Here is a 56,607-nt window from a genome sequence, read left to right as displayed (position 1 = left end):
TAAAATATCGCGCTATAAAACCAGAAAGTTAATGGCAAAGCTCAATTTAGTGGTTAAACAACGTGTGGCTTATAAAGTGACAACCAAGCGTAAGCACTCTGATGCAGTTGCAGATAATTTGCTTAACCAAAACTTTAATCCGGTAGCACCAAATCAGATTTGGGCCGGCGACGTGACGTACCTAAAAACAGGCGAAGGTTGGATGTACCTTGCTGTTGTCATGGATTTATATTCTCGTCGAATTGTTGGTTGGCATATTGATAACCGTATGACTACTGATTTAGTGATGAAAGCCATGATTAAAGCTTATAACTTGAGAAAACCAACCAAGGGCTTGGTGTTTCATTCTGACAGAGGCTCTCAATATATGAGTAAGCGATACCGTAACCTGTTAAAGCAATTTAATATACGAGCCAGCATGGGAGATGTTGGTGCTTGTTGGGATATGCTGTTGTAGAACGATTCTTTGGCAGCTTAAAACATGATTGGTTGCAAAAAGTGGCTCAACCAACGCGTGAACACATGAAAAATGATGTTGCTGAATATATGAAATATTACAATCTGGAAAGGCTGCATTCAGCTAATAACCATCAGTCACCCGTAGAGTATGAGAATTCTTTAAGAAAAGTGTCCGGCTGGAGTTGACCAGAACAACCGCACATGAGCGCAATGATGAAACAATGAAATTAGTGTCTGAAAAGATCCTTCCTATCTTTGCGAATGTGATAATTAGAGGTTCTAATTTTATTATTTAAATACCTATTTAAACAATAAGTCTGTTATGGAGAATGAATTAATTTATAAAATATTAATTATCATTGACTTAAATTTTTCTTAAGGCTAGTTTGGTATTTCCAACTACGGAAATTAAAAAGGAATATTTATGAACATTAAAATTAAAAAAACACCGCTTAAAAACCTAAATCAAAGTAAAAAGTCTCTTTCTTTGGATGTGACTCCAAAAGTTGGCGGAGCAGGGCACCATAGAACGGCAAGCCATTGTATTACACAGCATGACAACACATTACCTTGTGCGTAATTAAGTCATTTAAATATAAATAAATGAACTTTCATTAAGCAGCCATTAAGGCTGCTTTGATAGGTTTATGCTTAACAGCCACTCACAATTAAAGTTTGTCACGGATGTTAATCTCCTTTCACGTTTATACCTCAACTAGATAAAGTGTATTTTATTTAAATCGTTAACTAAATATTCATCCGTGCTAGCCATACTTTCATCACGAATTTCCCTTTTTTAACAAGAATTAAAAAAACGTTCTTAAATTAAAGTAACTGAAATTATTAACTATATTTTTTTGATGGAATTCAAATTTTAAAAAATAGATAAATTCCATTGTTGAAAATACATCTTATTCTCGCATCTGTACCCGTAGTTTTATTGGGAATAGTTAACCTAAATAAAACTGGATATTCACAGTGATAAAACTTGCAAGCTGGTTGTTTTTTGACTAGTTGTTAAGGGAGTCATGCGGTAATGGCAATAAATTATGCCTTTTGACAGTCACCCAATAATAAAAATCCTTTGAGCACAGCTTGATAGGAAAGCGGAGACGCCACATGCATCTTTCTAAATTACAAGTTTTTGTTTATTCATTGTTTTTCAGCGCGAGTACTATAGCCAGTGATTACAACTTGCGTCAGGGTGTGACTGACGTTAGTCATGAAGTTTACGAACTTCATATGACCATATTTTTGATTTGCTGTGTCATAGGGGTCATCGTCTTTTCTGTGATGTTTTGGGCTTTAATCCATCACCGAAAATCTAAAGGGGTTGAACCTGCTCAATTTCATGAAAGCACCAAAGTGGAAATATTTTGGACGGCAGTGCCGTTTCTCATTTTGGTTGTTATGGCTATTCCTGCGACTAAAACTCTTATTGCAATGGAAGACACCAGCAAGTCCGATTTGACCATAAAAGTAACTGGTTCTCAGTGGAAATGGCACTACGAGTACATGGGACATGACGTTGACTTTTTCTCCGTGCTTTCAACTCCCAGAGAGCAAATTGACAATCTTGAAGCAAAGCAAGAGCATTACTTATTGGAAGTAGATAAGCCGCTTGTTATACCCACTGATCGCAAAGTTCGATTTCTACTGACGTCCGACGATGTTATTCACTCTTGGTGGGTACCAGATTTTGCAGTGAAAAAAGATGCCAACCCTGGGTTCATAAACGAAGCTTGGACACGAGTTAACGAAGAGGGCATTTACCGGGGACAATGCGCCGAATTATGCGGTAAAGATCACGGGTTTATGCCGGTGGTTGTTGATGCGCGCAAACCTGAGGCGTTTGAACTATGGCTGGCCGAAGCGAAGCAAGCCAAACAGCAAGCTGCGGCAGCTGAAGCTGCTTCTGCCAGTGCGACCTTGTCGAAAAACGAATTAATAGCGGAGGGTGAAAGGGTGTATATGGCATATTGTGCTGCATGTCATCAGCCGACGGGCATGGGATTGCCGGGGGTATTTCCCGCGATGAAAGGAAGCCCTGTGGTCAATGGTGAGTTGGATACGCACATTGATATTTTAGTTAATGGCCGACCGGGTACTGCCATGCAAGCATTCGGCAAGCAGCTTACGCTAACAGAAATCGCTGGTGTTATTACGTACAAGAGAAATAGTTGGGGAAATGATACTGGAGAAGTCATTCAACCAGGACAAATTCAAGCCTTTATCGATGCGACTAAGGAGAAAGAGTAATGTCTATTGCCGCAGAAGAACAAAAAGCATCGCACGAGCATTCTCATGGCGCTCCTTCGGGTTTAAAGCGTTGGCTATATACCACAAACCACAAAGATATCGGCTCGCTGTATCTATTGTTTTCGCTGTTGATGTTTCTAACTGGTGGTGCAATGGCGATGGTGATTCGCGCTGAGTTATTTCAGCCCGGCATGCAACTGGTCGATCCGCATTTCTTTAATCAGATGACAACAGTTCACGGCCTCGTCATGGTATTTGGAGCTGTAATGCCTGCATTTACTGGTTTGGCAAACTGGATGATCCCGATGATGGTTGGAGCGCCAGATATGGCGTTACCTAGAATGAATAACTGGAGCTTTTGGATTTTACCATTTGCTTTCGCTATTTTATTGATGTCTTTATTTATGGAAGGCGGTGGTCCTGCATTTGGATGGACATTCTATGCACCGCTTTCCACAACCTACAGTAACGACAATACAGCGCTGTTTGTTTTTGCTGTGCACATTATGGGGATTAGCTCCATCATGGGCGCGATCAATGTCATCGTTACCATAGTAAACATGCGTGCCCCTGGAATGACGTGGATGAAACTTCCACTATTTGTTTGGACATGGTTGATCACGGCATTTTTATTGATTGCAGTTATGCCGGTACTAGCCGGCGCTGTGACTATGGTACTCACCGACAAGTACTTTGGCACTAGCTTTTTTGATGCAGCAGGCGGTGGCGACCCGGTGATGTTTCAGCATATTTTTTGGTTCTTTGGACATCCTGAAGTTTACATCATGATTTTGCCTGCTTTTGGCATAATTTCGACCATCGTTCCTACCTTTTCTCGTAAAAAATTGTTTGGTTATGCTTCGATGGTCTATGCGACGTCATCTATCGCATTGCTGTCATTTGTAGTCTGGGCACACCATATGTTTACGACTGGTATGCCATTGGCAGGAGAGTTGTTCTTCATGTATGCAACAATGCTTATATCGGTGCCGACAGGCGTTAAGGTCTTTAACTGGGTGGCGACAATGTGGCGCGGTGCGATTAGCTTTGAGATCCCCATGATGTTTGCGATTGCGTTTATTGTGTTGTTCACATTAGGCGGCTTTTCAGGCCTGATGTTAGCGATTACTCCTGCTGATTTTCAATATCATGATACCTACTTTGTTGTGGCACACTTTCACTATGTGCTTGTAACTGGTGCGGTGTTTTCCATTATGGCGGCCGCCTACTATTGGCTGCCTAAATGGACTGGCAATATGTACAACGAGACGTTGGCACAGTGGCACTTTTGGATGTCGTTGGTAAGTGTAAACGTGTTGTTTTTCCCGATGCATTTTGTTGGTTTGGCAGGTATGCCAAGACGTATTCCAGATTATGCACTGCAGTTCGCTGATTTTAACGCCATCATAAGCGTTGGCGGGTTTGTATTTGGGTTGTCTCAACTCTTATTTGTGGCTGTTGTATTCAAATGTATTCGTGGCGGAGAGTCTGTGCCCAATAAAGTTTGGGATGGCGCAGAAGGTTTAGAGTGGGAGGTTGCTTCACCTGCGCCTTATCACACGTTTTCTAAGCCGCCTAAGGTAGACTAATGCATACTCCATTAATTAAAAAACTGATCTTAGCGGTACTTGGTATGTTTGCGTTTGCGTTTGCTTTGGTGCCGCTGTATGACGTGTTTTGTGATATCACAGGACTAAACGGAAAAATCGATTTGGTTGTTGCAGAACAAAGCGACAGGGTTGATGAGTCTAGGGTAGTGGATGTTAGTTTTACAACACACGCTAAAAGTAGTGCGCCATTTAGCGTTGAAGCTCAGCAGTATTCTGTCATTGTGCAGCCTGGTAAGTTATCAGAAGTAGAGTTTATTGCCCGTAACCTGAGCGATAGTGCTCGAATAATGCAAGCCATACCCTCTGTTTCCCCTGGTCAAGCGGCAAAGTATTTACATAAGTTAGCCTGTTTCTGCTTCGATCAACAAAGTTTACAAGCGAATCAAACGATGAAGTTTACGTTGCGCTTTTATGTAGATACAGAATTGCCTACGGACGTACAAGAGTTAACTTTGTCCTACACTTTGTATGATGTTACAGACAGTATGGCCACTTCAAATCTAAAGCAAAAAAATACGCCTGATCAGCTTGTAAGCTTAGCTGAAGACGTTTCCCTGCGAGGTCACGAAAATGGATAAGAGTTATCAAACTTATTATGTGCCAGAGCAAAGCCCATGGCCAATTGTAGGTGCTGTCGCAATGTTTCTTATTGCGGTGGGCGCAGGCCTCACAGTCATGCAGTTAAATAGCGATGCCAGTTATGGCGCTTGGGTATTGTTTGCCGGTATTGGGGTACTCATAGTAATGATTGTGGGGTGGTTTCGGCATGTTATTGATGAGTCTATGAGTGGTTTGTACTCTGAACAAATGGACCGTTCATTTAGGCAAGGAATGGGATGGTTTATTTTTTCCGAAGTGATGTTTTTTGCGGCATTCTTTGGCGCTCTTTTCTACGTTCGAATGTTTGCTGTGCCTTGGCTTGGAGGCAGTAGCAACAACTTGATGACAAATGAAGTATTGTGGCCCAGTTTTGAAGCTGTATGGCCGCTGTTAGTTACGCCAAGTGGGGATATAACACAAGCCATGCCTTGGCATGGTCTACCGCTGTTCAATACCATCATCCTACTCACTTCTTCTGTCACCTTACACTTTGCACATACTGCAATTGAGCGAGACGAACGTACTAAGCTCACGGTATTTTTGGGTGTAACGATTTTATTAGGATTCATCTTTCTTGGCTTGCAGGTCGAAGAGTATATCCATGCTTACCAGGAATTAGGGCTCAAGCTTAACTCAGGAATTTATGGCAACACTTTCTTTATGCTGACTGGCTTCCATGGTATGCATGTGACACTTGGAGCGATAATTTTATTGGTGGTGTGGTTACGAACTATTAAGGGCCACCTCGATTCTAATCAACACTTTGCATTTCAGGCTGCCGCTTGGTATTGGCACTTTGTGGATGTGGTTTGGTTGTGCTTGTTTGTGTTTGTGTACGTATTGTAGAGGGATCAAAGCGGTTGGGTTTAATCAGTCCGAATTGGCTTGTAAGTGAGATGAACAAAACAACCGCTAAAGAAAAAAGAACACGTTTGCCGAGCATTTTTGACATATTTTTAGAGGTCTCTTGGCCTTTAAGCATTGCGAAAAGTGCTCTGAATAAGTGGTAGAGAATAATAAGAAGTAGTGCAGTAATAATCCATTTTATTAGCATGAGGGTTCTGTCATCCGCCTATTTAAACAAAAGACTAGTACAGTTCTGGCTATTTTGGCAGTGACAATTGTCGTTTCGGTGTGTTTTAGATTGGCACTTTGGCAATGGCAGCGCGCACAAGAAAAGCAAGGTTACTTAACACAAATTGCTATGCGTAGTGACAAGCAGTGGTGGAAGGCTGTGTCAGAGCCAGAGTTGTTGCAAGGCGCGACAGCGACAATTAGCGGGCATATTGATACTTCCAAATGGTGGTTGCTAGACAATCAAATTGTTGAAGGTCAAATTGGCTACGATCTAATTGTACTTTTTCTCCCTCAAGGGCACACCGAATACCACGCACTTAACTTGGGATTTATTGCCGGTGGTCAAGACCGTAAAAGGTTGCCTATTTTTGAGTTGCCAACAGACAGAGTCTCCGTAAACGTAGAGTTCAAGATAGGTGAATGGTCAGGTTTTACGTTAGCAACAGCACCTAATCAAAGCGCGCATCATGACAATGTATTGCAATATCTAGATCACGCCTTTTTTGGTCTAGATACAGGGCATCAGATTTCTCCTTTGCTGATGATTGCAAAGCAAGCTGTTTTCTCGGGTGTAAGGCCTCATTATCAAGCTGTTGTAATGAGCCCTGATAAACATCGTGCTTATGCTCTGCAATGGTTACTCATTGGTATTTCTGCGGGAGTGATCGCATTTTTCGCATATAAACATAAGAATCAGGGGGCTAGTCATAATGAATAAAACATTAGGGTTGTTTATAGGGTGCTTTCTATTACCTGTAGCTGCCGCAATTACCGTACTGAAATTTGATTTAGCGCCCACTTCAACCACCAATTATGGACGCTTCTTGGAGCAAGAAGTGGTATTACCCATAAAGTCAGACGATAAAATGTGGAGTATTGTTCTTAACTTACCAGAACACTGCGAGGAATCTTGTGAAGTACAACGTAAAAATGCGGAGCAATTGAAAGTTGCGCTGGGTAAACACAGTCAAAAAGTATCCGTTGTCCTGTTTGACCATGAAATCGCGTTTTCAGTGCTTCAGAGCAAGCAGTCTACGCTGGCTCCAGCAGCATTTTATTTAGTTGATAAACATGGTCTCGTTGTCCTTGAGTACTTATATCAACCTAACCCTGAGTCAAACCGTTTGGTACTTAAAGGGTTACTAAAGGATATGAAAAAGCTGCTCAATTATGCACGTTCAAAATAAGGAGGGAGTATGTCGCATGTATTTCATCGCGCGATCACATTTGCCTGCATATTGGCGATGTGTGTTGTGGTTTTGGGGGCATATACTCGGTTGAGTAACGCTGGGCTTGGCTGCCCAGACTGGCCCGGTTGTTATGGTTTTTTAACAGTGCCAAACGAGTTGCACGAGATAACCACCGCTCAGATAGAGTTTCCAAGCAGTAACCTTGAACCGAGAAAGGCTTGGATTGAAATGATCCATCGCTATTTTGCAGGTGGTTTAGCCCTCGTCGTGTTATTTATTTTTATCGTTATTGTTCGCTCAAACCAGCGGCAGGCACCAAAATTACTGGCTGCAAGTTTGTTAGTCATGATTTGCTTTCAAGCGCTTTTGGGCATGTGGACAGTAACATTAAACTTGCAACCCTTTGTCGTTATGGGGCATCTCTTAGGTGGCTTTACTATTTTGTCCCTACTCACGTTAATATATTTAAGGACTGAGCGGAAAAATATTGAGTATGAATGTAATGCACAGGTTTGTTTAAAGGCAGGAGTTGGTTGTTTATGTGTGTTAGTTTTTCAAATTGCCTTGGGGGGATGGCTTGCAGCAAACTATGCCGCACCGCATTGTACGGGCTTACCGCTGTGTTCAAATGGTGAATTATTCTCTTGGAGCAGCTTATTGAAAGTACCAGAGTCGGCGAGCACATATGAATATGGTGTGCTGCCCTTTGAGACGCGCTTGTCTATTCATCTGGTACATCGTATTTGGGCTGCGGTCACTGTTTTAGCGATTGTGATGCTTGCATTTGTTGTGCATATAAAAATACAGCAGTCGATGATTCGCCGCGCAACAAATATGGTATTGGTATTGGTACTGATGCAAGTGGCGATTGGGGCCATAATTGTACATTTTAAATTCCCTATTCTTTTAACTTTATTTCATAACCTTATGGCGGCGCTGCTGTTGTTGGCCTTAGTTCGAGTTTGTTATTTCCTCAGTCGAGCGAAAAAGGTGATGTTATGAATCTACACAGCGCAAAATATCTAACACGCGTTTCAGACCTTCCTAAAAATGTCGAAGTATACCTTGGTATATGTAAACTTAAAGTCGTGTTTATGTTGGTGTTAACGGCATGGGTGGGGATCATTTTAGCGCCAGAGGTTGGGCGCAGCGCAATGGCTCAATGTTTTAGTTTACTTGGAATTGGGCTTGTGTCCGCAGCCGCGGCGGCAATTAACCATGTTGTCGATCAAGAGCGAGATAAGAAAATGGCGCGGACGCGTCATAGGCCCTTAGCGCAGCGACAATTAACGTCGCAGCAAGCTTATATCTTTGCTGCATGTATTGGGTTGAGCGGTGTTGGTCTCTTACTAATATTTAGTAATTGGCTTTGCGCAGTTTTGACAGTCAGTGCATTGTTTGGGTACGCGGTAGTATATTCTGTTTTTTTAAAACATATGACGCCACAAAATATTGTGATTGGAGGGCTGGCAGGGGCAATGCCTCCTTTACTTGGTTGGGTAAGTGAGTCAGGCACAATGAGTGCAGAGCCATGGTTGTTGGTGATGATTATATTCACATGGACACCGCCACATTTTTGGGCGCTTGCGATAGCTAGAAAAAAAGACTACGAACGTGCCCACATTCCTATGCTACCAGTTACCCATGGCGTGAAGTTTACCAAGCTATGCATGCTAATTTACGCGGTATTGTTAATGCTAGCGTGTTTACTACCATTTTTAATTGGTATGTCTGGGTGGTTTTATTTGATTATATCAAGTTTGTTAAATGTGGTTTTTGTGCAAAAAATAACCTGCTTATATTTTGAATCAAAGTCAGAGTCAGCAATGCAAGTTTTTCGTTTTTCGATTACGTATTTATTGTTACTCTTTGTTGTATTATTAGTCGATAAGCTGGTTTTGTAATGCGTTTGATATTACTGTTTATTCTAGTTGGTATACTGGCTGCCTGTACGCCTGAGGAGGCGGTTTCAGAATTGACGGTCCACTACCCCGAGCCGAAAGAGCTAAAGCCGTTTGAACTGCTTGATCAGCACGATGAAACCGTTTCCAACAAAGACTTATTAGGTCACTGGAATTTACTGTTTCTCGGCTACACCAGCTGTCCAGATATTTGTCCAATGACACTATCGAAACTAACCCATATAAATACCAAAATCAGTCAATTGGCAGATTCTCAAGTATGGTTTGTATCTGTCGATCCAAATCGTGATACCAGTGAAAAACGTCAGGCTTATGTAAGTTACTTTGACAAGGCTTTTATCGCTGCGACCCAGCAACATAAACAGCTATTTCCGTTTGTCAGGGATATTGGGCTTATCTACGCAATTAATGATGATGGCGGGACTGATTATTACGTAGATCATAGTGCTTCAATCGCATTAATTAATCCATTAGGCCAGTTAGAAGCCATATTTAAACCAGAGTTTAAACAGGGTCAGGTACCGAATATCAACGCAGAAAAAATGGTGCAAGACTTTAGAATAATTTTAGAACAAAGCAAATAATTACACAGAAACGCAAGATCCTATTCTAAATACATAATCTTTTTATTTCTTTTGCCAAGATTTTTGGCAATTTCATCATCAACGACTAATCTATTCTTATCTATAACTTTTACAGGGAATGTGCCAAGCGCATGATTAAACTTCCTTCAGAGTTAGCTATCAATAAAGTTGAAGAACTGCATCAGCAGTTCGTTCAAGAATTAGAAACGGGGCAGCCAATTTGTATAGACATTAATGATGTCAGTAAAGTAGATACAGCTACTATTCAGATGCTATGCGCGCTGCAAAAACGTTTAATGAATTCAGATCAGCAGATAACTTGGCATGGTGAAAGCCCGGTCCTTTTTGAGTCTGCTGAGCAACTTGGTTTAACCGATATTTTATCCTTTAGCAGTAAGATTTAAGAGGTCAATATGAAAAAGATTTTAGCTGTGGATGATTCTGCTTCGATGAGACAAATGGTTGGGTTTACTCTTAAAAAAGCAGGGTTTGATGTCACAGAGGCAAAGGACGGAAGCGAAGCGCTAAACCTTGCGAAACAGCAAGGATTCGACGCCGTGATCTCAGATGTAAACATGCCTGTGATGGATGGGATTACCCTTATTAGGGAGCTACGTAACCTACCTAACTACAAATTTACGCCTTTGCTTATGTTAACGACTGAATCAGGTCTTGATAAAAAAAGTGAAGGGAAAGCCGCTGGTGCCACTGGTTGGATAGTGAAGCCCTTCAATCCGGATCAATTGTTAGCTGTATTGAAAAAAGTCATCCGCTAGTACCAAAGAGGTATAGGCATGAGTATAGATTTAAGTCAGTTTTTTGATGTGTTCTTTGAAGAGAGCTTTGAAGGCTTGGATGCAATGGAGGCAGAACTTCTAAATCTTGAACCAGGTAAGGAAGACTCTGAAACCATTAACACCATATTTAGAGCAGCACACTCTATCAAAGGTGGTAGTGGGACATTTGGGTTTGTATCTGTTTCTGATTTTACTCATGTACTGGAAACGCTACTTGACCAAATTCGTGACGGGCAACGAGTTTTAACTGCTGAGCACGTTAACTTGTTACTGAAATCAGTAGACTGTGTACGAGGTCTGCTCAGTGCGTTGCAAGCTGAAGAAGAGCCTGATTTAAGCGAGTCATATGAGCTTAAAGCGCGGTTTGAAGCGATTTTAGGTGGAGAAGAGTCATCAGTTGAAGAAACTGTGACGACGGCCGTTGAAAGTGAGGCCTTACGAAGCACAACCTATCAGATTGAATTTAAACCTGAGCCGCATTTATTTAAAACTGGCAATGAGCCTCTCTACATGTTTTCGGAGCTGGCTGAGTTGGGGGATCTGGAAGTGAGAGCGTTTCATGACGCAATCCCTGATTTCTTAGAGTTTGACCCTGAAGACTGTTTCCTACACTGGCGTTTCTTTTTAACTACCTCTCGAGAAGAGCAAGCAATAGCAGAAATATTTGAATGGGTAGAAGATGACGCTGAAATAAAAATAGAGGCCTGCGGCGGCTTGTTTGATGATGAACCCGCACAAACGCCTTCTGCACCTCAAGTTGACCAAGGTGTTGTGTCTGCGTCTAGCGAAAGTTCGGGTGAAGTGGCAGGTGAAACTTCAGGTTCGGTTGAGGCCGTCAAACCCGATGTTGAAACAGAAAAGGCACAGCAAGCACTCGCGGCTGTTCAGCAAAAAGTTGAAACCGTTAAAAATACAAAGACTGAGAACAGAAAGTCGAGTGATTCTGGCGCAACATCGATAAGAGTGGGAATAGATAAAGTCGACTCTTTGATTAATATGGTGGGTGAGTTGGTGATCACTCAGGCTATGCTAAGCCAAATCGGCGACCAAGATATTACTGAATCCAGTATTGCGGCACTTCAGGAAGGGCTTACCCAATTGGCGCATAATACTCGAGATCTGCAAGAGAATGTAATGCGGATTAGGATGTTGCCAATTAGCTTTGTATTTAGCCGTTTTCCCCGTTTGGTGAGAGATACTTCACAAAAATTGAATAAGCAAGTTGAACTGAAACTTGTCGGAGAACAAACAGAGCTTGATAAAACGGTGATGGAAAAACTCTCCGATCCAATGGTGCACTTAGTTAGAAACTCTCTCGACCATGGGCTTGAAACACCAGAAGATAGAATTGCAAATGGCAAAGATCCGGTAGGGACTGTGACACTCAATGCATTTCATCAAGGCGGTAACATTGTCATAGAAATCATGGATGACGGTAAAGGCTTAGATACCGATAAAATTCGTAACAAAGCTATCGCGAACGGTTTGATACAAGAGTCTGATGAGCTCAGCGTCGAAGAAATTAATGAGCTTATTTTTATGCCAGGATTTTCTACTGCCGATAGTGTCAGTGATATTTCAGGTCGTGGTGTAGGAATGGATGTTGTAAGGCGCAACATCCAAGCATTAAATGGCTCTGTTGAAGTGACATCCAAGCAAGGTGTCGGTTCCACATTTACTATTCGCTTGCCACTTACGCTCGCCATATTAGACGGGCAATTAGTTCAAGTAGCTGCACATACTTATATTATTCCACTGATTTCCATTGTTGAATCTCTGCAAATTGATATTGCGAAAGTCAGTAAAGTAGGTAAAGGGCTAGAGGTTTTACGGTTAAGGGATGAATACATTCCAATTCTGCGACTATATGACATTTTTAGTCACCAAGGTGCGCGAGAAGAGTTGGATAAAACGCTCCTAGTTGTTGTTGAAAGTGACAATTACAAAATAGGCCTTCTAGTTGACGACCTCTTGGCACAACAACAAGTCGTAATTAAGAGCTTAGAGGCGAATTATCAGAAGGTAGATGGTATTTCTGGTGCGACGATTCTAGGAGACGGTACAGTTTCTTTGATCATTGATATTAGTGGCTTAATTAAATTGAGTGGATTGCGCCGCCCAGGCTCCACTGAGCTGTTAGTGGATTTGAAGGGTGAGGAGGCTGAACCTGCATGATTGATCAAGTAGGCGTAAATCAACAGTTGATGTTCGATGGAGAGTCGGACGAAAAGCAGTTTTTAACTTTTATGATGCATGACGAAGAGTACGGCATGGACATACTTGCCGTACAAGAAATAAGAGGCTGGGAGCCTGTTACCACGATCCCTAACTCACCTAACTTTGTGCGTGGAGCAATGAACTTACGTGGCACCATAGTGCCGATTATTGATTTGCGAATGCGGTTTGGCATTGATGCGATTGAGTATGGACCACTCACTGTCGTGATTGTGGTTTCTGTGCAGATAAAAGATCAGCAAAAAATAATGGGGCTAGTCGTGGATGCTGTGTCAGATGTATATAGCATTGCCGAGGAGAAAGCGAAAGATGTACCCGACTTTCAGGATTCAGACAATGCATACTTTGTTCATGGTCTAGTCAATGTAGGGCAAAAAATGGTTGTGCTTTTAAATCTAGAAAAGGTTTTAGATTTGAGTGATAAAAGTGGACTCAAAGGCTAATTGGGGGTCGAAATGAGTGAACAGAGTATCCAAAGTAGTATTAATAACAAGATCTTAATTACCGGGGTCATACTGGTTGTTAGTGTCATTCTTGGTGCTCAGCTGGGACAGGCTGAATCCGAACAAATGCGTATGCTGTCATTTGTTGTACCTTTGATAGGCATTGCGGCGGCATTGATATTTATGAAGCAAGGGTTGTCTGTTTTTACTCTGCAATTAGCTACGGTTTATAGCGCTTTACCCATAATTCAAGCTCGCAGCGAAGAGCAATTAGGGCAAGTGGATTTTTCGGGTTTTCCGCAATTATTTAGGGCTTTATCAAACCTTGAAAGCGAAGAAGTTCATCAAGATGATCATACTCAAAGTTTGTTGTTGGCGTTAAAAGGGTGTCAAGCCAATATTATGGTGGCGGACAGTGACCACAATATTGTTTATATGAATGATTCTGTGACCAGTATGCTTCGGAAAAATGAGCACCAACTTCGTCAAGAACTCCCCAGTTTCAATGTAGCAACCACAATTGGTACTAACATAGATATGTTCCACGCGAACCCAAGCCACCAGCGTAATCTATTGGCTAATTTGAGAGATGTGTATAAGACACAGATCACGGTAGCGGGGTTAACCTTTGATTTAATTGCAACACCTGTATTCGACGAAGATAATAATCGTATTGCAACGCTGGTTGAGTGGGGAGACCTTACTGAGCAACTAGCCATTGAGAAAAAACAACAAGATGAAGCCGCTAAGAACGCGCGTATCTCTAGTGCGCTTAATGTGTGTCAAGCCAATGTTATGTTGGCGGATGATGACTTTAATATCGTATATGTAAACGACTCTGTCACCCAGATGCTCAGAAAAAACCAGGCTAAGCTGCAAGAGGCCCTACCGCGCTTTAATGTGGATGACCTGATTGGTCAAAATATTGATATATTCCATGTAAACCCAGCCCACCAAAGAAATTTACTCAACAGTATGACTAGTACGTACAATACAGATATCCAAGTTGCTGGGTTTACTTTTGGACTAATCGCAACGCCAGTGCAGGATTCTGAAGGCCGTCGTATCGGCACAGTGGTTGAATGGGAAGATAAAACAGAGCGGTTGGCTCAAGAGCGAGAAGCGCAGTCAATAGCTAACGAAAACCTAAGAGTACGCAGAGCGTTAGATAATGTCGCAACCAATACTATGATTGCTGACTCACATTTCAATATTGTTTATATGAATGAGTCGGTTGTTGAGATGATGAAGAACGCTGAGCGAGACATTCGTCAAGATTTACCCAACTTTGACTGTGGCAAGCTGATGGGGGCGAACATTGATGTGTTCCACAAGAACCCAGCTCATCAACGCAATATGGTGACCAATCTAACCAATACCTATAAAACAGAAATTAAAGTCGGTGGCCGCACCTTTGGGCTGGTTGCTAACCCAATCATCGCCGCAGATGGTGAACGCATTGGCACAGTTGTGGAGTGGGAAGATAGAACCAATGAAGTTGCAATTGAATCAGAAGTTAATGAGCTCGTAGAGTCTGCTCGTTCTGGTAATTTATCGGCTAGGTTGAATGAAAACGATAAAGACGGGTTTTATTTACGACTTGCCCAAGGCTTGAATGGCCTTGTGTCTATTGTTGATGCTGCTGTGTCAGACACCGTAAATATGCTAGACGCCCTAGCGAATGGAGATTTAACACAGCGTATTAATGCAAACTACAACGGCGCGTTTGATAAGCTCAAGCAAGATGCTAATACCACCGCAGACAAGCTAACTGAGGTCTTAAACCGGATCAGCTCATCTGCCGCCATGGTTGCCAGTGGTGCAGAAGAGATCTCTCAGGGTAATGCAGACTTGAGTCAAAGAACTGAAGAGCAGGCTTCGTCACTCGAAGAAACTGCATCGAGCATGGAAGAGATGACAAGTACGGTGAGGCAAAATGCAGACAATGCAAAAGTTGCTAATGAACTCGCTTCAGAGACCAGCGAAAAAGCTGTGGCAGGGGGAGAAGTCGTTAATCGAGCCGTTGCAAGTATGTCCGAGATCAATGAATCGAGTAAGAAAATAGCCGATATTATCAGTGTCATTGATGAAATTGCCTTTCAAACTAACCTACTCGCACTCAATGCTGCTGTAGAAGCTGCAAGAGCTGGAGAGCAGGGTCGAGGCTTTGCCGTTGTAGCTGGCGAAGTACGTAATTTGGCGCAGCGCTCAGCTGGTGCGGCAAAAGAAATCAAAGACTTGATCAGAGACAGCGTGGGCAAAGTGGAAGATGGCACATTACTCGTTAATGAGTCTGGCTCGACGTTAAAAGAAATCGTGGAAGCCGTAAAGCGTGTGACGGAGATGATCTCAGATATCGCAGAGGCGTCGGAAGAGCAAAGCTCAGGTATTGAGCAAGTGAATAAAGCGGTAGCTCAAATGGATGAAATGACTCAGCAGAATGCAGCATTAGTAGAAGAGGCTTCTGCAGCTGGGGAGTCTATGGCTGAGCAAGCAAATGATATGAGAAGGCTGCTGAATTTCTTCAATGTAGGGGAGTCGAGCGGTGGCAATGGATTGTCAGAAGTGGCAAGTATATCTACAGAGAGGCTGAATAAACCTCAACCACCATCTAGTAATACTGCGAACATTAAGTTACCGAGTACCTCGTCAAATGGTTCTATGGATATGGGGCGTAGTAAGTCGGAAGCGGCCAACCGCTTTGCTGATGATTCAGACGAATGGGAAGAGTTCTAGAGTTCACATTAAAGTTTTAGAAGGGAAGTGCTCACTTCCCTGTGACTTTGCAGTTAAGCACTCGTTGTCAATTCCTGATTATAAAGTGAACTATTTTAAAGTGTGCTCGTATGAAAGAATTTCCATTCACGGATAGAGACTTTCAGATTATATCTGACAGAGTTTATAACGCTTGCGGCATTGTACTTGGGCCTCACAAAAGAGAAATGGTGTATTCGCGCTTAGCCAGACGAATAAGAGCGAACGGACTACGCACGTTTGAAGAGTACTTAAGCTATTTAGATCAATGCGGCGATCAAGAGTTTAGTCACTTTATTAATGCTATCACGACCAATCTCACGTCATTCTTTAGAGAAGCTCACCATTTTGAGTTTTTAAAGACTGGCTTAATAGAGCGCATTAAAACGGACAACCGATTATCAAAGCGTGTCAGGATCTGGTCAGCAGGCTGCTCTACAGGTGAGGAGCCTTATAGTATTGCAATGACAATAGCTGATGAATTTCCGAGTGATTGGGATGTTAAGGTACTTGCGACAGATCTTGATTCAAATGTGTTACAAAAAGCATCACAAGGGACGTACAACAGTACATCAATTACAGGGTTAGAAGAGAGTCACTTGAGGAAGTGGTTTTTAAAGAGTAGTGATGGTAGTCAATATCGGGTTAAAGATAAATTAAAGGAGTGTATTTACTTTAAGCGTTTGAATTTACTAGAGCCTTGGCCAATGCGTGGCCCTTTTGACTTGATATTTTGTAGAAATGTACTGATTTATTTTGACAAAGAAACGAAAGACAATTTGTTTAAGGGGTACCACGATCTACTCGACAAAACACATGGGCACCTTTTTATAGGCCATTCTGAAACAATGAGCAAAGAGCGGACTGATTTCAAGAATTTAGGCAAAACAATGTATAAGAGGATCGATGCAGCATGAATCAGTTTAGACCGGTAATCCGGGGCTTTGAGCATGTTAAACGGTTTTGGGATGCAGGCCGCAGCAAAGTGGTTGCAAAGGTGTTACCTGGTGAGTTTTATGTGTCAAAAAACGATGAGCTTATTTCTACTGTACTGGGATCGTGTATCGCCGCATGTGTTTATGACGAGAAGCTGGGCATTGGTGGCATGAATCACTTTATGTTGCCTGGTGCTCAGAATATGAAGGAAATTACAAACGTACATTCGGATGACTTTAATTGCCGTTATGGTAATTGGGCAATGGAATATTTAATAAACGAAGTTCTAAAAAACGGGGCGAGTAGAGATAATCTTAAAGTGAAGCTATTTGGCGGCGGGAAAATAATCAGTGCGATGACCGACATTGGAGTTGGTAACATCCGTTTCGCCAATGCTTATATAGAAGAAGAACATCTTAACTTGGTATCTCACGATGTAGGTGGGCCTTGGCCTAGAAAAGTGGTTTTTCATCCTCAATCTGGTACTGCCAAGGTAAAAAAACTGCGTCAAATGCACAATGATACGATTGAAAAACGCGAAGTTAAGTACCTTCATGACATCGAAATGCAAGATGCCCAAACCGATATTGAATTATTTTAGAGTAATGGCACATGATTAAGGTACTTATCGTCGATGATTCCCCTTTATTAAGAGCGGTGCTCAAAGCTGTTTTGGAGCAAGCGGGAGATATACAAGTTGTAGGAGCTGCAAAAGACCCCTATGAAGCCAGAGGGATGATCAAGGCGACTCAGCCTGATGTACTGACGCTTGATATTGAAATGCCCAAGATGAATGGCTTAAGCTTCTTAAAGAACTTGATGCGATTAAGGCCAATGCCTGTAGTAATGCTTTCTACGCTCACACAAAAAGGCTCACCAGAAACACTTGAAGCCCTAGAAGTAGGTGCTGTCGACTTTATTGCAAAACCCATGACGAATGTCGCTGAGCAGTTAGAAGCATATGCAGATATTTTATATCAAAAGATCCGCACTGCGAGTCGTGCTCGAGTGAGGGCATTTAAGCCAGACAAACACAATACTGAAAAAGCGGCCAGTGGAGATACAAAGTACCGAAGCAACAATATTATTGCTATAGGTGCGTCTACAGGTGGCACTGAAGCGTTAAGAGAAGTACTCACCAAGCTGCCAAGCAATTGCCCGCCAGTTGTGATAACCCAGCATATCCCTCCCGTTTTTAGTGCCTCCTTTGCACAGCGTATGGACCGGTGTTGCACCGTGTCGGTTAAAGAAGCCGAAGATGGCGATGTACTTGGCGAGGGAAGAGTTTTTATAGCGCCGGGAGATAAGCATTTACTTATTTCTCAGCACGGAGGCAAATTAGTTTGTCAGTTGAATGATGGTGACAAAGTAAACCGCCACAAGCCGGCTGTGGATGTATTGTTTGATTCATTGTTGCCAGTGGCAAAACAAGTACATGCGGCATTGCTGACTGGTATGGGAAGCGATGGTGCTCAAGGCCTTTTGAGATTAAAAGAAGGCGGTGCTAATACGTTTGCACAAGACGAGGCATCTTGTGTTGTATGGGGGATGCCTCGTGCAGCGGTGGAGCTCAATGCAGCTAACAAAGTGGTGTCTTTGGATAATATAGCTACTAACTTGCTTAAATCAGCAAGTCGCTAACCTAATTACTAGATAGATTGAATTACCCAAGGTTGTGAAAACCAATAAAAGTGGCCCTTGTGCGTTTTTGATGGGGCAGTACAGTTGTACCTTGAGCGCCCTTCGGGTAAAGCTTTTGGTGATGTTACCTGCACATTTTTTTTACTATTCCAAGTTAATTCCGCTTTGCCTACTCCTGATACAAAACAGGCAAATTGACTTTGATAAAAGTCCATATCTTTGAACGAAATCACAAATGAAGGTGTTCGATTTGATGTTACCGAATTTTCATAGCTTAACTTATCAATCGCAAAAGGAAGTGACTTAATTTTTACTTTTAGGGTTTTTAGATTGCTATAAATGCCAGAAGCAGGAAAGCGAGGTACACGAGTAAAATCCGTAGTTACACCGACGGCACCAGAGTGCTGGCCAATACCAATTAACCCCAGTTCTTTGACAAGTGCTTGAACCGAATTATCAAACTCACCATATGGATATGCGATATAGGGGTAGTCATGCCCAACTTCGGTGGCAATTCGCTGTTGTGACCATGTGAGATCTTTTTTAACTCTTGCTTTCCATTGAGCTTCGGACTCTCCATTTTGGCGAAGGTGCAAATAGTCATGTTTGGCACTGTGATTAGCAATGAGGGCGCCTCGCTTTGATAATGCTCTGAGCTCATCCCACGTCATCACGTAGCTTTTTCCTTCATCAATGAGCAGAGGATTAACAAATATCGTATAGGGAAAATTGTACGCTTCAAGAAGCGGTGCGGCAGCCTCAATATTATTGTCATAACCATCATCAAATGTGATAGCAACCGTATTAATCGGTAGCGGTTTGTCTGCACTTAATTGTTCTATAAACTTATCAAGTGCAATTACTTTATAGTTTCCTGTTTTCAAATACTCTAAATGAGCTTTAAAAGTATCAGCGGTGACACTGGTTACCGGGGGAAGTTTTTCACTTACGTGATGATATTGTAATATAGTTGCACTTTGCGCTGTGGCGCTGACAAATCCAACTAACAGAACTAAATTATGAAGCTTTTTCATTACCTGCGTACACCTTATCATATTCCACTACTTACTCTCGCAGCGCCGATGATTTTATCAAATATTTCGGTTCCACTGTTAGGTTTAGTTGATACAGCTGTCATTGGACACTTGAGTCATGCTCATTATCTGGCCGGTATTGCTCTTGGTTCTGGAAGTATTGCACTTCTATTCTGGCTGGCGAGCTTTTTACGCATGAGTACGACGGGTGAAATTGCACAGGCTTATGGCGAAAAAAATCAGACAAGAGCACAGCAATCATTGTTAGCCAGTCTCATTCTCGCACTGACCTTTGCATTAACCTTGGTTGTTTTATCCCCCTTACTATTGCAGCTCATAGAGCAGCTGGCCACCCCATCCCCGCAAGTAATGGCACAAGCGAAAATTTATTTTTCGACTCGAATCTACAGTGCGCCAGCCGCAATGATGAATCTTGTACTATTAGGCTTTATGTTGGGTCTACAGTATGGCAAAGGGCCATTCTATGTCGTCTTATTTACTAATCTGGTTAATATTGCACTAGATTTAATCTTTGTTATCGGGTTTGAATGGGGGGTTGCAGGGGCTGCTTGGGCATCAGTGGTGGCGGATTATAGTGCTTTTGTTTTGGCATGTGCACTGACCTTGCGATTGTTGCAACGAAAAGGCTGGAAGTTCGCAATATTCATTCCTAACCGAACGCAAATTATGCACTTGCTATCTCTTAATAAAGATATATTTATTCGCTCTTTAGTCTTGCAGCTGTGCTTTAGTTTTGTGACTTTTTATGGTGCACGACTGGGTGACAATACACTGGCTGCAAATGCTGTCTTGCTCAACTTCTTAATGCTAGTGAGTTTCGCCTTGGATGGTATCGCTTATGCTGCAGAAGCAAAAGTAGGACAAGCTAAAGGCGAGCAGGATGTAATCAAGCTAAAAGCATGGGTTAACGTCAGTGTGTTTTGGGGAAGTGTGTTTGCGCTACTTTACTGCGTTATTTTTGCAGTATTTGGAGAGTTAATTATTACTTTATTGACGAGTATCCCGAGCGTAATTGAAACGGCTACAGGCTATTTGCCTTGGCTAGTTATATTGCCCATTATTGCGATGAGTTGTTTTTTATTTGATGGCATTTTCGTCGGATTGACAAGAGCAAGAGAGATGCGCAATAGCATGATAGTCTCAGCGGTTTGCGGATTTTTCTTGCCCTTTTTAATCGTGAAAGATCTTGGTAATCACGCGTTGTGGTTTTCTATGACCTGTTTCATGGCGCTGCGTGGTATTACTTTGATTTATCGTTATCGAAGGCTCGTCGGGCAGCAAGCCTTGCTGAAATAACCTGTGAAAAGCGATTAGCAAAGATACCGAGGTAACCATACCCAGCGATACCCAATGCTGGAAATAGCACAGCTAAACCAGCAAGTCGCCAAGCGGGATCATAGTAATTACTCAGCGCGAATAGCCCCATTGCAGATACAAAAAGGCCAATACCTGTGAAAAAAAACTTAAGGCTGCGCTTGGGGTTCGAGCCCAAGCGATATACTAATTGTGTGAACATAGCAAAGTCTTAGTAATAAGAGTGGTCGCCATGAGCGTGTTCAGTAATATCACGTACGCCAGTAATTTCTTCAAACTTGGCAACCATTTCTTTTTCGATGCCTTCTTTTAGCGTGACGTCGATCATCGAACAGCCGTTACAGCCCCCACCAAACTGTAATACTGCGATGCCCTCATCAGTGATTTCTACAAGGCTTACCTGACCGCCATGGTTTGCCAGTTGTGGATTTACATCAGTAACCAGCATGTGTTCCACACGCTCTTCTAGTGAGGCATTATCTTTAAGTTTTTTCGCCTTTGCATTTGGTGCCTTCAAAGTAAGTTGGCTGCCCATTTTGTCCGTAACAAAATCGATTTCAGCTTCATCTAGAAATGGTGCGCTTTCTTCGTCAACAATGGCATCAAATCCATTAAAGTTAAATCTAAGATCTGTGTCTTCAACCGCATCTGCTGGGCAATACGATACGCCGCACTCAGCTTGTGCTGTTCCTGGATTAACGACAAATACTCGGATACTGGTTCCCTCAGCTTGATCGCTGAGAAGTTTCGCAAAATGCGTTTGTGCGGATTCTGAAATTGTGATCATAATCTTGCTATACTTGACTAAATTACTCGGTTACTTCCTATGATACTCCGCTCATCCTGTTGTAGCTAGTGTTGGGCGTAAAAATTTGCTGCTAAACAGTACGACTTGGTAGCTTAAGGGTAAGATTAAAAAGACGGAGTTGATATGAAAATCACCTTGTTCTTGCTTGGGTTGTTGATATTTCAAAGCCAAGCTAAGCCTCTTAGTTACTACTTTTCCGCAGACACTAAGTTTGACCAACGAATCACGAAACCCAGTGAAGTGCTTGGTTATGAAGTTGGAGAGTGGCATGTTAGGCATGATCAGTTGGTGAATTACCTAACTTTGCTTGCGGAGCAAAGCCCTAGAATGAGCATTTCAACGATTGGCTATAGTCATGAACGTCGACCTTTACTTTTGCTTGCTATTACCACCGAGAATAACCAAGGTAAGTTAGAGCAAATAAGACAAGCGCACCTGTCGAGCTTAAGTATAAAAAAGGACCGCAGCACATCACCAAATATTATTTGGATGGGTTACAGTGTGCATGGCAATGAACCTTCAGGCAGCAATGCAGCATTGTTGTTAGCGTATTACCTAGCCGCAGCGCAGGGCGACGAGATCAATAAACTGTTAGAGAACAACGTTATCCTACTAGACCCAGCATTAAACCCAGATGGTTTAGCTAGATTCGCTCATTGGGCAAATAGCAACAGAGGCAAGACGCTCTCAGCAGATCCTGCTCATCGTGAGCATGTAGAGGCTTGGCCGTCATCGCGCACTAATCATTATTGGTTTGATCTTAATCGTGATTGGTTATTACTCCAACACCCAGAATCTAAAGCTCGTGTTGTGCAATTTCACCGTTGGAAGCCAACCGTGTTGACTGACTTTCACGAAATGGGCACCAATAGTAGTTATTTCTTTCAGCCGGGTATTCCTAGCCGGACTCACCCAATCACACCTACGCAAAATCAAGCGCTAACCCATCAATTGGCTGAGTATCACGCCAAGACGTTAGATAAAGAAAAGCAGTTGTATTTCACACAAGAAAGCTTTGATGATTTCTATGTTGGCAAAGGCTCAACATACCCTGATATTAATGGTGCTGTGGGAATTTTGTTTGAACAAGCGAGCAGCCGAGGTCATGTACAAGAGTCAATTAATGGAGACTTGTACTTTCATCGCACGATTAAAAACCAGCTGTTGACATCTTTATCAACATTCAAAGGTGTACTGGAGCACAAAGATACACTGCAGGTTTATCAACAAGGTTTTTATCTTGATGCCCTTAAACTTGCGGATAAAGAAGATATTAAGGGGTATGTGGTAGCCAAAGGCAAAGACTTGTCTCGCTTTGAATCTTTTATTGAGTTATTAAATCATCACCAAATTTATGCTTACGATATAACTAAAACCGTTAAAGTCGCAGGAAGAACTTATCAACCCGGTGATATTTTTGTGCCTTTGGCACAGCCGCAGTATCGCCTAGTTAAAGCCGTATTTTCAACACAAACAAACTTTGAAGACAATACTTTTTACGATGTATCGGGATGGACACTACCGTACGCATTTGACTTAAACTTTGCGCCAATAAAAAGCCGGTGGGGGCTAAAAACTTCTGAAGAGCAGAGAAAAATAAAGCCAAAGGGGCGCAACGGAGTACTTCAAGAAGGGGCTTATGCGTATGCTTTTTCTTGGGATGACTATTTGGCTCCAAAGCTATTAAATCAATTGTTGTCAGCGGGTATCGAGGCACGCGTGGCTTTGCAGTCATTCTCGGCCCGGACTAGTCAAAGCGAGCAGACGTTTGCACCGGGTACTGTGGTTATTCCTGCAGGTGTACAAAGTAACGCGAGTTGGCAAACTTTATTATCTGAGGCGCTTGCGGATTACTCAATAGAAGTTTTTGCTATTCGCAGCGGACTAACTGCTCAGGGGATTGATTTAGGATCCAGACTAATGGTGCCATTAAAACAGCCTAAAGTTCTGCTGGTGGGAGGAGAGGGAACCAGCCAGTACGAAGTGGGTGAGATGTGGTATCACTTAGATAGGCATTTAGGTATTGCACCGACCATTATAGAGCAACGCCGGTTAGCGAGAGCTAATTTAGCGCGCTACACCCATATTGTTATGGTAGATGGGAACTATCGTGGCTTGAATAAGCATGCTAAGACGGCAATTTTATCTTGGGTGAAAAAAGGTGGCGTTATTTGGGGCCACAAACGGGGGGCTCAATGGCTGGTGGAACAGCAGTTATTGAATGTCGAAACCATTTCCAAAAAGGAAATGCGAGCGCAATTTGAGACAAAAGATATGCCATTCTCAGCCCGTGAAGAGTTGGCAGCTAAACAACGTATAGCTGGTGCTATATTCAATGCACGAGCAGATCTATCACACCCGCTAGCTTTTGGTCTGGAAGATGAAATCCTGCCCGTTTTCAAAAACAGCACTTGGGTGATGAAACAAAATGGCGCACCTTTCACCAGTGTTCTTAAATATACTAACAGCCCCTTATTATCTGGTTATGCAGATCAGCGTAATGTAAAACAAATAGCTACTAGTAGCGTGTTAATTGCAGATGAATACGGCAAAGGCATTGCCATAGCTATGACAGACAATCCCGTATTTAGAGGGTATTGGTATGGGACAAGTAAGTTAATTAACAACGCATTGTTTTTTGCTGATGCATTAAAGTAGCGCTAAGTTTCGGTCAAGCAGGTTGCAAATGCCCAGACCTGGGTCGCGCCTGCTTCTTTGCACAAAGCTGAGATGTGATTGATGGTTGCGCCTGTTGTAATCACATCATCAATCAAAAGAATACGTTTATGCGTTAACTTGTGTTTGAGAAAGTATGCCTGCTGTACACTTTGTTTCCTTGCTAACTTTTGCATTGTAACTTGTGATGGGGCGGAATGCTTTCCAATAACATCGATAATAGGTAGGTTAACCTGTTTAAGTAATGGAGCCCATGTTTGATAGACCTGATTGTAGCCTCTAAAAATAAGTCTAGTTTTCGCTACGGGAACAAGTATGCAAGCATCTATATCTACTTGGCTTTCAAAATTTAAGCGATGCCAATGAGTTGTGATAATTTGACGGAGTACTTTCATCGCAACCCGACTATTGTTGTATTTTACTTGCTTAAGCCATTGCGCTAAAGCACCTTGATACCAACCACAAGCAGACAAACCATCGCAATAAGGTAAATGAAACATTCGATCTATGTCTGGTCGTGCAAATAGGTCAATTTGTGAGTTGGGAAAAAGTGGTAAAGAAGCATGACAAATGTGACATAAGCCTGTTTCTTTAATTGGCGTTTGGCACAATTGGCAGCATGAGGGAAACAGTCCATTTCTAAGTGAGCGTTGCAGTGACATTGCTTTCATTCCTTGAGTCGCTATCATAGCGCTAATTTTGGCTCTAGGTTTAAAAATATGCAAAATGAAGTTGTGCTGTTGCACGGTTGGGGTATGAACAAGCAAGTTTGGCAATTAATAGAAGCGGAGCTTGCAGTTGAGTTGAATCGACCTGTACGTGCATTAAATCTCCCTGGGTTTGGTGGTGAATCATTACCTGAAACGCAATATGACTTAGATTCTGTGATAGACAGTATCGACAAACTTATTCAGCCTAATAGTATTGTAATTGGTTGGTCATTAGGCGGCTTAGTCGCGACGAAATTGGCGGCTAAGAGACCAGAAAAAGTGTCAAGCTTAGTGTTGGTTTCGTCAAATGTTCAGTTTTGCGATTCGGGTATTTGGCCAGGCATTAAGCCTGATGTGCTAGCACAGTTTAAAGTACAACTAGCCAAAGATAGCCGTAAAACAATTGAACGCTTTTTGGCGATACAAGCGATGGGCAGTGAGCATGCTAAAGCTGATATTAAACAAATTAAGGCCTTACTGTTACAAGCACCTGAGCCTTCAGATATTGCATTGAATGCAGGGTTAGACATTTTGCAAAACGCTGACTTAAGGCATGAGTTCAGCAATATAACATGCCCAATAACAGGTATTTTTGGCCGTTTAGATGCACTTGTCCCGATACAAGTTGTGGATGAATTGAGCAAATTAAATGGGGATTTTAGCTATAAAATTTTGCCAAAAGCATCACATGCTCCTTTTATTTCACATCGTCAAGAATTTATTACTTACCTAAAATCAGTCCTTTAAAAATTATTCACTGTAAAGGCGGCAAATTTTTGCCGCCTTTACTTTATTTTGGATATATTATGAGCAATAATTAGCTTAGTGAAATTTTAATTAGGAGTAAGTTATGCCTATCGGAGACGTTCTTAACGCTGGCGTTGAAGGCTTTAATCGAGCTCAACAAAATATTGAGCGCGCGACAGCTGATATAAACCGTGCCACCGTTGAACAGCAGAGTGATGAGCAATTGGCTCAGCAGCGTCAGCTGCAGGCAGCACGCCCTGAGGAAGCGGTTACAGCACCAGTTTCTCAACCTCCTAGAATTGACGAGTCGTTGGTGAATTTGAGAGTTGAAGAATTCAACGCGAAAGCAAACGCACAAACTATTCAGACAGCAGATGAAGTGCTTGGTACTTTAGTTGATATCAAAGTGTAGTAATGAATATAGTTACGCCACAACCGGCGATAAACTTAAACACTGCAAACGTCTATACCGAAACGGCTAGGCGCGATAACGAGCTGCGTGAGGTTATCCCAAAACCTGCGGCAGTGGCGCCTTCATCCACAGAGAATAAATCCCTTCAAGATAATGATAAGTCTCGTGGTGCACAAGACGACAGTCAAGATACCTATGACTCAACAGGCCAGCTTAAAGAAAATAAAACAATAAAAGAGGGTAATGAGGAAGAGACTGCTGAGCAGCAAGGGCAAGAGCGCAACGAGGAAGACGTTGACGAGCGTGAGCAAGCTCAGCAGGAACAAGATGAGCAACAAATTATGGAGCTCAAAGATAGGGATCGCGAGGTACGTTTACACGAACAAGCACACGCAAGGGTAGGGGGGCAGTATGCAGGTGCGCCTAGCTATGATTACCAGCGTGGGCCTGACGGTAATAACTATGCGGTAGGTGGTCAGGTGATGATTGATGTGGCACCCATTGAAGGGGAGCCACAGAAAACCATCGAAAAAATGCAAACAGTAAGAGCTGCGGCGTTAGCACCTGCAGAGCCCTCAGGCGCGGATCGTGCAATTGCTGCTGATGCCACCTCAAAGATAGCGACGGCTCAAGCTGAACTCGCGAAGCAATCTATCAGTGGTGATGGCGAAAATAGTGACTCCCCTAGACGGGTGCAAGGATTTCAAAACCGCCGTTTAACAGAAGAAGGCGTCGCGGAATCTGAGCAACCGGTATTGGAACGAAAACGCCTCCAACAGGAAGCAGATCCATTCGCGGTGGCTTTACCGATTGAGAGAGATCCTGAAGTAGAGTCAAGAGCATTAAGAGTTGAAGGCTTTTATAACCAAGTAGCCTCCCCTACGAACGTTGCACAACTGTCTGTGACGGTTTAATTCGTAGTCAATTAAAAAGGAAGGCAAGCCTTCCTTTTTCACATCAATGTCATTACTTTTTCAATTTGGCAAATGCTTCGGCAAACGCATTACCCATCGCTGCATTTCCTTGGTCGCGACGATTGCCCTTGTTTTCACGGCGATCTTGTTTACGGCCTTGGTTATGGGATGTTTTAGTCTGGGGTTTTCCGCCAGAACTTTGCTCTGATTGCGCTGGCGTTGCATCATTTAAGCGCATGGTGAAACTAATACGCTTTCTGTTTACATCTACCTCAATGACTTTCACCTTAACTATATCGCCGGCTTTAACCACTTCACGTGGGTCTGAGATAAATTTATCTGTGATGGCTGAAATATGCACTAAACCATCCTGATGCACACCGACATCAACAAAAGCGCCAAAGTTCGCAACATTTGATACGACGCCTTCTAATATCATTCCGACTTTCAAATCTGAGATCTTTTCGACGCCAGCCTTAAACTGAGCCGTTTTAAACTCAGGGCGAGGATCCCTTCCAGGCTTGTCAAGCTCACCAATAATATCGGTAACTGTCGGTAAACCAAACTTGTCGTCTACAAAGTCGCTAGGAGTGAGCTGTTTTAGCACTTCGCTATTGGCTATGAGGCTTTGAACTTCGAGCGCTTTAGACTGAGAAATCTGTTTTACGACAGGATAAGCTTCAGGGTGAACAGCAGAAGCATCTAGTGGGTCATCACCATTTTGAATACGCAAAAATCCAGCTGCTTGCTCAAATGCTTTTGGCCCTAGACGTTCCACTTTTTTCAGTTGTTTACGATTAGCGAAGGAGCCATTGCTATCGCGGTATTTAACAATGTTGCTTGCCAGTGTTTTGTTTAAGCCTGACACACGTGTCAGCAAAGGAACTGATGCAGTGTTTACGTCGACACCCACAGAGTTTACACAATCTTCTACAACTGCGGTTAGTGCTAGCCCAAGTTGGCTTTGCGAAACGTCGTGTTGATACTGACCAACACCAATTGATTTAGGCTCGATTTTTACCAATTCAGCCAAAGGATCTTGTAGTCGTCTTGCGATAGAAACTGCACCGCGTAACGAAACATCAAGGTCTGGAAATTCATTGGCTGCAAATTCAGACGCCGAATAAACAGAAGCTCCTGCTTCACTTACCATGATTTTTGTCAGGCTAAGATCTGATGCTGACTTTAGGACCTCGGCCGCCAGTTTATCGGTTTCGCGAGAAGCGGTGCCGTTTCCAATAGCAATGAGTTGCACTTTATGTTGACGGCTTAACTGCTCAATAGTGCGAATCGATTTATCCCAATGGTTTTGTGGCGCATGAGGGTAGATTGTCGTTGTTGATAATAATTTACCTGTAGCATCGACAATCGCGATTTTACACCCAGTTCTAAGACCTGGATCGATCCCCATTGTCACTTTTGGACCCGCAGGCGCAGCCATGAGCAAGTCTTTCAAGTTTTTGGCAAAAACGTCAATGGCCCCATTTTCTGCTTTTTCTCTAAGTGAGCCTAAAAATTCATTTTCTAGGTGTAAAGAGAGTTTAATTTTCCATGCCCACTGAACAACCGTCATAAGCCATTCACTGGCTGGCGAACCTGAAACAGATAAGCCGTAATGATCAGCGATCATTTGGGCGCAAAATTGCGGATGGTCTTCTGCTGTTGGCTCAGGATTGATGGTTAGCTGCAAAATACCTTCATTGCGAGCGCGAAGCATTGCCAGCGCACGGTGCGAAGGTACTTTACTAAGTAATTCATTATGTTCGAAGTAATCCCTGTATTTACTGCCATTATCTTCTTGACCAGCGATGACTGTACTTTGTAGCTGTGCACTGTCTGTAATATGGCGTCTAAATTTTGCGAGCAATTTTGCATCTTCAGCGAAGCGTTCCATCAGGATAAACTTGGCGCCTTCCAAAACACTTTTGATGTCAGCAAAACCAGCATCAGCATTGATAAAATCTTCGGCTAACTGATTTGGATATAAATTGGGGTCTGCAAATAACTGATCTGCCAGTGGCTCAAGCCCCGCCTCGATTGCTATTTGACCTTTCGTACGGCGCTTAGGTTTATACGGCAGGTATAAATCTTCAAGTTCAGTTTTGCTTGCTGCTGTGGCGATATCATTGGACAACTGGGAGGTGAGTTTACCTTGTTCTTCAATGGTCTTTATGATGAAGGCGCGTCGATCTTCTAACTCACGAAGATAAGAAAGTCTCTGTTCTAGCAAACGTAGTTGGGAGTCATCTAATCCACCGGTCACTTCTTTACGATATCGGGCGATAAACGGTACAGTTGCGCCCTCATCTAACAATGTGGTGGCTGCCAGCACTTGCTGCTCTGAGGCATTTAGCTCCTGGGCTAAACGAGCTGAGATGTTGCTCATGCAAAATCCTTATAATGTTCAATTAGCTACGCTAAAAATTCAATTAAACTTTAGGGCGATATCATATCATATTTGAGTACGTATGATCAGGCCTGATATTCAATTCGATTGATATACCATTGGGCTTCGCCCTCGGGTGTTTTTACAGTAAAATCGTCGTCAACCGCTTTCCCTAATAAAGCTCTAGCCATGGGGGAGTCTATAGAAATATAGTCATTGCGCTCATATATTTCATCTGGACCGACAATCCTAAAGTACTTAGTTTCACCGTCATCATTTTCTATTTCTACCCACGCACCAAAATACACTTTGCCAGCTTGTTGAGGGTTGTACTCAATGACTTTTAAGTCAGGTAAGCGCTTGCGTAAATATCTAACACGTCGATCTATTTGTCTTAATAATCGTTTGTTGAATGTGTAGTCCGCATTCTCGGAGCGATCGCCAAGACTTGCAGCCCAGTTTACTATTTTAGTAATTTCAGGGCGCTTTTCGAACCAGAGGTGGTCATGCTCTTGTTGTAGTTTTCGATAACCTTCAGGCGTGATCAAGTTAGTTTTCATAGTGTGCTGTATCTATAAACCCTATTTAGGTACATATGTTCCGAGTAATTGTAACTTTCAGTAACAATCTAATGTTTATGTTATGGTGTCTAAGCGGCTAAATTTCAATTATATTTAAGCAATAGTATAGAGATAAAAAGAAGAATCATATGGGAAATGAAACCACCAAAGTGCTCGTAGTTGATGACGATATGAGATTACGCAGTTTGTTAGAGCGTTATCTCGTTGAGCAGGGCTTCATTGTAAGAAGTGCTGCGAATGCAGAGCAAATGGACAGGCTGTTAGAACGCGAAAACTTTCACTTAATGGTGCTGGATTTAATGTTACCAGGTGAAGATGGTTTGTCTATTTGTCGGCGTTTACGTCAAAAAGAAAATGAAATCCCCATTGTGATGCTCACTGCGAAAGGCGATGAGGTTGATCGTATTATTGGTCTTGAATTAGGGGCAGACGATTACTTGCCTAAACCATTTAACCCAAGAGAGTTGCTTGCACGCATAAAGGCCGTGTTAAGAAGAAAAACCAAAGAAGTACCGGGCGCACCTGCGACTCAAGAAAATGAAGTCGAGTTTGGTATCTTCCGGCTGAACCTTGCGACCCGAGAAATGCAAAAGGGAGATGAAACCATTGCATTGACCAGTGGGGAGTTTGCAGTATTAAAAGCGTTGGTTAGTCACCCGAGAGAGCCTTTGAGCCGAGATAAACTAATGAATTTGGCTCGTGGACGAGACTATAGTGCGTTAGAGCGGAGCATCGATGTGCAGGTGTCTCGACTACGTCGCATGATCGAAGAAGATGCGTCTAACCCAAGATATATTCAAACTGTTTGGGGTTTGGGCTACGTGTTTGTGCCTGATGGCGAGAAGTAATGGGCATTTTTCCGCGTAGTGCATTTGGCCAAACGGTCTTTTTCGTTGCAGCGTTATTGTTGATTAATCAGATAGTGTCTTATATCACTGTTACGCTGTACGTGTTCAAACCAACCTTTGAACAAGTAAATCTGATGTTGGCCAAGCAGGTCAAAACTGTGTTCATTGATTGGGAAGAGGGGGTTGAAGTCGACTCGGAATTATCCAAAAAATTTTTCGAGATCACTGGTATCGATGTGATGTCTCAAAAAGAGGCTTACCGTAACGGCCTAGGGCAAGCGAGAGAGTATAACCTTTTGTCGCGTAGCATGTCCGAGCAGTTAAACGGCTCTGCTAGGGTGCGTATTAGTCAAGGCGATCCCGTGGTTTATTGGGTAGAAGCGCCTCAAGCCCCTGGTTACTGGGTAAGAGTTCCGCTATCTGGATTTTCTGAGACCAAGCTCGAGTTTTTGGTATTTTACTTGTCTAGTATCGGTTTTTTGAGTGTGTTGGGGGGGTGGCTTTTCGCGCGCCATTTAAACCGGCCTTTACGGGCACTACAAACTGCGGCAAGTCGAGTTGGAGCAGGTGATTTTTCAATGCGCTTAGTTGAGCAAGGCTCGACAGAAGTGATTGAAGTAACAAGAGCATTCAACCAAATGTCGAAAGGCATAGCTGCGCTGGAAAGTGACAGACGGCTTATTATGGCTGGGGTGTCGCACGATCTGCGAACGCCTTTGACTCGAATCAGGCTTGCGACAGAAATGATGTCGGACGAAGAAGATTACCTCAAAGAGGGGATCATCGACGATATCGAAGATATGAATGCCATCATCGACCAATTTATTGAGTATCTGCGCCATCACAGTAGCGGAGAAATGAATTTGGATGATGTGAATGTCTTAGTGGAAGAGGTTGTTCATGCTGAGCAGCAGCACAAGCGCGTCATCAACTTTACAATGACACCGAGTTTACCTCCTATTTTGATGAATACTGTGGCGCTTAAGCGTGTTATCACCAATATGATTGAAAATGCCATTCGCTACTCAAGTGAAGACATCGAAGTGGTGAGTTTACTCGATAACAAGTGGGCCCTAATACAAGTTAAAGACAGAGGGCCAGGTATACCCGAATCGGAATTAGAGTCTGTGTTTGAGCCTTTTAAACAAGGAGACCAAGCAAGGGGGTCTGAGGGCAGCGGTTTGGGCCTAGCTATCATAAAGCGTATTGTCACCACACATGGAGGGCAGGTTACGCTCTCTAACCGCAAAGGTGGTGGGTTGTGTGCCGAAGTACGGTTGCCAATCGCTAAAAAAGGCTAAAAACGACGCTTAAAATACAGCGCTGTCGAGATGTCAGTGCTGTAAGTACTGCTTAAAAACTAATAATGCGTAATGCATTTTATTTGCTCCCTCTACTCCTCCTAATATTCTCTATTTTTAGAACAATCCCGCCTTTAATGTTGACGTAATAGCGAGCATAGCTGAGCCATCTATTTAGTTTCAACGTACTATCTATTGGCGACATATATGGTGGCACGGGGTGTTTTACTGGCCTTGGCGGAGTGTATTGATTTAATAATAGGAAAGCCTAGTTAGATTTATACTTTGCAATTATTTGGGGGTGGCACATGGTAAATAAAAAAGAACGGCACAAAAAAACGCCCAACGAGGGGCGCCTTTGATAAAGGAATAGGGTTTAGCTATTAACCGCGAGGACCGGCTGACTTAATCGCGTCAGACACATCGTATTTTTCGAAGTTAGCTTTAAAGTCCGCTGCGAGTTTTGTAGCATACTCTGTGTACTTCTCTTTATCTTCCCAAGTGTTAATTGGGTTAAGAAGCTTCTCATCAACACCTTCAACAGCAACTGGCACGTCTAGGTTAAGTGCTTCAATGTGCTGAGTTTCTACGCCTTCAAGCGTGTCATTAACGATAGCGTCAATGACAGCACGTGTAGTCGGGATATCGAAACGTTTACCTACGCCGTAAGGACCACCAGTCCAACCTGTGTTTACAAGGTATACCTTCGCGCCGAACTCACGGACACGCTTCATTAGAAGCTCTGCGTAAACGCCTGCTGGACGAGGGAAGAATGGTGCACCGAAACACGTTGAAAATGTTGACTCGATGTCTGACGTTGAGCCGATTTCTGTTGAACCTACTTTTGCAGTGTAACCACTTAGAAAGTGATAAGCTGCTGCTTCTTCTGACAAGATAGAAACAGGAGGTAAAACACCACTCACGTCACATGTTAAGAACACAACTGCACGAGGCTCACCCGCACGGTTTTCAACTTTACGCTTTTCAACGTGCTCAAGCGGATATGCTGCACGAGTATTTTGCGTTAGGCTCGTATCTGCAAAGTCTGGTACGCGGTTTTCATCAAGTACAACGTTTTCTAAAATTGTACCGAACTTAATTGCATTCCAGATAACTGGCTCATTCTTCTGAGACAGGTCGATACATTTAGCGTAACAACCACCTTCAATATTGAATACGCTGCCAGGTGCCCAACCGTGCTCATCATCGCCGATAAGGAAACGCTTAGGGTCAGCAGAAAGAGTCGTTTTACCAGTACCTGAAAGGCCGAAGAATAATGTTGTATCGCCTTCTTCACCAACGTTTGCACTACAGTGCATTGGTAATACACCTTTAGCTGGTAGTAGGAAGTTCTGCACAGAGAACATTGATTTCTTCATTTCACCGGCGTAATGCATACCTGCGATTAGCACTTTGCGTTCTGCAAAGTTGATAATAACTGTGCCATCACTGTTTGTGCCATCACGCTCAGGGTCACATACAAATGAAGGTACATTCATTACCTGCCATTGGGGTAAATCAGCAGCATTATACTTGCTAGGTTCGATAAACATGTTCTTCGCAAAGATATGATGCCATGCAGTTTCAGTTGTAACCACAACTGGTAGATAGTGCTCTGGATCTGAACCTACTTCTAAGTGAGAGACAAAGTGGTCATTGCTGTGTGCGTGTGCTTCAACACGCGCCCAAAGCGCATCAAACTTTTCCGCATCGAATGGACGGTTAACGTTGCCCCATTGGATATCATTTTCAGTGCTTTGCTCTTTAACGATAAAACGGTCGTTTGGAGAACGGCCTGTGCGGCGGCCTGTTTTTGCTACAAAAGCTCCATTAGCTGCTAAAGTCCCTTCACCACGCGAAATAGCGTGTTCGACAAGTTCAGCTGCAGTTAAATCGACAAAACGAGTAGCGCTTGAAGTCATGTTTTTACCTAAATGTGAGAATTGAACGGGATAGCTCTGGTTATTTAGTACCTAAAGCTTGATTTCATACTAACAGATGCATTTGTGATATTCGAGCCCTAAAGGGGGGAGAAATTGCAATTTTTTGTCAAAAAAAGTGAATAATTTCAATGATACCGGTGTCATGAAAAGTTACTTTTAAATGACACCGGTATCATATTTATGCAATAAAAAACCGCCAAAATGGCGGCTTTCATTTAATTAAACAAGATGTACCTTATTTAATTAAAAATTGACTTGATGTCCTGTTCAGAAAAGCGGTAATCAGTGAGGCAATAATGACAGCTAAGTTTGACTTCACCATGCTGCTCTATATCTTCCAGTAACGCTGCTTGCCCAACATTTACTAATGCACTGATGGTTTTTTCTCGACTACACCCACACACAAAGTTTACAGCTTGAGGTTCAAACAACTTAGGGTTGTCTTCGTGATACAAGCGCGTTAATACCGTTTGTGCATCTAGTTTTAGCAGTTCTTCATCTTTAATGGTGTCACTGATTGCTTCTAAATGTTCAAAGTCGCTTTGCGATTTGTCTTTATTTACGGGCAGTACTTGCAGGAATAGGCCTGCGGCTTTGACTGACTCTTCCTTTATATCTGTCGCAAACCATAGGCGCGTTTGAAGTTGCTCAGATTGAACAAAGTAATCTTCAAGACATTTTGCTAAAGAGTCAGAAGTCAGTGGCACGACGCCCTGATATCGTTCTCCTTTCTCTGGCGAGATAGTTATGATCATATGACCTTTGCCGATTAGGTCGCTGATACCGGAACCCGTAATTGGCCCTTCAACACGTGCAATACCACGCATATTTTGCTGATGGTTACCATTAATAACGGCATACTTTACCGGTCCGTCCCCTTGAAGTTGAACGGCGATGTCACCTTCAAACTTTAATGTTGCTGTTAGTAGACTTGATGCGACTAATAACTCACCAAGTAAAGTTTGAACTTCTGCCGGGTAATTGTGGCCGGCAATGATGTCTTTCAGTGTGTGCTCGATCTGTACCAGTTCGCCTCGTACATCGAGATCATCAAAAATATAGCGATGAAGTAAATCTTGTTTCATCTAAGAGACCCTAATTTGATTTCAGTTTAAGCAACTCTCGGCGTTGCTTTTTATCTGGCTTATGCTCCGGACGTGGGGCAAAAAAACTATTGTTTTTCCTAGCTATGGCATTTTGCGTTCGTTTCTCAATACTCTCTACTGATTCTTCATAAAGAGTTTGAGCAATCGTCGCTGCTTGACGTTTTTCCATTAACTTCAAAACGGTGATGTGTTTTTCATCGTGACCCTGTGCCAGTTCAATCTTGGCACCAACATCGACATGGCGGCTCGGTTTGCACCGCTGACCGTTATATTTAACTTTACCACCTTGGATCATTTCGCGGGCAATTGTACGCGTCTTGTAAAATCGCGCGGCCCAAAGCCACTTGTCCAATCTGACTTTCATATCATCTTGGTTGTTTTCTGGGTTGACTTTTGTCACAATTCATTAACTATGTTGGCATATTGCTAAGCGGTAAAATTTATCATATTTTGACCGCCAAAAAAAGCATAGCACTATAGCAAGCAGGGAAGGCGCTTCACAGAAGTTTGAACAAACGGTTAATGTTGTGTTCATTTGTATCGTGTCATACCTTGTACCGATTTAAATTAAAGTTTCATATTTGGGCGCTTGTTGAATCGAGGTTGAAACGGTACACTGAGGCGCTCAATAGAATAAGAAAAAGTCTCATTAAAGAAATTTTATATGGAATTACAGATACAACAGTTACAGAAAATAATACAAGGCTTGCCCCATGCGAAACTGAGTCGTGCGGTGGTATTTTTGGCTGTTGTATATATTGCTTTTCTTCTTTCACAGTTATTTTGGCTGCTCTGGCCCAAGCCAGAAACGAAACTTCTTTCTACAAACCCAATTCACTCTCAAAGCGTTCAACAAGCCGTCAGCAGCAGTTCTATTTTAACACAGAATATATTTGGCAAAGCAAATGAAAAACCCAAGGCAGAGAACAAACCTAAACCGGTAATTTCCAATGCGCCAGAGACTCAGCTAAATGTGCGACTGACAGGTATTGTTGCGGTAAGTCAAAATGATGTGGCTGGCCTTGCTATTATAGAATCACAGGGTAGGCAAGAGACTTATTTGGTGCATGATGCAGTAAAAGGTACGCGCGCAAAATTGGCACAAGTATTACCGGATCGCGTTATTTTAGACGTCAGCGGCCGTTTTGAAACGCTTATGTTAGACGGCATAGACTTTACTCAGCAGGTTGCGATGCTAACAACGCCAAAGCGTAACTCAGAACCTAAAGCGCGCAAAATTGGCGATAACACACGCTCTGAGCTGGCACAGCGTCGCCAAGAACTACTTAATGAGCCGGGTAAACTATTCGATTATATAAGAATTTCGCCAGAGCGTCGTAATGGTCAACTGGTTGGCTATCGTTTACGTCCTGGTAAAGATCCTGAACTTTTCAAAAAGATGGGACTAAAAAATAACGATCTAGCCATTGCTATTAATGGTTACCAACTCACGGATATGAAACAGGCTATGACGGCAATGAACGAGCTCAGAGAGAGCACTGATGCTAACATAACTATTGAACGAGATGGTCGCATCTTAGATGTGCAATTTAGCCTGTAAAAGACACTAATTTTGGAGTTTAAGAATAATGGGTAGAAAGCTACACCTCACAAGAATCAGAAAAGGGTTAGCTAAATATGCAGCTCTGTTGTTTGCGGCTGGTTTGTCATTGTCTGTTTCTGCTGTTGAGTATGCGGCCAACTTCAAGGGTACCGATATAAATGAGTTTATCCTCATCGTAGGTAAAACACTCAATAAAACAATCATCATCGACCCAAATGTGCGCGGTAACATCAATGTTCGTAGTTTCGAGCTGATGGACGAAGAGCTGTATTATCAGTTCTTCTTAAGTGTGTTAGAAGTTTACGGTTACTCTGTCGTAGAAATGCCAAATGGCATTATGAAAGTTGTACGTAGCTCTGATGCTAAAAAATCGAATGTACCTTTGGTTAATGATAACAGCGAAGGTGATGGCGACGTCATGATCACGCGTGTTGTTGAAGTTAAAAACGTATCGGTACAAGAGCTAGGCCCTCTGATCCGTCAATTCAGTGACCAAAAAGACGGTGGCCACGTTACAAACTTTAATTCTGCCAACGTCATGATGCTGACAGGCCATGCAGCGTCAGTAAACCGTCTCGTTAATATTATTCAGTCTGTTGATCAGGCTGGTGACCAGCGTGTAGACATCGTTAGGTTAAAGCATGCGACAGCGGATGATGTTGTTCAGGTTGTTGAAAAAATCTATAAAGACACAGGCAAAGGTCGAGTACCAGAATTCCTAATTCCTAAAATTGTCGCAGATGGTCGTACTAATAGTGTGGTTGTAAGTGGTGAGAGCCAAGCGCGCACTAAAGCGATTGAACTGATTAGACGCCTTGACGATGAACTTGAGAACCAAGGCAATACCCAAGTATTTTATCTTAACTATGCAAAAGCTGAAGACTTAGTAAAAGTCCTTCAAGGTGTCAGCAAAACACTTCAAGAAGAAGCGCAGGGCGGTGGTAAATCTACGCGTTCACGCAGCAGTAACCGTAATGAAACCAGTATTGAAGCGCATGCGGACTCAAACTCATTAGTTATCACAGCGCAACCAGACACGATGCGTTCATTGGCAAACGTTATTGAAAAGCTAGACGTCCGTCGTGCTCAGGTACTGGTTGAGGCAATTGTTGTTGAAGTACTTGAAGGCGATGGCATCAACTTTGGTCTGCAGTGGATCACCGAACAAGGTGGTATGTTGCAATTCAATAATGGTACTACGGTACCTGTTGGCGCATTGGCTGTTGCAGCAGAGCAAGCCCGTGACAAAACCATTAAAAGAACCGTTACCGGTGATGATGCGCAGCTGAATGACTTCGAAGAAACAGTTGAAGGTGATTTAAATGCATTAGGTAAGCTGTTGGGTGGTGTGAATGGCTTGGCAGCCGGTGTAGTTAAAAACGACTGGGGTGCAATTATTCAAGCGGTTTCTACGGACACTAATTCAAACATTCTTGCGACGCCTTCAGTAACCACAATGGACAATGAAGAAGCGTCCATGATTGTGGGTCAAGAAATACCAATTATTACCGGTTCTGCCGCAGGTGATAACAACTCTAACCCATTCCAGACTGTGGACCGTCAAGAAGTCGGTATCAAGCTGAAAGTAACACCGCAAATCAATGATGGTACCGCGGTTCAGTTAACCATCGAGCAAGAAGTTTCGAGCGTCAGTGGTGCAACGTCTGTTGATATTTCAGTAAACAAACGTGCGATTAACACAACCGTCATTGCCGATGATGGTGGCATGGTGATTCTGGGTGGTCTAATTGATGAAGACGTACAAGAGAGTGTGTCAAAGGTACCAATACTAGGTGATATTCCTATCTTAGGTCATTTATTCAAGTCAACTAATACCAGTAAGCGTAAGCGTAACCTGCTGGTATTTATCCGTCCAACGATTGTACGCGATAGCCGTAGCATGAATGAATTGAGTCATGCTAAGTACAAGTTTATCCGTAATGAGCAGATGAAGAAGTATGATGATGGTATTGATTTAATGCCATTTGAAGATGCGCCGGTACTACCTGAGTGGAATGATGCGATGGTACTTCCACCAACATATGAAGACTACTTACATCAACAAAATGAGAAGAAAGATGACTGATGCCAACTTAAGTGTTGTAGAGGCACCAGTCGAAAATGAAGTTACAGCGGCTGCTGATGAAGAGCTCAATGAGCAACAGCCACAGCTCAGACTTCCTTTCTCTTTCGCTCGCCGTGAAGGGGTATTACTGAGCGACGACCCAAAAGGGCTCAAAGTATTTCATAAAGGCGATGTATCTTTGGATGCATTGCTAGAAGTACGTCGTGTCGCTGGTTCAGGCTTTAATGTTGAAATCATTAATGAAGAGAAATTTGAGTTGCTGCTAGAAGTATCGTACCAACGTGACAGCTCTGAAACGCAACAGATGATGGAAGACATTGGCAATGAAGTAGATCTGTTTTCATTGGCAGAAGAAATGCCGCAAACAGAAGATCTGCTTGCCGCAGACGATGATGCGCCTATCATTAAACTGATCAATGCGATGTTGAGTGAAGCAATCAAAGAAGGTGCTTCGGATATTCACATTGAAACGTTTGAAACACAGCTGGTAATTCGTTTTAGGGTTGATGGCGTCTTAAAAGAGGTGCTACAGCCTAATCGTAAATTGTCGTCGCTATTGGTATCTCGTATTAAAGTAATGGCGAAGTTAGATATCGCGGAAAAACGCGTACCGCAAGATGGTCGTATTAGCTTGCGTATTGCGGGTCGTGCCGTGGATGTGCGTGTTTCGACCATGCCTTCAAGTTTTGGTGAGCGCGTTGTATTACGTCTACTAGATAAAAACAATGCGCGTTTGAACCTTGAAGACCTAGGTATGACTGCGCGCAATCGTGAATTGTTCTCAGAAATTATTGCCAAACCGCATGGAATTATCTTGGTTACCGGTCCAACAGGTTCTGGTAAAAGTACGACCTTATACGCGGGTATGACCCAGATTAATTCCAAAGATTGCAATATTCTTACTGTTGAAGATCCAATCGAATATGAAATTCCGGGCATTGGTCAAACACAGGTTAACCCTAAGGTTGATATGACGTTTGCAAGGGGCCTTCGCGCTATCTTACGTCAAGACCCTGACGTAGTGATGGTTGGTGAGATCCGTGACCTAGAAACGGGTCAAATAGCTGTACAGGCGTCATTAACAGGTCACTTGGTAATGTCGACACTACACACCAATACCGCATCGGGTGCAATAACTCGTATGGAAGATATGGGTGTTGAGCCATTCTTGCTGTCTTCATCATTACTGGGTGTGTTATCACAGCGATTAGTTCGTACATTATGCCCTAGTTGTAAAGAACTACATTTAGCAGACGAACGTGAATGTGAATTACTAGGGGTTGATAAAGGTTCTAAAACGACTATCTTCCGAGCAGTGGGTTGTGAAGAGTGTAACTTCAATGGCTACAAAGGCCGAACTGGCATTCATGAGCTGTTAGTGGTAGACGAACATATTCGTGAGCTGATTCACAATGGTAAGGGTGAGCAAGCGGTTGAAAAGTATATTCGCAAACGTAGTCCCAGTATCCGCCAAGATGGTATTGCACGTGTATTAGACGGGCAAACTACGCTTGAGGAAGTCATGCGAGTCACGCGTGAGGAAGGATAATGGCTGCATTTGAGTATCGCGCCTTAGACGCGAAGGGTAAGGAAAAAAAAGGCATTCTAGAAGCAGACACTGCCAAACAAGTTAGGCAGATGCTCCGCGAGAAAGCGATGATGCCATTGGATGTAGAGCCTGCTGCTGAGAAAGAAAAGTCTCAGGCCAGTGGAGGCTTCAGTCTATCAAGAGGTTATAAGCCGTCGGTTAGTGACATTGCGCTTATCACACGACAGCTTGCCACGCTGATCCAATCTTCGTTACCCGTTGAAGCCGCGGTGATGGCTGTGGCCGAGCAATGCGAAAAACCTCGTTTGAAGCGTATGTTAATGGCTGTTCGTTCAAAAGTGGTTGAGGGTTATACCCTAGCTGATGGCATGTCTGAGTTTCCTCATGTATTTGATAACCTGTACCGCTCTATGGTAGCTGCTGGCGAAAAGTCGGGACACCTGGATGAGGTACTCAATCGCTTAGCAGACTACACAGAGCAACGCCAACACATGCGTAGTCAAATAACACAGGCAATGGTATACCCAACTATTTTGGTTATCTTTGCGATTGCGATTGTGTCGGTTTTGCTGGGTACTGTAGTACCTGAAATACTAAAAACCTTCGAGAAGTCTAATCAGGTCTTACCTTGGACCACCGAATGGGTACTGGCGGCTAGTCACTTTGTACAAGATTATTGGATGCAGGCGACAGTGGCTTTAGGTGGATTAATTGTTGCTGTTCAGCATACGTTAAAGCGTCCTAAAGCACGCTTTTGGTATGACACAAAGTTATTGCAAATGCCGGGGATCGGTAAAATCAGCCGTGGTATTAATACGGCAAGATTTGCCAGAACATTAAGTATTTTGTCATCAAGTGCAGTGCCATTGCTAGAGGGTATGAAAATTTCTGGGCAAGTACTTGAAAACGAGAAAATAAAAGCGGCGGTAGCGGAAGCTGCTACACACGTAAGTGAAGGTGCCAGTCTTAAAGCCGCATTACATCAAACCAAACTATTCCCACCCATGATGCTGCATATGATTGCCAGTGGTGAAAAGTCAGGTGAACTGGAGCAAATGCTTGAAAGAGCCGCCAATAACCAAGACAGGGAATTCGAAAGTATGGTTAACGTTTCACTAAAACTGCTAGAGCCCGCAATGATTGCCAGTATGGCACTTATTGTTCTGTTTATCGTAATGGCAATACTCCAGCCTATTATGGCGATGAACAAAGCGATTGGCCTGTAGTCAAATAATTTAAAGATAAACGCAAGCAACACCACGCCTAGCGCAGTGTAAAGCAAACAGCATAGAGGTATAAATTGTGAAGAAACAATCCGGTTTTTCATTACTAGAAGTAATGGTGGTACTGGTGATTATCGGTATGATCATGTCTATCGTGGCACCAAACATCATGGGCAATCAAGAGCAAGCCGCAAAAGATAAAGCAAACCTTGATATCACTCAGATTGAAAGTGCGATGAAAATTTACAAATTGCAAAACAAGCGCTATCCAACGACTGAGCAAGGCTTAGAAGCGCTTGTTGACAAAACAACGATTGATCCCGTGCCAAAGCGTTTTCCTGATGGTGGTTTCTTGAATGAATTACCGCTAGACCCTTGGGACAATCCTTACCAGCTAGTCAGCCCTGGTGAGATCGGTAAAATCGATATTTTCTCAATGGGCCCTGATGGTGAAGTTGGTACCGAAGATGACATCGGTAACTGGAGAGACGAAGAAGACCGCTAATGCAGTTATCAGTGAAGACTCCAACCGTTAATGCATCAAGATCTCGCGGGTTCAGCCTGCTTGAGATCTTGGTCGTTATCCTAATAATTGGCTTTTCTATCCAGCTTGTGACATTCACAGTGGGTGAGAGTGATGAGCAGTTGCTAGAAAAAGAAGCGCTTAAGTTACATGGCATTGTTAATTTAGCCTCTGAATTCGCTGTATTAAATCAGGTTGAGTTGGGTCTTCATCTGGATAAACAAACGATAGAGTTTTTGGTCTTCGATGGTGAACAATGGACTACTTTCGAAGCCGAAGAGCTTTATAAGCCGATTGAGTATTCAGAGGAGTACAAAATCGAGCTTAACTTAGAAGATCTCTCTTGGTCTCAGGATAACTTGCTAGAGCAATCCAATTGGCAAGAGGTTATGGGCTCTGGTGAAGATGACAACTTACTAGAGCTGAAAAAAAAGAAGATCCCACAAGTATTAATTTTATCTTCTGGTGAAGTAAGTGCCTTTCAAATCTCCTTGGAACTTACAGAAGAGCCTGAGCCTGTCTACTTTATTGAAGGCGAGTTTATGGCCCCGGTGAAACTAAGGCAGGAACCTGAATGATACGCACATCAAAGCAAGCTGGATTTACCCTACTAGAGGTGATGGTAGCTATGGGGATCTGCGCGGTTGCAGGTATTGCTGCTTTGCAAGCAACAGGTGCACATATCAATCATATGAGCACTATTGAGCAGCAGACCTATGCTGCTTGGGTTGCTGAAAACCAAATGGTTATGGCACGGGCTAAAGCCAGTGGCGGTAAATGGAGCGGTAAAAATACCGACAAGGGTGATGAGGAGTTTGCAGGTCACACTTGGTATTGGAGTCAGCAAGTTGAGAAAACAGAAGACCCTCAATTCGTTAAGTTAACCATCGAAGTGTTTGAAAATGAACGTAGAGAGCACACTATTTACGACTTGACCACTTATCTGCATAAGGGCAAAAAGTAATGTTCAAGGGTAAGCGTTCTCAGGCAGGTTTTACACTGATAGAAGTGATGGTTGCATTGGTGATTTTAGCCTTTATAGTGACCGCGTCTCACCAAATTTTAGATACCTCCATTAAAGCCAAAGAAGCCTCAGACGAGACTATCGCAGAGCTTGAAGGGTTACAAACCACCTTTCGTCTGATGGATCAAGATTTTAACCAAATGACCAAGCGTGAAGTACGTAATGAAGCGGGGGATTTTAGCCCCACGTACATTATTCACGGTCGATACTCGCTAGAAAGTCAATATGATGGTATTGCTTTTATTCGTGATGGCTGGACCAACCCCGTGAGTTTATTGCCTCGTTCAGAGTTGCAAGCGGTGGGCTATCGAGTAAAAGACGATAACCTTGAGCGTATTTATCGCATTTATGTCGATGAATTAGATGGTTCAGAGCCAAGAGCACAAGTTTTACTTGAGAATGTCGAAGAGTTGAAGTTTGAGTTTCTTGACGACAAACAAAAATGGCAAGACAACTGGCAAATTAAAGCGCTTCCTCTAGCGGTTGCGGTGACAATTCAGCGTGAAGATTCTGAGCCCATGAGACGCATTTTTTTGACTCCTGGCGATGGTAAAGTCGAGCAAGCGAAAACAGGACAAAGTGGTGGTAGAAACAGCCCTGGAAATAATGGACTTGATAATGCAGGTGATGGTTTAAATAGCAATAATAACAGGAATGGTAATAACAGTCAGCGAGGTGGTAGACCGTGAGAGAGCAACAAGGCGCAGCGCTGATTATTGTATTGTTTATTGTTGCACTTGCCGCGAGTTTAGCCGCGGAAATGTCGTCGTCTTTAATGGTGCAAGTACAGAAGGCTGCAAATATTCAAACCCATCAGCAGGCAAAATGGTATAGCTATGGTGCTGAGGAATTAGTCAAGAAGGTATTGTTGGAAAGTCGTAAAGATGACCCTGATAAAGTACATCTTGGTCAACCATGGGCGATTGATGAAGTACCGTACCCAGTAGATCATGGTACTTTGAGTGGTAAAGTTACCGATTTACAAGCTTGCTTGAATTTGAATGCGCTCAGAGCGCCAAAAGATCAAAATGCAAAAGGTAGCACTACAGCGACAAATCCAGCGCATAGAGCACTACTTGAGCTGTTAAAAAATATTGAGGATTTGCCGTCACAAGAAAGTGAAGAAGCGATGGCCGACAGCGTGTATGATTGGTTAGATGAAGACAGTATTACTTTTCGTTCTGGCGCGGAAGAAGATGAATATATGTCGAGACAAATGCCTTACATGACGGCGAATAATTTAATGGCGTCGGAAAGTGAACTCCGAGTCATAAAGGGATTTAATCCTTTGGTAATGGAAAAACTCTTACCATACGTATGTGTGATCCCTGGAAACACAGAATTGTCGATTAACGTCAATACCGTATTGCCAGAACAAGCGCTACTGATCAGTGCGCTTGTAGAAGGTTTGAGTTTATCGGGAGCGGAAGCCGTCATCTCGGCCCGCCCAGAAGATGGGTTTGATAACCTGCAACACTTTATTACCGAAGCGAAGAATCAAGGTGCTCAGGATGTCAAAGATGCTGAGAAAATATTCACAATAACAAGTAATTATTTTAAGTTGCGTGCCAAGGCTTCATTTGATGAGCGGTTGTTTAAAATGACTTCAATACTCGAAATAAAAGAAAATAAAGCAACTGTGTTGGCACGTAAGTTTGGAGGCGTTCAGTGACAGAAAAATTGTTGATCCGGGTAGGTCAGTCACAACAAGAACCGGTCAATTGGTTGATATGGTCAGAGTCAGATTCTCAGATTATTGCCAGTGGTGAGTTGGAACATAGTGGTTTAATTGGCGAGCTGATAGAAAAAGCCGCTTCACGCAGCGTTGCATTGTTATTACCGGCATCAAGTGTGCAGTTAAAGCAAGTTGAGTTGCCTACCAAGTGGAGTCGTAAATTAGAACGTGCTTTACCTTTTATGTTAGAAGAGCAAGTTGCGAGCGATATCGACGAACTATTTATTGCGATTGGTGATCCTGCATCTATTAATGATAAACATTTTATTAATATCGCGCTGTGTGATTTACAGTGGCTAACAGATTGGATGGGAGTACTTGAAGACTTTGATATTGAGCCTTCTGTAATTGTTCCTGATGCGTTGTTACTGCCAAACCCAGAGGACAATATTTTAAGTGCGATTCAGTTGCAGCAACAGTGGTTATTTAAAAGTGCTGGCTGGCACATCAGTGGTGTCGAGCTCGATTGGGTCTCTGACTATTTAATGTTAGCGCCTGAATCTGAATTAGCGCACTATAGTCCTGCCCATAACTTGGCAACCACTAAAAGCTTACAAGCGAAAGAAGCGGAGTATGAATTGCCACTCGCCATTTTTGCAAATGGCTTGAAGGATTTGCCATTGAACTTGCGTCAAGGGCCTTTTGCTGCGAAGAAGAAGCAGCCGCAGTGGTGGCGTGATTGGAAAGCTGGTGTGATTGCAGCAAGTATTGCCTTGATGGCATTTGTATCTGTTAAATCTGCGCAGTTGGTCATGCTGCAAAATGAAGCGGATGAATATAAATCACAAGCGATGACGGTATACAAGCAGGCATTTCCGAACAAAGTTGTGCGCCCTCATCTTTTACGCAAACAGATTCAAAATGAGCTAGCAGCTTTATCTGGTACAGAGCAAAGTGGCTTTTTGGAGCTTACGAATCATTTCGTTGCAATTTATGGTCAAGTGAGTGACTTTGCACCTGAAACATTCCGCTATGATAGAAAGCGTAATGAGCTTAGGGTACGCGCAAAAGCTAAAGGGTTTCAGGTATTTAGTCAGGTGAAATCGATCCTAGAACAACGTGGTATGACGGTACAGCAAGGCGCACTTAACAATGATGGTGATTATGTTATCGGCGAAATCAGAATTCGGGGTGCGGCATGAAGCAGCAAGTGATTAACTATTGGCAATCGTTGAAAGAGCAGGAGCAAAAACTACTGATTGTTGCCGGTGTCGTATTTGTTATTTTTGCACTGGTCATGGGCGTGATTAAACCTTTGAATAAAGGGGTTGAAGATGCCCAAAAAGATTTACAAAAGCAAAAAGAACTCCATGCTTGGGTCTCAAAAAGTGTTGCACAATTGAAAGCCAGCGGCGGGAACAAAGCGGTTGCAGGAAATCGAAACCTCACTCAGTTGGTAAACAGAACACGCGGTAGACATGGTATTCAGATAAGTAAGATGCAGCCAAGGGACAACTCGTTGCGTATAAACATCGATAACGTGGAGTTCAACAAACTAGTTAGTTGGATTGATGAATTGACCAATCAACACGGTGTAAAAGTAGCTAATTTAGACTTAGGTGAAGAGCAGCAGCAAGGATATGTCCGCGTCAGCCGATTGGTGTTAGAGATTTAAATATGAAAAATGCAGTTAGTATTACCTTAGTCTTTTTGTTTTCTTTTCTTGTTTTTACAGTGGTAACGATCCCTGCATCGGTTGCACTGCAAGTTGTGCAATCTCAAATTCCCAATAATGTTCGCTTAGGAGCTGTATCTGGTTCATTGTGGCAAGGTCAACTTGGTGGTGTAAATTATCAGAATTTACAACTAAATAATGTTAAGTGGGAACTGAATGGTTGGGCTTTGTTATCTGGTCAGCTAAGTGGCAAAGTGAATTTTGGGAATGCCCGTGATGCATCTGAAATTTCAGGCCGCAGTAACTTTGCTGTTTCTTTGTTTGGTGACAGCATTGAGCTAAATCAGACTAAGTTGCGGTTTAGCGTTGAGCAAGCGATGAAGCAAGTTAATTTGCCTTTGCCTGTCGATGCAAGTGGCCGTGTTATCCTTGAAGTGGCTCAATACAATAGCGGCGAACCATATTGTGAGTCACTTCGAGGTGATATCAGTAGCCCTGAAATCAAAGTAAAAGGTATGTCGGGTTGGTTTAGTATTGGTGACCTAAGTGGTGCACTTAGCTGTAAGTCGGGTGACGTCGCCATTATGGTCGAACCTGAGAATTTATTGGGTTTACGTGCGGATGCAACGCTTGCTGCAAATATGCAGTTCCGCGTTGCAGGCAATATAAAACCTGATGCCTCTTTACCTAAAGAAGTTCATGATGCTGTGAAATTTCTTGGGCGTCCTGATGCTGAAGGCCGCTACCCGGTGAGCATGTAAGCCATGATGGAGTTTGACTTTAAACCAGAACAGCAAGTGCTACTAAGTGATTACCTTGGCTCGCGCAGTAATGGCTCTGAGGCAATGACATTAGATGGCGTAAAGGGTTTTTTGTTTGCTGTAGTATGTAGTCCCGATGGGATTGAACCTGAGCAGTGGCTGAGTGAAGTGACCACTGGTGATGAACATGTTACAGAAGAGGTGGTGTTTGCATTTTTAGCGCTGCATCATCATATCAGTGAGCAAGTTTTTAGCAGTGGATTTAAGCTACCTTTTGATGAAAGTGCCCCTTGGATTGTTATGCATCAATGGAGCCTTGGTTTTTTAAGAGGCAGTCAAGGCTATCTGAGTACGCTGTCTCAAGCTGAAATCTCAGAAGAGCATAAGGAAGCCTTGATAAGCACGACAGAGCTATTGGGTTTCTTTAGTCTTGAACAAGAGCAAGTTGAAACTTACTGTAAAACAACGGGTATTGAGCTAGATGAATTTTGTAAGGCTCAATATGAACTCGCTGCGCAAGTTGCACCTGCTTTTGCTGAGTTGATAGAACAAGTAGCTATGGCTAGCGGCTTGTATGAAGAGCAAGGCTAGTTATAGTTCAGTTTTTGGCTTAATCTACCGTTAGGTTAAGTCATATCCAGTTCAATATAAGTGCAACCTTTTTGGCATTTTGCGTATGCCTTTTCACCTTCCTTGACCGCGACGTTTAACGCAATTGCTTGATTGCACTTAGGACATAAAACAGTTTGCCCTTTAGCGATTTTCTTAAGCTGTGACTTTTGTTCATTGAATGAACGCGCACGCAATTTATTAAACTTAGCTAAATCCATTACATTTCGGCCTTTTTAATGGCTTTTTCTGCGGCGTCGCAAATTGTTTTTAGCTTTGGTCCATAAAAGTACATATTTAATTCATGCTCTTGGCAGTAACGCAAATGGAAGACTTTAACCTTCTCGTCTGTCGCCAGTGCTGTTTTTAAGTATGATTGCTCGGACTCCGAAAGCTGAATTGATTGTCCGATCAGCTGACGTGCCTGTTTTGCCGCCAAGCTATACTGGGTCTCGCTGGTTTCCCCTAGCGTTTCTACTCCCTGTTGGAGAAGTTTATCTCTGGGTTCTTTGATCAATGGATGATCTACGGTGAATAGCGCCAGAACTATTAACACTAACAAAAGATATTTTTTCATAAAGCTCGCTAATTTGATCTATTCGACTCAATCAAAGTGACAGTGTAATAAAATGCAAGAATCAAAAGCAAGCGAAATGGTCAGGAAATATTCGTAGTTTTTGTCTTCGTCGTGCGATTTTCGGCTCGCTAACAGCGCGCTGTTGCATATAATAACCTTAGTAAATATAAGGTCACTGTAGCAAGTAACCTGTCCGAAGCGCTTAAGGAGCTTTTATGGACAATAAAATCAAAGTAAAAAACATTCCCGTCGATGTAAAAATTCAAAAGCCAGAAAACCTTCAACCAGACAGGTTTAATCCTCGTAATCGGATTTATGTGAGGGCGGTAAAAGGTATGCATCAAATCCTTCGCCAGCGAATTGGTTTTTTAGGAATGCTCGCGTTTATGGCGCTTCCTTGGCTCAACTATAATGGTCAGCAAGCCGTTTTGTTTGATCTCTTTGATCAAAAATTCAATATATTTGGTCTGACGCTGTGGCCACAAGATCTAACAATATTAGCCTTCATTTTGATGATTGCTGCGTTTGCGCTATTTCTGGTGACGACTTTTTACGGTCGAGTATGGTGTGGTTATACCTGTCCACAAACGGTTTGGACATTTATCTTTATCTGGTTTGAAGAAAAGTGTGAGGGCTCTGCAAACCAGCGGAAAAAGCTCGACCAAAGGCCTTGGGGTGTAGACAAATTGATGCGCAAAAGTTCAAAGCATCTGTGTTGGGCTCTCTTTTCTTTGTATACCGCGATTTCGTTCGTCGGTTACTTTACGCCAATCCAAGACTTGTTGCCTGATTTACTCAACTTTTCTGCCAGTGGTTATGCGGCACTGAGTGTCGTCGTATTTGCTGTATGTACTTATGGAAATGCGGGGTGGATGAGGGAGATTATGTGCCTACACATTTGCCCATACTCTCGCTTTCAATCAGCGATGTTTGATAAAGATACGTTTACGGTAAGTTATGATGGGAAACGTGGTGAGAGCAGAGGGCCTCGTGGACGTAAACAAAATCCGCGAGAGATCGGCCTTGGTGACTGCATTGACTGCAAGTTGTGTGTTCAAGTATGTCCAACAGGTATTGATATACGTAATGGTCTTCAGTACGAATGTATTAATTGTGGCGCCTGCATAGATGCTTGTGATGGTGTGATGGATAAAATGAACTATCAACGAGGCTTAATTTCATATACCACAGAGCGAAATTTAGAAACTGCTCAGAAAACGACAAAGCCTGTAAGAGCAAAGTTGATTGGCTATGTGATGATTTTGCTTGTCCTGAGTGGAGCTTTGGTGGCAAACATTGCAATGCGAAAAACCTTCGAGCTCGATATTATCCGAGACCGCAATCAGTTGTATCGTGTTAACTATGACGGTCTAGTTGAAAATACATATACACTCAAGCTTATCAATAAGGCGCAAGTCTCACAGACTTTTTTAATTTCAGTGAATGGCCTAGAGCAATTTCAATTAATAGGCAAACAGAGAGTAACGGTCTCAGCAGGCTCAACAATTGACGTCCCTGTATCAATTGCTATGGATCCCTATGATTTGCAAAAACTGGTAACTGAGTTTCATTTCGTACTAACGAGCAATGAAGGAGCGCACGCGTACATCTCACAGCCTACTAACTTCTTTAAAGGCCGCTAATAAACTTCTCTCATCGCAGCCACGTAACCAGTGGCTGCGTGCTTAAATATCACAATAACCTTTGCGTCAGCGGATTGTTCCATTTATCCTAGGCTGTCAAAATTTACGGCAGAAAAGGTTGTTATCAGACCTTTGTTATATAAATGGATACCAGTAATGAGTGATTTTAGTTATCAAAATCTCACCCCAGATCTGATTTTGGATGCCATTGAGAGTATTGGCATTTATCCTGAATCTGGACTTCTGCCACTGAACAGTTATGAGAATCGTGTATACCAATTTCGCAGTGACAATGCTAAACGCTATGTTGCAAAATTCTATCGACCAAATCGCTGGCTAAACGCGCAAATTAAAGAAGAACATGCGTTTTCTTTCGAGTTAGCTAACGCAGAAGTACCAGTTGTCTCTCCATTAGAGCGTGATGGAGAAAGCTTGTTTGAGTATCAAGGCTATCGGTTTGCCCTATTTCCAAGTGTTGGCGGTCGTCAGTTCGAAATGGATAACTTAGATCAATTAGAAGTTTTAGGGCGATACATCGGTCGTCTTCATAGTGTAGCTAAACAATATGATTTTAAAAATCGTCCAAGTGTTGATACGAAAAGTTACTTAGATCAAGCAAGTGAAGACATATTGGCGAGTGAATGTTTACCACTTTCTTTACAGCTTGCTTTTTCAACTGTTTTAGAACAAGTTGTTACGAAAACAAAAGAAAAGTTTAGAGTAAATGATACGATCAGATTGCATGGAGATTGTCATGCTGGCAATATTCTGTGGTCTCAAGAGCAATTAATGATTGTTGATTTAGATGATTGCCGACAAGGTCCAGCGATCCAAGATTTGTGGATGATGCTGAGTGGCGATCGTCAGAACCAAGCTCTGCAATTAGACACTTTACTGGGCGGATATGACGAGTTCAGTGAATTAGATCTGGGTCAGTTACAGTTGATTGAACCATTAAGAACAATGCGAATGGTTCATTATATGGGCTGGTTAGCTAAACGCTGGGAGGACCCCGCCTTTCCAAGGAACTTTTCATGGTTCGCGACAGACAAATATTGGGAACAGCAGATCTTAGCATTAAAAGAACAATTGGCTGCGCTTGATGAGCCAACATTAAGTATTTATCCATAAAAATTAAGAGAGAAGCACATGTTAAAATCCATTAAAGTAGCAATATTGGCACTTTGTATGCCACTTGCTGCTATGGCAGCAGAGTACAAGGAAAATGTTCATTACGAGACGTTGACAGTGGAAAAAAGTAAAACGCCACGTGTTTTGGAATTCTTTTCTTTCTATTGCCCCCATTGTTTTAAATTTGAAGGCCCTGCAAGAGCTCTTGAAGCAAGTCTTCCAGCTGAAGTTCCTTTCGTTAAGAGCCACGTAAATTTTATGCGAGGGTTACCACCTGAAGCACAATCTTACTTAAGCTATGGCTATTTAATTGCAAAACAACATGGTGTTGACTCGCAAGTCGTTGATGAAATCTTCAAAACGATCCATGTCCAGCAAAGTCAGTTTAGAACGATGGACGATGTTAAAAAGCTACTCGCTGCCCATGGTGTATCTGCGGAAAAGTTTGATACTGCGTTAGCTAGTATGCCAATTATTAGCGCAGAGAAAGCGATGCAAGATGAGCAAAAGCGGTTTAGCGAAGCTGGCGCATTAAGAGGAGTGCCTAGTTTTATTATTAATGACAAGTACATTGTTAAGACTAGTTCACTTTCTAGTCAGGCTGACTTTAATAACCTAGTAAAATATCTATTAGAAAAAGAATAGTACGGAGATAAACATGTTAAAAATGATTAAAGCGGCACTTTTAGCCCTGATGTTGCCAGTAGCTGCAAGTGCTATGACCTTCGAGGAAGGCAAACACTACGAAGTGATTGCTGAGCGTGGGACTAAGAAGCCTGAAGTTACAGAGTACTTTTCTTTTTATTGCCCTGCTTGTAATAACTTTGAAGGGCTAATTGATCAATTTAAACCTAAACTAGATGGTGTAAAGTTTAAAAAAAGCCACGTAGACTTTGTCGGTATCCGAGATCCTAAACATCAAAAGATGATTGCAACAGCTTTAGCAACAGCCAGTGTATTACCAGAGAAAGATGCGATTATTTCGGCTATTTTTACACACATTCATACCAAGCGTGCCAAGTTTAATGAGTTAGCAGATATTAAAGATGTGTTTGTTGCAGCAGGTGTAGATGGTACAAAGTTTGACAAAATGTATAAGAGCTTTTCTGTTCGCACAAAAGCTTCAAAGATGGCGAGACAACAAAAGCAACTACAAGAAAAGGGAGCATTGTCGAGCGTGCCAACGTTTATCGTGAATGGTAAATATAAGCTAATACTTAGCAGAGAGTCTGGTGTAACTAACCCGGATGATATTGCAAAGCTGATTAACCATCTAGCGAGCAAATAAGCAAATAGATAAAAGAAAGCCCCGCAACAATGCGGGGCTTTTTCGTTTTTACAGTAAGCTATTGACGCGTTAAAAATACACCCGATTCTACATGGTGGGTATAGGGGAATTGATCAAAGATAGCGATACGCGCGATATTATGTGTTTTGCTAAGGGTTTCTAGATCTCTTTCCAATGTATCTGGATTACACGAAATGTAGATAATGTTGTCGTAGTTACTGACTAGTTGGCAGGTTAGCTCATCCAAACCAGCTCTTGGTGGGTCGACTAAAATGGTTTGACAATTGTATGACTTTAAGTCGATACCATTAAGTCGAGAAAATTGACGCTTATCTTGCATTGCGTCAGTAAACTCCTCACTCGACATACGAATGATGTCCAAATTCTCTACATTATTCGCTGCGATATTGAATTGTGCAGAATGTACTGAGGATTTTGAAATCTCTGTTGCCAACACTCGGTCAAAATGTTCCGCGAGTGCTATAGAGAAGTTGCCATTGCCACAGTATAGCTCTAGTAAATCGTTGGATAAATCGCGAGAGATAGACTTAGCCCATGAAAGCATTTTTTCATTTACTTTAGCATTGGGCTGAGTAAAGCTATTCTCTACCTGCTGGTAGATATACTCATTACCGTCTACTGAAAGCGTTTCGGTGACATAGTCGTTGCCGAATACGACTTTTTGCTTTCGAGCACGGCCGATAAAGTCAATCTTATAGGTTTTTTGCAATTCAGCCCTCAATTGCCCCATTTCTGCCTGCCAGTTGTCATCCAACGGTTTGTGGTAAAGCAAGCTGATTAAGATTTCTCCGCTCAGTGTAGACAAGTAATCGATTTGAAATAATTTGCGACGCAATAATTCATTATGACGTAGCTTTTCCATCATCACTTGCATAAGCTCGTTAACTAAAGGTGCACCTGGACCAAATTCATCAACACGAATTTTCTCTTTGCTTTGTTGGTTAAACATGATGTGATAAAGATCTTCTCCATCGTGCCACACGCGAAATTCACAACGCTGTCGATAATGCTGCTTTTCTGAGTCATATACTTCAAGAGTAGGAGCATTGAAACGGGCGAACTGCGCGCTTATTCGCTTTTGCTTCTCTTCTAGTTGTTGTTCGTACTGAGCGGTATCAATGGTGATCACGGCCATGCTAAAACTACCTATAAATATTGCGAGGAGGCGCTATTTTAGGGGGCGTAGAACATTTGTCCAGTGTTCGCTACTAAAATTGCCCTTTTATTGTACAAAATAACTTTAGCTTTTGCGCAGATGGCCGATAATTAACTGATGGAGTATAGCGGAGAGCAATCATGAAAATCGGACAGTTGAATCAGCTGTTAAATCCAGCGATGCAGCACAAAGGGGCACAAGCCAAATCGCCGATCCCAAATATATCTATAAACTCAGACCAGTATCAAGGCAATAAGTCTCAAGTTGCAGCCAAAATTCTTGATGACAAATTAGCAGAAGCATTAGGTATAGAGAAAAAAGAGGAGCCTAAGAAGCCTCTTTTTGACTTTGAAGAGATAGTTAAAAATGTACTAGGATTTGTCCAAGGTGCCATTAATAAAGCCAAAGCCGATGGCAAAGATGACGATACACTAAAGAGCATGCTGGAACAGGCACGTGAAGGTGTACAAACCGGGATAGATGAAGCGACTGATGAGCTGTCAGAGTCAGGGTTATTTAATGAAGAAATTAAGGACGGGATTGAAAAATCCAGAGAAGGGATATTTAAGGGTCTAGATGACTTTGAGAAAGAGCTTTTTGACCCAAGTCCGCAGCATGTATCTTTAAGTGCCGCTCAGTTTGCAAGCTTATCTAATAAAGCAGAGTATGCATTTACCACAGCAGAAGGTGATGAGGTAGTCATCTCTTTCAATGATGCATTCAGCAAAAGCAGAGCTGCTAGCTACTATCAAGATGGTGACAATCAAGGTTTTGCTTATGGAGAAAGTCAGAAGAGAGAGGTTAATTTCTCAATCAGTGTTAATGGCGAACTTAACGAAGAAGAGCAAGAAGCGATTAATGCGATGATGGAAGACATACGGGATGTAAGCGACTCCTTCTTTGCAGGAGAATACGACGAAGCTTTTGAGCTGGCACAAGGGCTGAGCCTCAATAGCGAACAGATCACAAATTTCACGATGGATCTTAGGCAAAGTAAGACTTCAGCTGCAATTGCGCAATATCAGCAAAGTAATCCTATGAAAGAGTTAGAACAAGCTTTCGCACCGCTTGATAAGCGCCTAGAGGGGATCAATGAAGAAGGCAGAGCCTTAGGTATAGAGTCTCAATTACCGGATATCATGGCCTGGATGAATGAAGGGCAACAACGTTTAAATCAACTCTTGGATTATGCTCAGAGCTACTTTAGTGCACTTAATGGCAAGTCTGAGTCACAAAACGACCACATAAGTTAGATTACGGACTGTCTGTTTATTTTAGCTATCTGCCGTGGCAAACTACTGTTCTTATAAAAAGGAGAGTGTAGTTTGCCACATGTATTAGTTTTCGATTCAGGTATTGGTGGAACCAGTGTGCTTTCGCATCTTAAATTAGCCATGCCTATGGTTCAATATACCTATGTTATGGATAATGAACTATTACCTTATGGTCTTCAGTCACAAGAAACGATCAAGAGTCGGTTAACCGCTTTACTAAGCTGGATTGAACAAAGCGACAAGCAAGTAGATGTGATAGTGATTGCGTGTAATACCGCTTCAACTTATGCATTAGAAACGGCTAGGCAGCACACTCCAATTCCTATTGTTGGAGTTGTACCAGCAATTAAACCCGCTGCGGAAACCAGCCAGAAAAAGCATATTGGACTGCTTGCTACGCCCGCGACTTCAAAAAACACATACACAGCGAACTTGATCAGTGCATTTGCAAGTGAATGCCAAGTAGATATATACCATTCAACTGCCTTAGTTAATATTGCGGAGCATTATTATTGGTGTAAAGAGCTACAAGTAGAACTGCTGCAAGCCGAATTGAAGAGGCTCAATATATGTAATGAGTTGGATAGGCTTGTCCTAGGTTGTACACATTTTCCTATTATCAAAAGCCACCTTCAGGATTATTTTACCCATAGAGTTGAATTAGTTGACTCTGGTGCTGCCATAGCGAGGCGTGTTCAACATTTGTTGTCTAGTAAACTGATTAAATGTAAAAGTTTAGAAGCGAGGCTAGTACATTGGTATGCAACAGCCTCAGATAAGTTTGAAGCAGCAGTGGGAGTTAAACCACTTAAGCTGGAGAGCTAGACTCAGACTCTTCTTGTTTTTGTTTGGCTTCGCGTACTTTTAAAGTGCGCTGTTGGAATTCCATTTCGTTTAAGTCTTTGATAGCTTTATTTGCATCTACCTCAGACATTTCGACAAAACCAAAGCCTCTTCTTTTTCCGGTATTTTTATCCTTAAGTAAGCGTACAGAGAAAACTTGCCCTTTTTCTTCAAAAAGCTCTCTTACAGCTTGCTCATTAGCGCGGTAAGGTAAATTACCGACATAGAGTGTTTTAGTTGGAACTGCTTGACCATTGTCTGACTGAGAAATAGTTGTTCTATTAATTGTCATTGTAGCCAGACCACCTATCACAATCCCAAGAGCAAATACGATCGACGCATCGAGCTGACTATCTGCCAATAAAAAGCTTACTACCACATACCCAAAAATTGCGAGTATAAGAACAGTAAGTATTGTTTTACGATCTGAAGAATTCATAACGATCTACCAATAAACAGTGAATACACATTAATTTAACAAAGAAAGGTGCTATCTTAACGACTTAATTAAACATCGCAATAATAAAATATAGATGTTGTAGAAAATTATGCCGTTTTATTGAGCTTAATGTGTTGCTAGGCCTGTGTTTGATGGGTTTTTGAGCGTTTGGGCATCTTTTTAAAATTTTAATGAAAAAACACTTGATCCAAATTTAGAACTCCCTATAATGCGCTCC

The 56,607-nt window shown here is 42.5% G+C and carries 58 protein-coding genes and 1 pseudogene; 45 read left to right on the top strand and 14 right to left on the bottom strand.

Going from position 1 to position 56,607, the window contains the following annotated elements:
- From N482_RS17630 to N482_RS17610, 6 genes and pseudogenes are all read left to right on the top strand, one after another.
- Positions 1-645 (top strand): annotated as a pseudogene (locus tag N482_RS17630) (IS3 family transposase); the annotation flags it as partial.
- Positions 646-883: 238 nt separating this feature from the next.
- Positions 884-1,039 carry a hypothetical protein gene (locus N482_RS24950; RefSeq protein WP_155730631.1) on the top strand — a complete coding sequence of 52 codons (156 nt, stop codon included), beginning with the start codon at positions 884-886 and terminating at the stop codon, positions 1,037-1,039.
- Positions 1,040-1,578: 539 nt separating this feature from the next.
- Complete coding sequence (coxB, locus tag N482_RS17625) at positions 1,579-2,718, top strand: cytochrome c oxidase subunit II (RefSeq protein ID WP_063378288.1); 1,140 nt, start codon at positions 1,579-1,581, stop codon at positions 2,716-2,718.
- Positions 2,718-4,307 carry a cytochrome c oxidase subunit I gene (gene ctaD / locus N482_RS17620; RefSeq protein ID WP_063378287.1) on the top strand — a complete coding sequence of 530 codons (1,590 nt, stop codon included), beginning with the start codon at positions 2,718-2,720 and terminating at the stop codon, positions 4,305-4,307. The genes coxB and ctaD overlap by 1 nt, the downstream gene beginning before the upstream one ends.
- A complete protein-coding gene (locus tag N482_RS17615; protein WP_063378286.1) occupies positions 4,307-4,906 on the top strand; it encodes a cytochrome c oxidase assembly protein in 600 nt (199 codons plus the stop codon). The genes ctaD and N482_RS17615 overlap by 1 nt, the downstream gene beginning before the upstream one ends.
- Positions 4,899-5,774, top strand: a complete 876-nt coding sequence (locus N482_RS17610) for a cytochrome c oxidase subunit 3 (RefSeq protein WP_063378285.1) — start codon at positions 4,899-4,901, stop codon at positions 5,772-5,774. The genes N482_RS17615 and N482_RS17610 overlap by 8 nt, the downstream gene beginning before the upstream one ends.
- Here N482_RS17610 and N482_RS24465 read toward each other — a convergent pair.
- A complete protein-coding gene (locus tag N482_RS24465) occupies positions 5,680-5,982 on the bottom strand; it encodes a DUF2909 domain-containing protein (protein ID WP_081228049.1) in 303 nt (100 codons plus the stop codon). The two genes, N482_RS17610 and N482_RS24465, sit on opposite strands and share 95 nt — an antisense overlap.
- A gap of 60 nt (positions 5,983-6,042) precedes the next feature.
- Here N482_RS24465 and N482_RS17605 point away from each other — a divergent pair, with 60 nt between their 5' ends.
- The 13 genes from N482_RS17605 to N482_RS17545 all read left to right on the top strand — a co-directional run bounded on the left by N482_RS17605 (position 6,043) and on the right by N482_RS17545 (position 18,507).
- Positions 6,043-6,723 carry an SURF1 family protein gene (locus N482_RS17605; protein ID WP_196763591.1) on the top strand — a complete coding sequence of 227 codons (681 nt, stop codon included), beginning with the start codon at positions 6,043-6,045 and terminating at the stop codon, positions 6,721-6,723.
- Complete coding sequence (locus tag N482_RS17600) at positions 6,716-7,192, top strand: hypothetical protein (RefSeq protein ID WP_081228046.1); 477 nt, start codon at positions 6,716-6,718, stop codon at positions 7,190-7,192. The genes N482_RS17605 and N482_RS17600 overlap by 8 nt, the downstream gene beginning before the upstream one ends.
- A gap of 9 nt (positions 7,193-7,201) precedes the next feature.
- Entirely contained in the window at positions 7,202-8,197 is a 996-nt protein-coding gene (locus N482_RS17595) for a COX15/CtaA family protein (RefSeq protein ID WP_063378282.1), read from the top strand.
- Positions 8,194-9,099 (top strand): heme o synthase, encoded by a 906-nt coding sequence (cyoE, locus tag N482_RS17590; RefSeq protein WP_063378281.1) that lies wholly within the window; start codon positions 8,194-8,196, stop codon positions 9,097-9,099. The genes N482_RS17595 and cyoE overlap by 4 nt, the downstream gene beginning before the upstream one ends.
- Positions 9,099-9,701 (top strand): SCO family protein, encoded by a 603-nt coding sequence (locus N482_RS17585; protein ID WP_063378280.1) that lies wholly within the window; start codon positions 9,099-9,101, stop codon positions 9,699-9,701. The genes cyoE and N482_RS17585 overlap by 1 nt, the downstream gene beginning before the upstream one ends.
- Before the next feature lie 131 nt (positions 9,702-9,832).
- Positions 9,833-10,105 carry an STAS domain-containing protein gene (locus N482_RS17580; protein ID WP_063378279.1) on the top strand — a complete coding sequence of 91 codons (273 nt, stop codon included), beginning with the start codon at positions 9,833-9,835 and terminating at the stop codon, positions 10,103-10,105.
- A gap of 9 nt (positions 10,106-10,114) precedes the next feature.
- Positions 10,115-10,477: a response regulator gene (locus N482_RS17575; protein ID WP_039607675.1), complete on the top strand. Its 363-nt coding sequence runs from the start codon at positions 10,115-10,117 to the stop codon at positions 10,475-10,477.
- A gap of 18 nt (positions 10,478-10,495) precedes the next feature.
- The gene (locus tag N482_RS17570; protein ID WP_063378278.1) at positions 10,496-12,673 is read left to right on the top strand and encodes a chemotaxis protein CheA; all 2,178 of its coding nucleotides are present in this window, start codon (positions 10,496-10,498) and stop codon (positions 12,671-12,673) included.
- Positions 12,670-13,176, top strand: a complete 507-nt coding sequence (locus N482_RS17565; RefSeq protein ID WP_063373349.1) for a chemotaxis protein CheW — start codon at positions 12,670-12,672, stop codon at positions 13,174-13,176. The genes N482_RS17570 and N482_RS17565 overlap by 4 nt, the downstream gene beginning before the upstream one ends.
- Positions 13,177-13,188: 12 nt before the next feature.
- Entirely contained in the window at positions 13,189-15,912 is a 2,724-nt protein-coding gene (locus N482_RS17560) for a methyl-accepting chemotaxis protein (RefSeq protein WP_063378277.1), read from the top strand.
- A 110-nt stretch (positions 15,913-16,022) separates the two neighbouring features.
- Complete coding sequence (locus N482_RS17555) at positions 16,023-16,847, top strand: CheR family methyltransferase (RefSeq protein ID WP_063378276.1); 825 nt, start codon at positions 16,023-16,025, stop codon at positions 16,845-16,847.
- Positions 16,844-17,467, top strand: coding sequence for a chemoreceptor glutamine deamidase CheD (gene cheD, locus N482_RS17550; RefSeq protein WP_063378275.1), 624 nt, complete (start codon positions 16,844-16,846; stop codon positions 17,465-17,467). The genes N482_RS17555 and cheD overlap by 4 nt, the downstream gene beginning before the upstream one ends.
- Before the next feature lie 11 nt (positions 17,468-17,478).
- Entirely contained in the window at positions 17,479-18,507 is a 1,029-nt protein-coding gene (locus N482_RS17545; RefSeq protein WP_063378274.1) for a protein-glutamate methylesterase/protein-glutamine glutaminase, read from the top strand.
- Between the two features lie 8 nt (positions 18,508-18,515).
- On the opposite strand, the gene N482_RS17540 is transcribed toward N482_RS17545, so the two are convergent.
- Positions 18,516-19,562: a polysaccharide deacetylase family protein gene (locus tag N482_RS17540; RefSeq protein WP_063378273.1), complete on the bottom strand. Its 1,047-nt coding sequence runs from the start codon at positions 19,560-19,562 to the stop codon at positions 18,516-18,518.
- Here N482_RS17540 and dinF point away from each other — a divergent pair.
- Positions 19,527-20,858: an MATE family efflux transporter DinF gene (gene dinF, locus N482_RS17535; RefSeq protein ID WP_081228044.1), complete on the top strand. Its 1,332-nt coding sequence runs from the start codon at positions 19,527-19,529 to the stop codon at positions 20,856-20,858. The two genes, N482_RS17540 and dinF, sit on opposite strands and share 36 nt — an antisense overlap.
- On the opposite strand, the gene N482_RS17530 is transcribed toward dinF, so the two are convergent.
- Positions 20,803-21,078, bottom strand: coding sequence for a hypothetical protein (locus tag N482_RS17530; RefSeq protein WP_063378272.1), 276 nt, complete (start codon positions 21,076-21,078; stop codon positions 20,803-20,805). The two genes, dinF and N482_RS17530, sit on opposite strands and share 56 nt — an antisense overlap.
- A gap of 9 nt (positions 21,079-21,087) precedes the next feature.
- Positions 21,088-21,663 carry a Fe-S biogenesis protein NfuA gene (nfuA, locus tag N482_RS17525; RefSeq protein ID WP_063378271.1) on the bottom strand — a complete coding sequence of 192 codons (576 nt, stop codon included), beginning with the start codon at positions 21,661-21,663 and terminating at the stop codon, positions 21,088-21,090.
- A 144-nt stretch (positions 21,664-21,807) separates the two neighbouring features.
- Between nfuA and N482_RS17520 the strand changes: the two genes are divergently transcribed.
- The gene (locus N482_RS17520; RefSeq protein WP_063378270.1) at positions 21,808-24,342 is read left to right on the top strand and encodes a M14 family zinc carboxypeptidase; all 2,535 of its coding nucleotides are present in this window, start codon (positions 21,808-21,810) and stop codon (positions 24,340-24,342) included.
- Positions 24,343-24,344: 2 nt separating this feature from the next.
- Here N482_RS17520 and N482_RS17515 read toward each other — a convergent pair whose 3' ends face one another.
- Positions 24,345-25,022, bottom strand: a complete 678-nt coding sequence (locus tag N482_RS17515; protein ID WP_081228043.1) for a ComF family protein — start codon at positions 25,020-25,022, stop codon at positions 24,345-24,347.
- A 57-nt stretch (positions 25,023-25,079) separates the two neighbouring features.
- On the opposite strand from N482_RS17515, the gene bioH reads away from it, so the two are divergent.
- From bioH to N482_RS17500, 3 genes are all read left to right on the top strand, one after another.
- The gene (gene bioH, locus N482_RS17510) at positions 25,080-25,817 is read left to right on the top strand and encodes a pimeloyl-ACP methyl ester esterase BioH (RefSeq protein ID WP_063378269.1); all 738 of its coding nucleotides are present in this window, start codon (positions 25,080-25,082) and stop codon (positions 25,815-25,817) included.
- A gap of 103 nt (positions 25,818-25,920) precedes the next feature.
- Positions 25,921-26,229, top strand: a complete 309-nt coding sequence (locus N482_RS17505; protein WP_063378268.1) for a hypothetical protein — start codon at positions 25,921-25,923, stop codon at positions 26,227-26,229.
- A gap of 2 nt (positions 26,230-26,231) precedes the next feature.
- Complete coding sequence (locus tag N482_RS17500) at positions 26,232-27,143, top strand: putative metalloprotease CJM1_0395 family protein (protein WP_063378267.1); 912 nt, start codon at positions 26,232-26,234, stop codon at positions 27,141-27,143.
- 52 nt (positions 27,144-27,195) lie between these two features.
- Here N482_RS17500 and N482_RS17495 read toward each other — a convergent pair whose 3' ends face one another.
- A complete protein-coding gene (locus tag N482_RS17495; RefSeq protein ID WP_063378266.1) occupies positions 27,196-29,529 on the bottom strand; it encodes a Tex family protein in 2,334 nt (777 codons plus the stop codon).
- Positions 29,530-29,615: 86 nt separating this feature from the next.
- The gene (gene greB, locus N482_RS17490) at positions 29,616-30,089 is read right to left on the bottom strand and encodes a transcription elongation factor GreB (RefSeq protein WP_063378265.1); all 474 of its coding nucleotides are present in this window, start codon (positions 30,087-30,089) and stop codon (positions 29,616-29,618) included.
- A 149-nt stretch (positions 30,090-30,238) separates the two neighbouring features.
- On the opposite strand from greB, the gene ompR reads away from it, so the two are divergent.
- Positions 30,239-30,958, top strand: coding sequence for a two-component system response regulator OmpR (ompR, locus tag N482_RS17485; protein WP_063373335.1), 720 nt, complete (start codon positions 30,239-30,241; stop codon positions 30,956-30,958).
- Positions 30,958-32,259: a two-component system sensor histidine kinase EnvZ gene (envZ, locus tag N482_RS17480; RefSeq protein ID WP_063378264.1), complete on the top strand. Its 1,302-nt coding sequence runs from the start codon at positions 30,958-30,960 to the stop codon at positions 32,257-32,259. The genes ompR and envZ overlap by 1 nt, the downstream gene beginning before the upstream one ends.
- Positions 32,260-32,642: 383 nt before the next feature.
- On the opposite strand, the gene N482_RS17475 is transcribed toward envZ, so the two are convergent.
- The 3 genes from N482_RS17475 to hslR form a co-directional block, all read right to left on the bottom strand.
- Positions 32,643-34,181, bottom strand: a complete 1,539-nt coding sequence (locus tag N482_RS17475) for a phosphoenolpyruvate carboxykinase (RefSeq protein ID WP_063378263.1) — start codon at positions 34,179-34,181, stop codon at positions 32,643-32,645.
- 260 nt (positions 34,182-34,441) lie between these two features.
- The gene (gene hslO / locus N482_RS17470; RefSeq protein WP_063378262.1) at positions 34,442-35,287 is read right to left on the bottom strand and encodes an Hsp33 family molecular chaperone HslO; all 846 of its coding nucleotides are present in this window, start codon (positions 35,285-35,287) and stop codon (positions 34,442-34,444) included.
- 10 nt (positions 35,288-35,297) lie between these two features.
- The gene (hslR, locus tag N482_RS17465; RefSeq protein WP_196763592.1) at positions 35,298-35,672 is read right to left on the bottom strand and encodes a ribosome-associated heat shock protein Hsp15; all 375 of its coding nucleotides are present in this window, start codon (positions 35,670-35,672) and stop codon (positions 35,298-35,300) included.
- A gap of 300 nt (positions 35,673-35,972) precedes the next feature.
- On the opposite strand from hslR, the gene gspC reads away from it, so the two are divergent.
- From gspC to N482_RS17400, 13 genes are all read left to right on the top strand, one after another.
- Complete coding sequence (gene gspC, locus N482_RS17460; protein ID WP_063378260.1) at positions 35,973-36,869, top strand: type II secretion system protein GspC; 897 nt, start codon at positions 35,973-35,975, stop codon at positions 36,867-36,869.
- A 28-nt stretch (positions 36,870-36,897) separates the two neighbouring features.
- Positions 36,898-38,958 (top strand): type II secretion system secretin GspD, encoded by a 2,061-nt coding sequence (gene gspD, locus N482_RS17455; RefSeq protein WP_063378259.1) that lies wholly within the window; start codon positions 36,898-36,900, stop codon positions 38,956-38,958.
- Complete coding sequence (gene gspE, locus N482_RS17450) at positions 38,951-40,507, top strand: type II secretion system ATPase GspE (RefSeq protein WP_155730630.1); 1,557 nt, start codon at positions 38,951-38,953, stop codon at positions 40,505-40,507. Before gspD ends, gspE begins: the two co-directional genes overlap by 8 nt.
- Positions 40,507-41,733: a type II secretion system inner membrane protein GspF gene (gene gspF, locus N482_RS17445; protein WP_063366070.1), complete on the top strand. Its 1,227-nt coding sequence runs from the start codon at positions 40,507-40,509 to the stop codon at positions 41,731-41,733. The genes gspE and gspF overlap by 1 nt, the downstream gene beginning before the upstream one ends.
- A 76-nt stretch (positions 41,734-41,809) precedes the next feature.
- Positions 41,810-42,235 (top strand): type II secretion system major pseudopilin GspG, encoded by a 426-nt coding sequence (gene gspG / locus N482_RS17440; RefSeq protein WP_063378257.1) that lies wholly within the window; start codon positions 41,810-41,812, stop codon positions 42,233-42,235.
- Positions 42,235-42,831 (top strand): type II secretion system minor pseudopilin GspH, encoded by a 597-nt coding sequence (gene gspH / locus N482_RS17435; protein ID WP_063378256.1) that lies wholly within the window; start codon positions 42,235-42,237, stop codon positions 42,829-42,831. Before gspG ends, gspH begins: the two co-directional genes overlap by 1 nt.
- Positions 42,828-43,217 (top strand): type II secretion system minor pseudopilin GspI, encoded by a 390-nt coding sequence (gspI, locus tag N482_RS17430; protein ID WP_063378255.1) that lies wholly within the window; start codon positions 42,828-42,830, stop codon positions 43,215-43,217. The genes gspH and gspI overlap by 4 nt, the downstream gene beginning before the upstream one ends.
- Positions 43,217-43,966: a type II secretion system minor pseudopilin GspJ gene (gspJ, locus tag N482_RS17425; RefSeq protein WP_063378254.1), complete on the top strand. Its 750-nt coding sequence runs from the start codon at positions 43,217-43,219 to the stop codon at positions 43,964-43,966. Before gspI ends, gspJ begins: the two co-directional genes overlap by 1 nt.
- Complete coding sequence (gene gspK / locus N482_RS17420) at positions 43,963-44,949, top strand: type II secretion system minor pseudopilin GspK (RefSeq protein ID WP_063378253.1); 987 nt, start codon at positions 43,963-43,965, stop codon at positions 44,947-44,949. Before gspJ ends, gspK begins: the two co-directional genes overlap by 4 nt.
- On the top strand, positions 44,946-46,154 hold the full coding sequence (gene gspL / locus N482_RS17415) for a type II secretion system protein GspL (RefSeq protein WP_063378252.1): 1,209 nt from the start codon (positions 44,946-44,948) through the stop codon (positions 46,152-46,154). The genes gspK and gspL overlap by 4 nt, the downstream gene beginning before the upstream one ends.
- Positions 46,151-46,627: a type II secretion system protein GspM gene (gene gspM, locus N482_RS17410; RefSeq protein WP_063378251.1), complete on the top strand. Its 477-nt coding sequence runs from the start codon at positions 46,151-46,153 to the stop codon at positions 46,625-46,627. The genes gspL and gspM overlap by 4 nt, the downstream gene beginning before the upstream one ends.
- 2 nt (positions 46,628-46,629) lie before the next feature.
- Entirely contained in the window at positions 46,630-47,388 is a 759-nt protein-coding gene (locus tag N482_RS17405) for a type II secretion system protein N (protein WP_063378250.1), read from the top strand.
- Between the two features lie 3 nt (positions 47,389-47,391).
- Complete coding sequence (locus N482_RS17400; protein WP_063378249.1) at positions 47,392-47,979, top strand: UPF0149 family protein; 588 nt, start codon at positions 47,392-47,394, stop codon at positions 47,977-47,979.
- 35 nt (positions 47,980-48,014) lie between these two features.
- Here N482_RS17400 and N482_RS17395 read toward each other — a convergent pair whose 3' ends face one another.
- Positions 48,015-48,218 carry a hypothetical protein gene (locus tag N482_RS17395; protein ID WP_063378248.1) on the bottom strand — a complete coding sequence of 68 codons (204 nt, stop codon included), beginning with the start codon at positions 48,216-48,218 and terminating at the stop codon, positions 48,015-48,017.
- Positions 48,218-48,574 carry a hypothetical protein gene (locus tag N482_RS17390; protein WP_063378247.1) on the bottom strand — a complete coding sequence of 119 codons (357 nt, stop codon included), beginning with the start codon at positions 48,572-48,574 and terminating at the stop codon, positions 48,218-48,220. Before N482_RS17390 ends, N482_RS17395 begins: the two co-directional genes overlap by 1 nt.
- Before the next feature lie 215 nt (positions 48,575-48,789).
- On the opposite strand from N482_RS17390, the gene ccoG reads away from it, so the two are divergent.
- The 4 genes from ccoG (at position 48,790) to N482_RS17370 (ending at position 52,636) form a co-directional block, all read left to right on the top strand.
- The gene (gene ccoG, locus N482_RS17385) at positions 48,790-50,217 is read left to right on the top strand and encodes a cytochrome c oxidase accessory protein CcoG (protein ID WP_063378246.1); all 1,428 of its coding nucleotides are present in this window, start codon (positions 48,790-48,792) and stop codon (positions 50,215-50,217) included.
- Positions 50,218-50,373: 156 nt separating this feature from the next.
- Positions 50,374-51,348: a serine/threonine protein kinase gene (locus N482_RS17380; protein ID WP_063378245.1), complete on the top strand. Its 975-nt coding sequence runs from the start codon at positions 50,374-50,376 to the stop codon at positions 51,346-51,348.
- An 18-nt stretch (positions 51,349-51,366) separates the two neighbouring features.
- Positions 51,367-51,993, top strand: coding sequence for a thiol:disulfide interchange protein DsbA/DsbL (locus tag N482_RS17375; protein ID WP_063378244.1), 627 nt, complete (start codon positions 51,367-51,369; stop codon positions 51,991-51,993).
- Between the two features lie 13 nt (positions 51,994-52,006).
- Entirely contained in the window at positions 52,007-52,636 is a 630-nt protein-coding gene (locus tag N482_RS17370) for a thiol:disulfide interchange protein DsbA/DsbL (protein ID WP_063378243.1), read from the top strand.
- A 58-nt stretch (positions 52,637-52,694) separates the two neighbouring features.
- Here N482_RS17370 and trmA read toward each other — a convergent pair whose 3' ends face one another.
- The gene (trmA, locus tag N482_RS17365) at positions 52,695-53,792 is read right to left on the bottom strand and encodes a tRNA (uridine(54)-C5)-methyltransferase TrmA (protein ID WP_063378242.1); all 1,098 of its coding nucleotides are present in this window, start codon (positions 53,790-53,792) and stop codon (positions 52,695-52,697) included.
- A 161-nt stretch (positions 53,793-53,953) separates the two neighbouring features.
- Here trmA and N482_RS17360 point away from each other — a divergent pair, with 161 nt between their 5' ends.
- Complete coding sequence (locus tag N482_RS17360; RefSeq protein WP_063378241.1) at positions 53,954-55,066, top strand: DUF5610 domain-containing protein; 1,113 nt, start codon at positions 53,954-53,956, stop codon at positions 55,064-55,066.
- Between the two features lie 72 nt (positions 55,067-55,138).
- The gene (gene murI / locus N482_RS17355; RefSeq protein WP_063378240.1) at positions 55,139-55,912 is read left to right on the top strand and encodes a glutamate racemase; all 774 of its coding nucleotides are present in this window, start codon (positions 55,139-55,141) and stop codon (positions 55,910-55,912) included.
- Here the strand turns inward: murI and N482_RS17350 are convergent.
- Positions 55,896-56,369 (bottom strand): RNA recognition motif domain-containing protein, encoded by a 474-nt coding sequence (locus N482_RS17350; protein WP_063378239.1) that lies wholly within the window; start codon positions 56,367-56,369, stop codon positions 55,896-55,898. The two genes, murI and N482_RS17350, sit on opposite strands and share 17 nt — an antisense overlap.
- Between the last annotated feature and the right edge of the window lie 238 nt (positions 56,370-56,607).

It is taken from the genome of Pseudoalteromonas luteoviolacea NCIMB 1942, from assembly GCF_001625595.1.
GTDB classification, from domain to species: domain Bacteria; phylum Pseudomonadota; class Gammaproteobacteria; order Enterobacterales; family Alteromonadaceae; genus Pseudoalteromonas; species Pseudoalteromonas luteoviolacea_A.
This window is presented reverse-complemented; position numbering and strand designations above follow the sequence as displayed.

Bases quoted from the DNA above. Each gene is read 5' to 3' on its own strand.
- N482_RS24950 (WP_155730631.1), top strand. From the start codon at position 884: ATGAACATTAAAATTAAAAAAACACCGCTTAAAAACCTAAATCAAAGT.
- coxB (WP_063378288.1), top strand. From the start codon at position 1,579: ATGCATCTTTCTAAATTACAAGTTTTTGTTTATTCATTGTTTTTCAGC.
- ctaD (WP_063378287.1), top strand. From the start codon at position 2,718: ATGTCTATTGCCGCAGAAGAACAAAAAGCATCGCACGAGCATTCTCAT.
- N482_RS17615 (WP_063378286.1), top strand. From the start codon at position 4,307: ATGCATACTCCATTAATTAAAAAACTGATCTTAGCGGTACTTGGTATG.
- N482_RS17610 (WP_063378285.1), top strand. From the start codon at position 4,899: ATGGATAAGAGTTATCAAACTTATTATGTGCCAGAGCAAAGCCCATGG.
- N482_RS24465 (WP_081228049.1), bottom strand. From the start codon at position 5,982: ATGCTAATAAAATGGATTATTACTGCACTACTTCTTATTATTCTCTAC.
- N482_RS17600 (WP_081228046.1), top strand. From the start codon at position 6,716: ATGAATAAAACATTAGGGTTGTTTATAGGGTGCTTTCTATTACCTGTA.
- N482_RS17595 (WP_063378282.1), top strand. From the start codon at position 7,202: ATGTCGCATGTATTTCATCGCGCGATCACATTTGCCTGCATATTGGCG.
- cyoE (WP_063378281.1), top strand. From the start codon at position 8,194: ATGAATCTACACAGCGCAAAATATCTAACACGCGTTTCAGACCTTCCT.
- N482_RS17585 (WP_063378280.1), top strand. From the start codon at position 9,099: ATGCGTTTGATATTACTGTTTATTCTAGTTGGTATACTGGCTGCCTGT.
- N482_RS17580 (WP_063378279.1), top strand. From the start codon at position 9,833: ATGATTAAACTTCCTTCAGAGTTAGCTATCAATAAAGTTGAAGAACTG.
- N482_RS17575 (WP_039607675.1), top strand. From the start codon at position 10,115: ATGAAAAAGATTTTAGCTGTGGATGATTCTGCTTCGATGAGACAAATG.
- N482_RS17570 (WP_063378278.1), top strand. From the start codon at position 10,496: ATGAGTATAGATTTAAGTCAGTTTTTTGATGTGTTCTTTGAAGAGAGC.
- N482_RS17565 (WP_063373349.1), top strand. From the start codon at position 12,670: ATGATTGATCAAGTAGGCGTAAATCAACAGTTGATGTTCGATGGAGAG.
- N482_RS17560 (WP_063378277.1), top strand. From the start codon at position 13,189: ATGAGTGAACAGAGTATCCAAAGTAGTATTAATAACAAGATCTTAATT.
- N482_RS17555 (WP_063378276.1), top strand. From the start codon at position 16,023: ATGAAAGAATTTCCATTCACGGATAGAGACTTTCAGATTATATCTGAC.
- cheD (WP_063378275.1), top strand. From the start codon at position 16,844: ATGAATCAGTTTAGACCGGTAATCCGGGGCTTTGAGCATGTTAAACGG.
- N482_RS17545 (WP_063378274.1), top strand. From the start codon at position 17,479: ATGATTAAGGTACTTATCGTCGATGATTCCCCTTTATTAAGAGCGGTG.
- dinF (WP_081228044.1), top strand. From the start codon at position 19,527: ATGAAGCTTTTTCATTACCTGCGTACACCTTATCATATTCCACTACTT.
- N482_RS17540 (WP_063378273.1), bottom strand. From the start codon at position 19,562: ATGATAAGGTGTACGCAGGTAATGAAAAAGCTTCATAATTTAGTTCTG.
- N482_RS17530 (WP_063378272.1), bottom strand. From the start codon at position 21,078: ATGTTCACACAATTAGTATATCGCTTGGGCTCGAACCCCAAGCGCAGC.
- nfuA (WP_063378271.1), bottom strand. From the start codon at position 21,663: ATGATCACAATTTCAGAATCCGCACAAACGCATTTTGCGAAACTTCTC.
- N482_RS17520 (WP_063378270.1), top strand. From the start codon at position 21,808: ATGAAAATCACCTTGTTCTTGCTTGGGTTGTTGATATTTCAAAGCCAA.
- N482_RS17515 (WP_081228043.1), bottom strand. From the start codon at position 25,022: ATGTCACTGCAACGCTCACTTAGAAATGGACTGTTTCCCTCATGCTGC.
- bioH (WP_063378269.1), top strand. From the start codon at position 25,080: ATGCAAAATGAAGTTGTGCTGTTGCACGGTTGGGGTATGAACAAGCAA.
- N482_RS17505 (WP_063378268.1), top strand. From the start codon at position 25,921: ATGCCTATCGGAGACGTTCTTAACGCTGGCGTTGAAGGCTTTAATCGA.
- N482_RS17500 (WP_063378267.1), top strand. From the start codon at position 26,232: ATGAATATAGTTACGCCACAACCGGCGATAAACTTAAACACTGCAAAC.
- N482_RS17495 (WP_063378266.1), bottom strand. From the start codon at position 29,529: ATGAGCAACATCTCAGCTCGTTTAGCCCAGGAGCTAAATGCCTCAGAG.
- greB (WP_063378265.1), bottom strand. From the start codon at position 30,089: ATGAAAACTAACTTGATCACGCCTGAAGGTTATCGAAAACTACAACAA.
- ompR (WP_063373335.1), top strand. From the start codon at position 30,239: ATGGGAAATGAAACCACCAAAGTGCTCGTAGTTGATGACGATATGAGA.
- envZ (WP_063378264.1), top strand. From the start codon at position 30,958: ATGGGCATTTTTCCGCGTAGTGCATTTGGCCAAACGGTCTTTTTCGTT.
- N482_RS17475 (WP_063378263.1), bottom strand. From the start codon at position 34,181: ATGACTTCAAGCGCTACTCGTTTTGTCGATTTAACTGCAGCTGAACTT.
- hslO (WP_063378262.1), bottom strand. From the start codon at position 35,287: ATGAAACAAGATTTACTTCATCGCTATATTTTTGATGATCTCGATGTA.
- hslR (WP_196763592.1), bottom strand. From the start codon at position 35,672: ATGAAAGTCAGATTGGACAAGTGGCTTTGGGCCGCGCGATTTTACAAG.
- gspC (WP_063378260.1), top strand. From the start codon at position 35,973: ATGGAATTACAGATACAACAGTTACAGAAAATAATACAAGGCTTGCCC.
- gspD (WP_063378259.1), top strand. From the start codon at position 36,898: ATGGGTAGAAAGCTACACCTCACAAGAATCAGAAAAGGGTTAGCTAAA.
- gspE (WP_155730630.1), top strand. From the start codon at position 38,951: ATGACTGATGCCAACTTAAGTGTTGTAGAGGCACCAGTCGAAAATGAA.
- gspF (WP_063366070.1), top strand. From the start codon at position 40,507: ATGGCTGCATTTGAGTATCGCGCCTTAGACGCGAAGGGTAAGGAAAAA.
- gspH (WP_063378256.1), top strand. From the start codon at position 42,235: ATGCAGTTATCAGTGAAGACTCCAACCGTTAATGCATCAAGATCTCGC.
- gspI (WP_063378255.1), top strand. From the start codon at position 42,828: ATGATACGCACATCAAAGCAAGCTGGATTTACCCTACTAGAGGTGATG.
- gspJ (WP_063378254.1), top strand. From the start codon at position 43,217: ATGTTCAAGGGTAAGCGTTCTCAGGCAGGTTTTACACTGATAGAAGTG.
- gspM (WP_063378251.1), top strand. From the start codon at position 46,151: ATGAAGCAGCAAGTGATTAACTATTGGCAATCGTTGAAAGAGCAGGAG.
- N482_RS17405 (WP_063378250.1), top strand. From the start codon at position 46,630: ATGAAAAATGCAGTTAGTATTACCTTAGTCTTTTTGTTTTCTTTTCTT.
- N482_RS17400 (WP_063378249.1), top strand. From the start codon at position 47,392: ATGATGGAGTTTGACTTTAAACCAGAACAGCAAGTGCTACTAAGTGAT.
- N482_RS17395 (WP_063378248.1), bottom strand. From the start codon at position 48,218: ATGGATTTAGCTAAGTTTAATAAATTGCGTGCGCGTTCATTCAATGAA.
- N482_RS17390 (WP_063378247.1), bottom strand. From the start codon at position 48,574: ATGAAAAAATATCTTTTGTTAGTGTTAATAGTTCTGGCGCTATTCACC.
- ccoG (WP_063378246.1), top strand. From the start codon at position 48,790: ATGGACAATAAAATCAAAGTAAAAAACATTCCCGTCGATGTAAAAATT.
- N482_RS17380 (WP_063378245.1), top strand. From the start codon at position 50,374: ATGAGTGATTTTAGTTATCAAAATCTCACCCCAGATCTGATTTTGGAT.
- N482_RS17375 (WP_063378244.1), top strand. From the start codon at position 51,367: ATGTTAAAATCCATTAAAGTAGCAATATTGGCACTTTGTATGCCACTT.
- N482_RS17370 (WP_063378243.1), top strand. From the start codon at position 52,007: ATGTTAAAAATGATTAAAGCGGCACTTTTAGCCCTGATGTTGCCAGTA.
- trmA (WP_063378242.1), bottom strand. From the start codon at position 53,792: ATGGCCGTGATCACCATTGATACCGCTCAGTACGAACAACAACTAGAA.
- N482_RS17360 (WP_063378241.1), top strand. From the start codon at position 53,954: ATGAAAATCGGACAGTTGAATCAGCTGTTAAATCCAGCGATGCAGCAC.
- N482_RS17350 (WP_063378239.1), bottom strand. From the start codon at position 56,369: ATGAATTCTTCAGATCGTAAAACAATACTTACTGTTCTTATACTCGCA.